Source organism: Undibacterium sp. MH2W (assembly GCF_049340215.1).
Taxonomy (GTDB): Bacteria; Pseudomonadota; Gammaproteobacteria; order Burkholderiales; family Burkholderiaceae_D; genus Undibacterium.
In genome coordinates, this window is record NZ_JBMPPA010000002.1 from 689,776 (window position 1) to 744,450 (window position 54,675).

The 54,675-nt window shown below is 48.4% G+C and carries 49 protein-coding genes, 1 tRNA gene and 1 riboswitch (1 of these 51 only partly in view); of the genes, 24 read left to right on the forward strand and 26 right to left on the reverse strand.

Annotated features, from left to right (window positions below):
- Both ACO0K2_RS07375 and ACO0K2_RS07380 read right to left on the reverse strand, forming a co-directional pair.
- Nucleotides 1-47, reverse strand: the 5' portion of a protein-coding gene (locus ACO0K2_RS07375) for a glutathione S-transferase family protein (RefSeq protein WP_423017252.1). Its footprint begins 667 nt before the window's first position; 47 of the gene's 714 nt are visible here — the first part of the coding sequence; it begins with the start codon at nt 45-47; its stop codon lies off the left edge, out of view.
- Nucleotides 47-2,017, reverse strand: coding sequence for a transglycosylase SLT domain-containing protein (locus ACO0K2_RS07380; protein ID WP_423017254.1), 1,971 nt, complete (start codon nt 2,015-2,017; stop codon nt 47-49). The genes ACO0K2_RS07375 and ACO0K2_RS07380 overlap by 1 nt, the downstream gene beginning before the upstream one ends.
- Nucleotides 2,018-2,052: 35 nt before the next feature.
- On the opposite strand from ACO0K2_RS07380, the gene ACO0K2_RS07385 reads away from it, so the two are divergent.
- Nucleotides 2,053-2,640, forward strand: coding sequence for a 5-formyltetrahydrofolate cyclo-ligase (locus ACO0K2_RS07385; protein WP_423017256.1), 588 nt, complete (start codon nt 2,053-2,055; stop codon nt 2,638-2,640).
- Nucleotides 2,641-2,718: 78 nt separating this feature from the next.
- Here the strand turns inward: ACO0K2_RS07385 and ggt are convergent, their stop codons facing one another.
- From ggt to ACO0K2_RS07420, 7 genes are all read right to left on the reverse strand, one after another.
- A complete protein-coding gene (gene ggt, locus ACO0K2_RS07390; protein ID WP_423017258.1) occupies nt 2,719-4,455 on the reverse strand; it encodes a gamma-glutamyltransferase in 1,737 nt (578 codons plus the stop codon).
- A 210-nt stretch (nt 4,456-4,665) separates the two neighbouring features.
- A complete protein-coding gene (locus ACO0K2_RS07395; protein WP_423017260.1) occupies nt 4,666-5,253 on the reverse strand; it encodes a 50S ribosomal protein L25/general stress protein Ctc in 588 nt (195 codons plus the stop codon).
- Nucleotides 5,254-5,366: 113 nt separating this feature from the next.
- Complete coding sequence (locus ACO0K2_RS07400; protein WP_423017262.1) at nt 5,367-6,329, reverse strand: ribose-phosphate pyrophosphokinase; 963 nt, start codon at nt 6,327-6,329, stop codon at nt 5,367-5,369.
- Between the two features lie 120 nt (nt 6,330-6,449).
- Nucleotides 6,450-6,526 (reverse strand) — tRNA-Gln (locus ACO0K2_RS07405).
- Nucleotides 6,527-6,594: 68 nt separating this feature from the next.
- The gene (gene ispE / locus ACO0K2_RS07410; protein WP_423017264.1) at nt 6,595-7,449 is read right to left on the reverse strand and encodes a 4-(cytidine 5'-diphospho)-2-C-methyl-D-erythritol kinase; all 855 of its coding nucleotides are present in this window, start codon (nt 7,447-7,449) and stop codon (nt 6,595-6,597) included.
- Nucleotides 7,450-7,467: 18 nt separating this feature from the next.
- Nucleotides 7,468-8,166 carry an outer membrane lipoprotein LolB gene (locus ACO0K2_RS07415; protein ID WP_423017266.1) on the reverse strand — a complete coding sequence of 233 codons (699 nt, stop codon included), beginning with the start codon at nt 8,164-8,166 and terminating at the stop codon, nt 7,468-7,470.
- Between the two features lie 61 nt (nt 8,167-8,227).
- Entirely contained in the window at nt 8,228-10,075 is a 1,848-nt protein-coding gene (locus ACO0K2_RS07420) for a tetratricopeptide repeat protein (RefSeq protein ID WP_423017268.1), read from the reverse strand.
- A 397-nt stretch (nt 10,076-10,472) separates the two neighbouring features.
- Between ACO0K2_RS07420 and mutM the strand changes: the two genes are divergently transcribed.
- From mutM to ACO0K2_RS07450, 6 genes are all read left to right on the forward strand, one after another.
- The gene (gene mutM, locus ACO0K2_RS07425; protein WP_423017270.1) at nt 10,473-11,294 is read left to right on the forward strand and encodes a bifunctional DNA-formamidopyrimidine glycosylase/DNA-(apurinic or apyrimidinic site) lyase; all 822 of its coding nucleotides are present in this window, start codon (nt 10,473-10,475) and stop codon (nt 11,292-11,294) included.
- A gap of 100 nt (nt 11,295-11,394) precedes the next feature.
- Nucleotides 11,395-13,332: a dynamin family protein gene (locus ACO0K2_RS07430; RefSeq protein WP_423017272.1), complete on the forward strand. Its 1,938-nt coding sequence runs from the start codon at nt 11,395-11,397 to the stop codon at nt 13,330-13,332.
- A 16-nt stretch (nt 13,333-13,348) separates the two neighbouring features.
- Nucleotides 13,349-14,473 (forward strand): A/G-specific adenine glycosylase, encoded by a 1,125-nt coding sequence (gene mutY / locus ACO0K2_RS07435; RefSeq protein ID WP_423017274.1) that lies wholly within the window; start codon nt 13,349-13,351, stop codon nt 14,471-14,473.
- Nucleotides 14,474-14,652: 179 nt separating this feature from the next.
- Nucleotides 14,653-16,119 carry an alpha/beta fold hydrolase gene (locus ACO0K2_RS07440; protein ID WP_423017276.1) on the forward strand — a complete coding sequence of 489 codons (1,467 nt, stop codon included), beginning with the start codon at nt 14,653-14,655 and terminating at the stop codon, nt 16,117-16,119.
- Nucleotides 16,116-16,949: an ATP-binding cassette domain-containing protein gene (locus ACO0K2_RS07445; RefSeq protein WP_423017278.1), complete on the forward strand. Its 834-nt coding sequence runs from the start codon at nt 16,116-16,118 to the stop codon at nt 16,947-16,949. Before ACO0K2_RS07440 ends, ACO0K2_RS07445 begins: the two co-directional genes overlap by 4 nt.
- Complete coding sequence (locus tag ACO0K2_RS07450; RefSeq protein WP_423017280.1) at nt 16,946-18,109, forward strand: ABC transporter permease; 1,164 nt, start codon at nt 16,946-16,948, stop codon at nt 18,107-18,109. Before ACO0K2_RS07445 ends, ACO0K2_RS07450 begins: the two co-directional genes overlap by 4 nt.
- Nucleotides 18,110-18,207: 98 nt before the next feature.
- Here ACO0K2_RS07450 and rapZ read toward each other — a convergent pair whose 3' ends face one another.
- The 7 genes from rapZ to ilvA form a co-directional block, all read right to left on the reverse strand.
- A complete protein-coding gene (gene rapZ / locus ACO0K2_RS07455) occupies nt 18,208-19,071 on the reverse strand; it encodes an RNase adapter RapZ (RefSeq protein ID WP_423017282.1) in 864 nt (287 codons plus the stop codon).
- 1 nt (nt 19,072) lies between these two features.
- Nucleotides 19,073-20,014: an HPr(Ser) kinase/phosphatase gene (hprK, locus tag ACO0K2_RS07460; RefSeq protein WP_423017284.1), complete on the reverse strand. Its 942-nt coding sequence runs from the start codon at nt 20,012-20,014 to the stop codon at nt 19,073-19,075.
- Nucleotides 20,015-20,053: 39 nt separating this feature from the next.
- Complete coding sequence (locus tag ACO0K2_RS07465) at nt 20,054-20,527, reverse strand: PTS sugar transporter subunit IIA (protein ID WP_423017286.1); 474 nt, start codon at nt 20,525-20,527, stop codon at nt 20,054-20,056.
- Nucleotides 20,528-20,614: 87 nt separating this feature from the next.
- Entirely contained in the window at nt 20,615-23,302 is a 2,688-nt protein-coding gene (locus ACO0K2_RS07470) for an EAL domain-containing protein (RefSeq protein WP_423017288.1), read from the reverse strand.
- A 192-nt stretch (nt 23,303-23,494) separates the two neighbouring features.
- Nucleotides 23,495-24,184, reverse strand: coding sequence for a hypothetical protein (locus ACO0K2_RS07475; RefSeq protein WP_423017290.1), 690 nt, complete (start codon nt 24,182-24,184; stop codon nt 23,495-23,497).
- 96 nt (nt 24,185-24,280) lie between these two features.
- Nucleotides 24,281-25,129 carry an NADPH-dependent 7-cyano-7-deazaguanine reductase QueF gene (gene queF / locus ACO0K2_RS07480; protein WP_423017292.1) on the reverse strand — a complete coding sequence of 283 codons (849 nt, stop codon included), beginning with the start codon at nt 25,127-25,129 and terminating at the stop codon, nt 24,281-24,283.
- A 17-nt stretch (nt 25,130-25,146) separates the two neighbouring features.
- On the reverse strand, nt 25,147-26,682 hold the full coding sequence (ilvA, locus tag ACO0K2_RS07485) for a threonine ammonia-lyase, biosynthetic (RefSeq protein ID WP_423017294.1): 1,536 nt from the start codon (nt 26,680-26,682) through the stop codon (nt 25,147-25,149).
- A gap of 323 nt (nt 26,683-27,005) precedes the next feature.
- On the opposite strand from ilvA, the gene ACO0K2_RS07490 reads away from it, so the two are divergent.
- The 5 genes from ACO0K2_RS07490 (at nt 27,006) to ACO0K2_RS07510 (ending at nt 35,241) form a co-directional block, all read left to right on the forward strand.
- Nucleotides 27,006-27,497 carry a YqaA family protein gene (locus ACO0K2_RS07490; protein ID WP_423017296.1) on the forward strand — a complete coding sequence of 164 codons (492 nt, stop codon included), beginning with the start codon at nt 27,006-27,008 and terminating at the stop codon, nt 27,495-27,497.
- A gap of 379 nt (nt 27,498-27,876) precedes the next feature.
- Entirely contained in the window at nt 27,877-29,163 is a 1,287-nt protein-coding gene (locus tag ACO0K2_RS07495; RefSeq protein WP_423017298.1) for an HAD family hydrolase, read from the forward strand.
- A 1,186-nt stretch (nt 29,164-30,349) separates the two neighbouring features.
- On the forward strand, nt 30,350-34,327 hold the full coding sequence (locus tag ACO0K2_RS07500) for a DUF3683 domain-containing protein (protein WP_423017300.1): 3,978 nt from the start codon (nt 30,350-30,352) through the stop codon (nt 34,325-34,327).
- Nucleotides 34,327-34,782: an HIT family protein gene (locus ACO0K2_RS07505; RefSeq protein ID WP_423017302.1), complete on the forward strand. Its 456-nt coding sequence runs from the start codon at nt 34,327-34,329 to the stop codon at nt 34,780-34,782. Before ACO0K2_RS07500 ends, ACO0K2_RS07505 begins: the two co-directional genes overlap by 1 nt.
- 42 nt (nt 34,783-34,824) lie before the next feature.
- Complete coding sequence (locus ACO0K2_RS07510) at nt 34,825-35,241, forward strand: gamma-butyrobetaine hydroxylase-like domain-containing protein (RefSeq protein WP_423017304.1); 417 nt, start codon at nt 34,825-34,827, stop codon at nt 35,239-35,241.
- Nucleotides 35,242-35,456: 215 nt separating this feature from the next.
- Here the strand turns inward: ACO0K2_RS07510 and ACO0K2_RS07515 are convergent, their stop codons facing one another.
- From ACO0K2_RS07515 to ACO0K2_RS07540, 6 genes are all read right to left on the reverse strand, one after another.
- Nucleotides 35,457-36,011: a hypothetical protein gene (locus ACO0K2_RS07515; protein WP_423017306.1), complete on the reverse strand. Its 555-nt coding sequence runs from the start codon at nt 36,009-36,011 to the stop codon at nt 35,457-35,459.
- 6 nt (nt 36,012-36,017) lie between these two features.
- Nucleotides 36,018-36,239 carry a hypothetical protein gene (locus tag ACO0K2_RS07520; RefSeq protein WP_423017308.1) on the reverse strand — a complete coding sequence of 74 codons (222 nt, stop codon included), beginning with the start codon at nt 36,237-36,239 and terminating at the stop codon, nt 36,018-36,020.
- A gap of 32 nt (nt 36,240-36,271) precedes the next feature.
- On the reverse strand, nt 36,272-36,790 hold the full coding sequence (locus ACO0K2_RS07525) for a hypothetical protein (RefSeq protein ID WP_423017310.1): 519 nt from the start codon (nt 36,788-36,790) through the stop codon (nt 36,272-36,274).
- A 57-nt stretch (nt 36,791-36,847) separates the two neighbouring features.
- Nucleotides 36,848-37,069, reverse strand: coding sequence for a hypothetical protein (locus ACO0K2_RS07530; RefSeq protein WP_423017312.1), 222 nt, complete (start codon nt 37,067-37,069; stop codon nt 36,848-36,850).
- A 32-nt stretch (nt 37,070-37,101) separates the two neighbouring features.
- Nucleotides 37,102-37,575: a hypothetical protein gene (locus ACO0K2_RS07535; RefSeq protein ID WP_423017314.1), complete on the reverse strand. Its 474-nt coding sequence runs from the start codon at nt 37,573-37,575 to the stop codon at nt 37,102-37,104.
- A gap of 103 nt (nt 37,576-37,678) precedes the next feature.
- Nucleotides 37,679-39,409 carry a LysM peptidoglycan-binding domain-containing protein gene (locus ACO0K2_RS07540; protein ID WP_423017316.1) on the reverse strand — a complete coding sequence of 577 codons (1,731 nt, stop codon included), beginning with the start codon at nt 39,407-39,409 and terminating at the stop codon, nt 37,679-37,681.
- Nucleotides 39,410-39,760: 351 nt separating this feature from the next.
- On the opposite strand from ACO0K2_RS07540, the gene ACO0K2_RS07545 reads away from it, so the two are divergent.
- The 7 genes from ACO0K2_RS07545 to pssA all read left to right on the forward strand — a co-directional run bounded on the left by ACO0K2_RS07545 (nt 39,761) and on the right by pssA (nt 46,599).
- Complete coding sequence (locus ACO0K2_RS07545) at nt 39,761-40,261, forward strand: hypothetical protein (protein WP_423017318.1); 501 nt, start codon at nt 39,761-39,763, stop codon at nt 40,259-40,261.
- Between the two features lie 137 nt (nt 40,262-40,398).
- A complete protein-coding gene (ubiE, locus tag ACO0K2_RS07550; protein ID WP_423017320.1) occupies nt 40,399-41,133 on the forward strand; it encodes a bifunctional demethylmenaquinone methyltransferase/2-methoxy-6-polyprenyl-1,4-benzoquinol methylase UbiE in 735 nt (244 codons plus the stop codon).
- Between the two features lie 71 nt (nt 41,134-41,204).
- A complete protein-coding gene (locus ACO0K2_RS07555) occupies nt 41,205-42,134 on the forward strand; it encodes a Tim44 domain-containing protein (RefSeq protein ID WP_423017322.1) in 930 nt (309 codons plus the stop codon).
- Nucleotides 42,135-42,376: 242 nt separating this feature from the next.
- A complete protein-coding gene (locus ACO0K2_RS07560; protein ID WP_423017324.1) occupies nt 42,377-42,949 on the forward strand; it encodes a ubiquinone biosynthesis accessory factor UbiJ in 573 nt (190 codons plus the stop codon).
- Nucleotides 42,946-44,511 carry a ubiquinone biosynthesis regulatory protein kinase UbiB gene (ubiB, locus tag ACO0K2_RS07565; RefSeq protein WP_423017326.1) on the forward strand — a complete coding sequence of 522 codons (1,566 nt, stop codon included), beginning with the start codon at nt 42,946-42,948 and terminating at the stop codon, nt 44,509-44,511. The genes ACO0K2_RS07560 and ubiB overlap by 4 nt, the downstream gene beginning before the upstream one ends.
- Nucleotides 44,512-44,520: 9 nt before the next feature.
- Nucleotides 44,521-45,129: a methyltransferase domain-containing protein gene (locus tag ACO0K2_RS07570; protein ID WP_423017328.1), complete on the forward strand. Its 609-nt coding sequence runs from the start codon at nt 44,521-44,523 to the stop codon at nt 45,127-45,129.
- Between the two features lie 111 nt (nt 45,130-45,240).
- Nucleotides 45,241-46,599, forward strand: a complete 1,359-nt coding sequence (gene pssA, locus ACO0K2_RS07575) for a CDP-diacylglycerol--serine O-phosphatidyltransferase (protein ID WP_423017330.1) — start codon at nt 45,241-45,243, stop codon at nt 46,597-46,599.
- A 7-nt stretch (nt 46,600-46,606) separates the two neighbouring features.
- Here pssA and ACO0K2_RS07580 read toward each other — a convergent pair whose 3' ends face one another.
- Complete coding sequence (locus tag ACO0K2_RS07580) at nt 46,607-47,440, reverse strand: substrate-binding periplasmic protein (RefSeq protein WP_423017332.1); 834 nt, start codon at nt 47,438-47,440, stop codon at nt 46,607-46,609.
- Nucleotides 47,441-47,691: 251 nt separating this feature from the next.
- Here ACO0K2_RS07580 and ACO0K2_RS07585 point away from each other — a divergent pair, with 251 nt between their 5' ends.
- The 4 genes from ACO0K2_RS07585 to ACO0K2_RS07600 all read left to right on the forward strand — a co-directional run bounded on the left by ACO0K2_RS07585 (nt 47,692) and on the right by ACO0K2_RS07600 (nt 51,352).
- On the forward strand, nt 47,692-48,522 hold the full coding sequence (locus ACO0K2_RS07585) for a formyltransferase family protein (RefSeq protein WP_423017334.1): 831 nt from the start codon (nt 47,692-47,694) through the stop codon (nt 48,520-48,522).
- Between the two features lie 260 nt (nt 48,523-48,782).
- A complete protein-coding gene (locus ACO0K2_RS07590; protein ID WP_423017336.1) occupies nt 48,783-49,616 on the forward strand; it encodes a formyltransferase family protein in 834 nt (277 codons plus the stop codon).
- Nucleotides 49,617-49,648: 32 nt separating this feature from the next.
- A riboswitch (cobalamin riboswitch) is annotated at nt 49,649-49,840 on the forward strand.
- A 42-nt stretch (nt 49,841-49,882) separates the two neighbouring features.
- Entirely contained in the window at nt 49,883-50,671 is a 789-nt protein-coding gene (gene bluB / locus ACO0K2_RS07595; protein WP_423017338.1) for a 5,6-dimethylbenzimidazole synthase, read from the forward strand.
- Nucleotides 50,672-50,725: 54 nt separating this feature from the next.
- Nucleotides 50,726-51,352 carry a glutathione S-transferase family protein gene (locus ACO0K2_RS07600; RefSeq protein WP_423017340.1) on the forward strand — a complete coding sequence of 209 codons (627 nt, stop codon included), beginning with the start codon at nt 50,726-50,728 and terminating at the stop codon, nt 51,350-51,352.
- Here the strand turns inward: ACO0K2_RS07600 and ACO0K2_RS07605 are convergent, their stop codons facing one another.
- On the reverse strand, nt 51,353-51,673 hold the full coding sequence (locus ACO0K2_RS07605; protein ID WP_423017342.1) for a single-stranded DNA-binding protein: 321 nt from the start codon (nt 51,671-51,673) through the stop codon (nt 51,353-51,355).
- Nucleotides 51,674-51,824: 151 nt separating this feature from the next.
- Here ACO0K2_RS07605 and ACO0K2_RS07610 point away from each other — a divergent pair, with 151 nt between their 5' ends.
- The gene (locus ACO0K2_RS07610) at nt 51,825-53,042 is read left to right on the forward strand and encodes a hypothetical protein (protein WP_423017344.1); all 1,218 of its coding nucleotides are present in this window, start codon (nt 51,825-51,827) and stop codon (nt 53,040-53,042) included.
- A gap of 115 nt (nt 53,043-53,157) precedes the next feature.
- On the opposite strand, the gene ACO0K2_RS07615 is transcribed toward ACO0K2_RS07610, so the two are convergent.
- A complete protein-coding gene (locus tag ACO0K2_RS07615) occupies nt 53,158-53,472 on the reverse strand; it encodes a DUF2322 family protein (RefSeq protein ID WP_423017346.1) in 315 nt (104 codons plus the stop codon).
- Nucleotides 53,473-54,227: 755 nt separating this feature from the next.
- Entirely contained in the window at nt 54,228-54,386 is a 159-nt protein-coding gene (locus tag ACO0K2_RS07620; RefSeq protein ID WP_423017348.1) for a hypothetical protein, read from the reverse strand.
- Between the last annotated feature and the right edge of the window lie 289 nt (nt 54,387-54,675).

A 54,675-nucleotide genomic window follows, 5' to 3' on the forward strand; every position in this document is an offset into this window, starting at 1 on the left:
TCATTCATGATCGCTGCGAGCGCTGGATGGATTTCAGTATCTTGCATTATTGTTTGATCTCGTCAGGTAAGTCTGCATCGCTGGCTGACATGCCCTTGGGCACGACGATTCCGAGACGGGCTTTTAAAGACTGGGGTTTCTTTTCAAAAAGTGCCGCGTAATAAGTAGCATTGGAGAGAACGTTTTTTACATAGCCCCGTGTTTCGTTGAACGGGATCGTTTCGGTAAAGATGGCACCTTCTACTGGTCTACTGAGCTTTGCTCGCCAAGCGCGTGGGCGGCCTGGACCTGCATTGTAGGCGGCAGAAGCCAATGCCTGAGAGCCACCTAAATCGGTCAGTACCATATTGAGGTAGTTCGTACCCAGCACGATATTGGTGTCAATATCATTAACCTGCGTGGCGACATAATTATCGAGCCCCATTTTCTTGGCGACGTAGCGCGCAGTAGCGGGCATGATCTGCATGAGACCACTGGCACCGACTTGCGATTTGGCGGTCATGATAAAACGTGATTCTTGACGGATGAGGCCGTAGACCCATGCCATATCCAACCCAAGCGCTTGCGTTGTTTTGTACATGCTTTCGTTGAACGGTGTCGGGAATCGTTGGCTAAAATCAACTTCATTTTTTGTCCGATCCGAGGTGTTCACCATGCGGTCGAGCAGGTTGTTTTTACGGGCGAGTTCTGCCGCGGCGAGATGTTGGCGCTCATTGAACTTGCGTAACTCCCAGTTCCATTCGCGATTGCCTTCAGTGCGTAAGTTCATGGAATAGAATTTCAATGCCCGTTGTAAGTTGGGATTTTTTTCCATAGGCGCTAATTCGTCTGGCGTGATTGGCCGTGTTGCAATGGGTACCCCTATTTTTTGCCCATTTTCTTCTAGTGCCAATTGACCATAGAAATGAATCTGATCAGCGATACCGGCAAACAATTTGCGCGCCTCATCCGCTTTGCCTTCTGCTTTGAGGGCGCGTCCCATCCAATAAATCCATGTCGGATCATTTTTCAAGTTGGCAGGCATCGCGTTGATCGCGTTTTTGAGTAACTTCCAGTCGCCTTCATGCAGGGCAGTCCGAGCGCGCCATTGATAGGCGTCGGTCGATAAGGTGGCACCATCGGCGCGTACCCAGTAGGCGAGCGCCTCAGGTTCGAGCTTGAACGCGGACTGGAGGGCAATTTGCGCCCATCCATTACTGCGTTGTTCGTCGTTTAGTCGGTTGCTATAAAGAGACAATAGGGCTGCTGCTTCAGTTGGGTCGCTTTTTGCAATGCGCCCCAGTGCCGCGACAAAAAGCTCGCGACTGGAGGGATTATTGTCCGGTCCCTTTTTAAAGAGTTTTTCTGGCTTGTCGAATAGCGTGCTAATTTTCTTCTCTGGCAGGTCGAGTAATTTTCCAAGTCGTTGCGCCAAAGGTTGAGCACCGTTTTCAACCGCCATTCGCATCTGCGTCCAGATATCTGCTTGCGTGAACTGACCCGTGTCTTTCAGGTAGGTGACCATTGTGTAGCAGCCATCACCATAATCACGCGGTGCGTTGAGCAGATTTTTGGCTTCGGTACTGACTTTTTGCCCTTTCACCGCTTTAGAGATGACCGCATAGCAACGTAATTGGTTATCGTCGGCAACCACAAAGAGGGGGTATTGCTGGTCAAAGAGCTCCCAATTACCGCGTTTGCCAAGCAAACTCAGCCAATCATTGCGCATTCTGTCGGCGATGGCACTACCATCATACTTTGTAATAAAAGCGGCAATCTCAGCGTTAGATGCTTTGAGTAAATGTGCACGGATACGGTAATAATCCACGTAGGATGGAATCTCATAGCCCTCCAACGCTGACGCATGAATGTCCGCATTGGTGGCGTCATCGTGATAGGCTGCATCGCGCAATGCCATAAAACGGTCATCGTCGTTGATGAAGCTTCTTTTGTTGCTTGCTGAGCAGGCAGCAGGAAAGGCACTTAAACCTGCTAAGATAACCAGACTGATTTGCGCGAGTTGATATTTCACAGACATCTTGAGATCGTTGTAAAAAACTAATTTCTGACAGTATGACACAGCCTTCACCCAGCGCACACCCGACGCGAACAGAAGTTCATCATGATCGTCGTACATTGCGTCAACTTTTGATACAGCAGCGTCGGCAGGTGGACCCGGCCTTACGTCAGCAGTGGGATCAATCGCTGATGCGGCAGTTGTTGGCATGGTGCAAAAAGGAAAAACCACGAAGTATCGCGGTATACGCCCCTATCCAACATGAACCAGACATTCAAGGTTGCTATTCCACCCTGAGTGAGATGGGAATTCAAGTTGCTTTCCCCCTCGTTGTTAGAAAAAATGCACCGTTATTATTTCTGGCTTGGGAGCCGAATGAAGTGATGACGACGGATGAGTTCGGGATTCCAGTTCCGCTGCAACGTGACCGTATCGTCACACCCGAGGTGATATTGATTCCATGCGTTGGTTTTACGCAAGAGAAGTATCGGTTGGGCTATGGTGGCGGTTTCTATGACCGGACACTCAGTCAGTTACCTTCTGCGAGGTCGATTGGCATTGCTTACCAGAATCAACAATGTACGTTCACTCCTGGGGAACACGATCTTCCAATGACAATCATACTGACTGAGCACATCGATTAGGTTGACGCTCAGCCGCGAGTCTTTCTACTGCATTTTCCTTAGATGCTACTGTTATCCGCAGAGTCTGCTTGGTAGGAATCAGAAACCGGCGGCTAAGCCATCAGGATTGCGGGGGTCAGAATATCCTGAAAATCCATCTTGTTGAATCTGAATTGTCTGTGTTTTGCCCATGACCTGCCCAGGTCTGAGATGTTGACCCTGCTTTTCAAGGATGGACAGGGTGTCAGCACTGATCCCTTTTTCGTAGCGCAACTGGTCTGGCATCCATTGCTGATGAATACGCGGTGTCACGGTTGCTTCAGCAACATTCATATTGAAGTCGATGACGTTAATGATAGTTTGCAAGGTGGTGGTGATAATCCGGCTTCCACCTGGGCTGCCCGTGACCAAAAAGGGCTTATGATCCTTGAGAACAATCGTCGGAGACATTGAGCTTAATGGGCGTTTGAAGGGACCAACAGCGTTCGCGGCACCGCCAATTAATCCAAATGCATTTGGTGCGCCAGGTTTCACCGAAAAGTCATCCATCTCATCGTTCAATACAATACCTGTACCCGCCGCAACGATACCGCTACCGAAATTCAGATTCAGTGTATAGGTTGTCGCAACGACATTGCCGAACCGATCTGCAATACTGTAATGCGTGGTCTGATCACTTTCATACGCCACTGGCTTACCAGGTTTGATTTGCTCGGATGGTGTTGCTTGAGTCAGATCGATTTTTTTGACCAAGAAATCAGCGTAGTCTTTCGAGGTGAGTCCCGCAACGGGTACATGCAAGAAATCGGGGTCGCCTAAATATTCAGAGCGGTCTGCGTAGGCGAGTTTCATGACTTCGCTGAGTTCATGCAGCGTTTTTGCGCTGTTAGGCCCTTGGTCCTTTAAGGGGAAATGTTCCAGCATATTGAGCATCTGGACGATATGAACGCCCCCAGAACTTGGTGGCGGCATCGACACGATTTCATAGCCACGGTAAGTGCCTCTGACAGGTGTTCGCTCCACGGCTTTGTAGTTTTTCAAGTCTGACGCAGAAATAATGCCATCGTGTCTCTGCATCTCGGCAACAATTTTCTGCGCAATTTCGCCTTCATAGAATACTTTTGGCCCTTGTTCTGCGATGAGCTTCAGTGAGTGCGCGAGATCTTTTTGAATCAACTTTTCGCCTGTTGTTAAAGGCTTGTTATTGTTGAAAAAGATCGCTCGACTAGCCGGCCATTTGCCTAAATGATCTCGCTCAGCATCGAGCAACGACGCTAGGTGGGGAGTGATCGGAAATCCTTGTTCGGCAAGACGAATCGCTGGTGCAATCACGTCGGCAAGTCGCATTGTTCCATATTTGCGCAATGCCAGATCCAGACCAGCGACGGTGCCAGGGACACCAATGGCTTTGTGGCTGTAGATGGAACTCTCTGGAATGACATTACCTTTCGCATCCAGATACATGTCACGATGGGCTTTTTCAGGCGCTAACTCACGAAAATCGAGTGCAATATCTTTGCCAGATTTGGCATCATGAATCATCATAAAGCCACCGCCACCAATATTGCCAGCGTTAGGCAGCACCACAGCAAGTGCAAAACCGACGGCAACGGCAGCATCGACGGCGTTTCCACCGCGTTTAAGAATATCCGCACCCACTTGCGTGGCAAGGGCTTGCTCCGTCACCACCATGCCGTTTTTATTCGTGACGGGACTGATGATGGGAAAATTGGTGTCGTAATGAACATTACTTGCGATTTGGGCCTGACCAACGGTCGATGTCAGACTCAATACGGAAGCAATAACAAGTGAAAAGCAGATATTTTTTTTCATCATCACGAATGGCTCACTTCAAATAGGTGCAGTAGTTTCTGACGGAGAAGCTACAGAATAATTAATGGTTATGCTAATAGCATGGTAACAGACCTCATTTATTTCGGTTTAAATTCTATTGATAATAGAAATAAAGGAATAAAGGAATAAAGGAATAAAAAAAGCCACCCGAAGGTGGCTTTTTTTGTGCTCGAAAGCAGAAGCAAGCGATAATTATTTTGCTTCGGATTCAGCAGATACTGCACCAGCTGGTACTGTAGCGATAGCAACAGTTGCGTCATCACCGTGAACAACTGCAGTAACGCCTTTTGGCAATACCAAGCCAGATACGTGGATGGATTGACCAGCGTCCAGTTTGGACAGATCAACTTCAACGAATTCTGGCAAATCTGCTGGCAAGCAAGAGATGTCGAGTTCAACTGCAACGTGGCTGATAACAGCAGCGTGCAATTTAACAGCTGGAGATACGTCAGCGTTAACGAAGTGCAGAGGCACTTTAACGTGGATCTTTTGGTTAGGATCAACGCGTTGGAAATCAGCGTGCAATACTAATTGTTTGTATGCGTGGACTTGGAAGTCGCGCAACAATACTTTTTCAACTTTACCGTCAACTTCCAGGTCCAGGATAGAAGAGTGGAACGCTTCTTTTTTCAATGCGTGGTACAACGCATTGTGATCCAGGGCGATGGATACTGGGGCTTCTGTGCCACCGTAGATGATGCCAGGTGTTTGGCCAGCAATGCGCAGGCGGCGGCTCGCTCCGGTCCCCTGTTCTTTGCGTGCAAATGCGATAACTTTCATGGTGTTACTCCAAAATGTGCAAGTGCTAACTTGCGGTTTTGTATCCCCGCGACCAGGGATACATAAGAAACGCCCACGTTGACTTCATGTCAGCATGGGCGCAGAAACTTGTCTTAGTCTGTGAACAAGGAGATGACAGACTCGCCTTTGGTGATGCGGCGGAATGTCTCTGCCAACAGACTGTCACAGGATAACTGACGAATCTTAGGGCAGGCTCTTGCTGCTTCAGTCAATGGAATGGTGTCAGTTACAACCAATTCATCGAGTGGTGATTGCGAAATACGTGTGATCGCAGGGCCGGACAGAACTGGGTGTGTGCAATAGGCCAGTACTTTTTTCGCGCCACGTTCTTTTAATACTTCAGCTGCTTTTGTCAGTGTGCCGGCGGTATCTACCATGTCATCCATAATGACGCAGTTACGACCTTCGACTTCACCGATGATGTTCATGACTTCAGATACGTTGGCTTTTGGACGACGTTTGTCGATAATGGCCAGATCGCAGCCCAAGCGTTTTGCCAGAGCACGTGCGCGAACAACGCCGCCCACGTCAGGTGAAACGACTAATAAGTCGTCATAATTTTTTGCCACCAGATCGCCCAACAAAATAGGCGAAGCGTAGATGTTATCAACAGGGATATCAAAGAAACCCTGAATTTGATCTGCATGCAGATCCATAATCAGTACGCGATCAACGCCAGCTTCTTCGAGCATGTTAGCGACCACTTTTGCAGAGATAGCAACACGTGCTGAACGTGGACGACGATCCTGACGTGCATAACCAAAGTAAGGGATCGCTGCAGTAATACGACCAGCGGAAGCGCGTTTTAATGCATCCACCATCAACATGATTTCCATCAAGTTGTCGTTCGTCGGTGCACAAGTCGATTGCAAAACGAAAACATCTTTACCACGAACGTTTTCGTTGATCTCGACCATGACTTCGCCGTCGGAGAACTTAGACACATCTGCTTTACCGAGAGGAATGCCCAGTTGTTTGGCAACTCCAGCAGCCAATGCAGGATTCGCATTACCAGTGAAGACCATCATATTGTCATTTGCGCGCGCGTTTGCCATGGCGGGACCTATCGGCTGAATTTTTTGAGGATTTGATTTATTTACGTAGCTTTTTGTAAATAAATCAAAGATAAAAACTGAAAAAGCCGCCGCACAATTTATGCGGCGGCTTTAATTTAATGGCAGGGGAAGAAGGATTCGAACCTTCGCATGCCGGAATCAAAATCCGGTGCCTTAACCAGCTTGGCGATTCCCCTACACAACCGTTTGTCTGTCGTCCAGAATTGTCGCTATTTTAACGGCAAATCGGCATCAGACCAAATTTTTATTTCTGCATCAAGTCTGCCATCGGGTGGCGACTCAGCGCTTTTGCTTTCCATGATGTCCAGCGTTCGGGCACTTGGTTGATTACTTTGTCTGCTGCTGATTCGTCAGCAAAAGCACAAAAAACACAAGCTCCTGAACCTGTCATCTTCGCATTTCCGAATTGTGAAAGCCATGTTACTGCTTCATCAACTTCCGGAAACAATGCGCAGGCAACTGTTTGCAGATCATTTTTCCAGAACATTTCAGCAGTGCTGGAAAAGTCCGCTATTCTGACGGGCTTCGTGTCTCTTGTCAACTCCTTTGCCGAAAAAATTGCCGGCGTGGGTACTTGAACACCTGGTTCGATGACCACAAACCAGCGTTCTGGTGTCTGAATTGCACATAATTCTTCCCCGACGCCTTCGGCAAACGCATTCTCACCGAAAATAAAAAACGGCACATCCGCGCCTAATTGCAAGCCGAGCGCCATCAGATCCGTTTTGCTGAGTCCTGTTTGCCATAAATGATTTAGAGCAATTAACGTCGATGCTGCATCCGAAGAGCCGCCACCCAGACCGCCGCCCATGGGAAGAATTTTATGCAACGTCAGGTTTGCACCTTGTTTGCAGCCTGTATGGCGCTGAAGTAACTGTGCGGCACGCACAATGAGGTCCGACTCTGCGGGAACGCCAGGGATGTCGTTGGACCGTACGATGCGACTATCTGCACGGACTTCGATTTCTAGCGTGTCACAACGGTCAATCAACTGAAAGGCGGTCTGCAGCAAATGATAGCCATCAGCACGGCGACCTGTCACGTGCAGAAATAAATTGAGTTTGGCTGGCGCCTGACAGAGGAGGTGAGTTTGCTTCATGATGTGATCGGATGACGGTTAATTGCCCGGCGGTTGAATAAAAATACTGATACTGACATGACCCGCTTGCGTGGTATCGCGATTGAGTTCAATGCGTTTTGGCAAGTTGATGTCTTGTTGCCAGCTCGCATACCGGAGCAGCCAGCCATCGTTCTCAATCTGTTGATCAATGCGAGGAAGGCCTCGACGTGTGCCATCCGCTTGACGGATGAATCCTTGCAGCCAGTCACGTAAGCCCGCGACGGGCAAGGCCCATCCTAAACGATCCTGCAGCAGTTCATCGAGGTCTTGAGCATACCGAGGTGCCTGTCCGTCCTGCTCTAACATCGCCCGCTGACCCTCTTGCGTAATACGCGCAACGGTCTGTCCTAACGGAGAGAAGAGTGTGATGTGCAATGTTGTGCCGTGCTGATCCCAGTCGAAACTGCCAGGTAACTGCTCTGGCTTTCCTTTCTTTTCGTAGCGTACTGAAATTTTTCCGCTCAGAGAAATGTCGTCTTGGTAAATGCGTTGGTCGAATGCGTCGGTATGTGTTTCGGGTTGACCCAGTGCAGGACGCGCACCAAGCGTGCTACAGGCATTGAGCAGCAAGAGGCTCAGTGTACATGCCGCCGTCCTGAGGGCGAATCTGTAACCTTGTGTCATTGTTGTTGATTCCGGCTGGTGTTGATGGCGGTGTCTGTTATTGCTGTGACCAGCAACCGTGACAATCTTCATGCAGCAACAAGGCGAGCATCGTACTCGCCTTGTTGGTTAGATTGAAATTACAAATCACAAATTACAAGCGGACGTTTAACCTTGTGAGAGTACTTTTTAACGCTGCGTTATCCGCATCTTTGGTACGTGCTTCGCGCCATAGCTTGATTGCTTGATCTTTGTGACCGGCGCGCCATAACACTTCACCTAAGTGGACGGCAATGTCAGCGTCCGGACGCAATTCATAAGCGCGTCGCAGCAAGGATTCGGCCTCATCAAATTTTTCCATCCGGAATTTGACCCAGCCAAGACTGTCGATAATAAACGGATCATTTGGTGCTAACTGATTCGCTTTTTCGATGAGCGTTAATGCTTCGTCCAGTCTGATGTTACGGTCGGCAAGTGAATAGCCCAACGCGTTGTAGGCATGTTGACTTGTGGGTGCCAATTCAATCACTTTACGCAACAATGATTCCATTTCCAGCACCCGATCTTGCGATTCGAGCAGCATGGCATAGTCGTACATGATGTCCGGACTGTCGGGATGAGCACTCAGACCTGCTTGCAGTGCTTTTTCGGCGCGGTCTGTTAAGTTGGCTTCTCGTAAAATTTGTGCCTCAGTTTGAACAATTTGGATTTGTTCGGTATCGCCAGCTGGTTTGATCTCATGCAGCAGCGTCACGGCGTCTTCTATATTTTTTTCATGTGCCATGATGCTTGCACGACGCAATTGGACGTTGAACCAACTTGGATTGCGACCATCATAGGACTCTACTTTTGCTAACCAGTCTTGCGCGGCTTTGTAGTCTTTGCGCTCAATCGCAATCCCCGCCAGATTGATATACGTAGAGGTCGCATCCCGGTCATCTGATTTTTCATCCAGCGTCTTGAGATAACGTAAAAAGTACGTTTCTGCTTGCGTTAATTGATTTTTTCCTAGTGCGAGAACGCCGAGGGTGTACATGGCGTTCACGTCGGTCGGATTGTCATGCAAAATGATCTGAAACTCTTGCTGTGCTTTATCCATTTGCTTGAGATCAATCAGAATGCTTGCATACGCTAATCGAATATCACGGGCAGTCGGATTTTTAGCAATAAATGCGGCCAGTGCGGTTGCAGCTTCTGGTTGAGAAGATGCTTGGGCAATCGTTAAGATCGCTAATTGCGAGTCAGGGTGCGCTGCCAACATCACATTCGCTTCGGTAATGGCACGCTGGTTGTCGCCTTTCGTATATGCCCCTTGGGCTAACGCCAAATGCGCCTCTGGCAAAGCTTTGTAGGGGGTGAGTAACTCTTCGAGGACGTCAAAGGCTGCATTTTTGTCACGCGCCCGAGAGAGAAGGCGTTGCGCCTGCAACATCACAACGGCCGTTTGTTTGCCTTCAGACGCGGCTAATTTATCGGAAAAAACGTTCCGAATTTCCGATAAGTTGTTATTCATCACCATGAAGCCAAGGTAGAACTGTGTCGCTTCGTTGGAGTCGGGTGCTAACTCACGCCACAAGCGGATAGCGCCAAGCGCTTCTCCAGCTTGCTTAACGCTCAGTGCAATTTCCGCTGCACGTCGCGCCAAGCGCGGGTCACGCGTTTGTTGTGCGCTTGTTAGCAGGGTGACGTAGGCCGCTTGCCAATTGCCGCGTTGGTAGGCGATTTCTGCCGTCACAATTTTGTAAAACAGCTCTTCCGTTAATGCGGCATTTGGCAGCTTTTCTTTATTTTCGATGACGGGCTGCGCCGGACCATTCAAATCTTTGTCTGCCGCCAAAGCAGCCTGCGCTGCATCGTTGGCATGGCTTGTATCAGCAACAGGATGCGGTGCAACGCCACCCATACTGGTACAGGCTGAGAGCAATGCCGCGCAAGTAAAAAAGACCGCAGGTTTGAGCGCGGAGGCGATGGAGGTAGTGACAGAAGCTGGAATAGTTTTCAAGACGAATCCGAAATGTGCAGTGATGGCTGATTTTACGCCGAAGTATTTAGATAGTGTATGTTTTTGCCAAGTGTCTACCATTTGTGCCAAGGGAGCCTCATCGTATCTTCCGGTCTGGCAGCAACATGTCCCACCTGAATAAAAGCGGCGACGTGCCATCGTTTGCCGAAAAAAGCTTTCACTCTCTCTATAGTATTATTCATGACTAGCACCAACTATCTTGTGTCAAATTGTAAAGCTTGCACAGGATGACAAGACAGATGTGACGTCGTTGGCCATGAATCACGCTTGGTTCCTTTGCTAGACTGAGCATACATGATTCTCAGCGTTGCTGTGGCGCGCGAAAAACGCTGTTTTCGTCCATTTAGAGCAGCATTTTTTTTTAAAGTTCCTGACTATGCCCGAATTACCTGAAGTAGAAGTGACCCGGCGCGGTGTTGATCCGCACTTAACGGGACGAATTGTAACGGACGTCATCATGCGTCGAGAAGGCTTACGATGGCCGTTTCCCGCTAATTTACCCGCGCTGCTGCGTGGCAAAAAGGTCTTATCCACAGGGCGTCGCGGCAAGTATCTGCTCATCCACTTTTCTCATGGAACCGTGCTGGTCCATCTCGGCATGTCGGGTCATTTAAGGGTGTTGCCCTCGGGAACTCCAGCGGCTAAACATGACCATATCGATTTGGTGCTGGGCGAGCAAAGTCTCCGTATGGCTGATCCAAGGCGATTTGGCGCGGTGCTGTGGCATGGTGAAGAGGAAGGGAATATTGCCGATCACCTGTTACTGCGCCAGTTGGGCGTGGAGCCGCTGGAGGGTGGTTTTTCAGCAGAATTATTGTTCGAGCAGACCCGCACGCGGAGTGCTTCGATCAAACAAGTCTTATTAGCCGGTGATATTGTGGTCGGCGTTGGGAATATTTACGCGTCTGAGAGTTTATTTAAAGCGAGAATTAACCCGAAAACGCAGGCAAAACGCATTAGTCTTGCTCGATACCAGTTGCTGGCAACGGCGATAAAGGAGACCCTCGCCGCAGCCATTGAACAGGGCGGTAGCACGCTCAAAGATTTTCTTCATGTGAACGGGCAGAGCGGCTACTTCCAGCAAAACTATTTTGTCTACGACCGCGATGGTGCGCCTTGTCGGATCTGCTCAACACCGATACGCAAAATCCTTCAAGGGCAGCGAAGTAGCTTTTATTGTGTATTTTGCCAGAAATAGGTTGTTTTTGTTGTCTGAAAACATGCGACAACAGCGTTTTGTGGGTATTTTTTCATAACAGCATATATACTTTCAGATGTAAAAATTAACCGAGAGAAACATGAGTAATCTGGTCCAAAAATTCCAAGAGTACAGCCAATGGCGTCAGGGGGTAACCCGTGCGCTCGAGCAGTATCGTTCCTGGATTAGTGGTTCAGATATGGCCGACGCGGGGGTCGATCAGCGTTTGGCTCGCTTATTGGAGCGATTAGTCGACGATAAGCTATCGATTGCCTTCGTCGCTGAATTCTCCCGTGGTAAATCCGAGTTAATTAACGCTATTTTCTTTGCGGATTATGGTCAGCGCATTTTGCCATCCTCCGCTGGGCGCACGACGATGTGTCCGACCGAATTACTCTACGACGATACGATTCCTCCGTGTATCCGCCTGCTGCCGATCGAAACGCGCTCTGAAACCCAGTCCACCAGTGAATACAAGGGACAAAGCCACGTTTGGACCGTGCTGCCATTGAATATCAATTCGGGTGACGGCATGCTTGAGGCGTTTAAACAGGTGAGTTTGACCAAAAAAGTCTCTGTTGCCGTTGCCAAGTCTTATGGATTGTTTGATGAAGACGATCCAGATGCAGCATTAGAAGTGGATGAGAATGGACTCGTCGAGATTTCGCAATGGCGCCATGCCATCGTCAATTTTCCGCATCCGCTCCTCAAAGAAGGGCTGATCATTGTGGATACACCGGGCTTAAATGCGATCGGTACCGAGCCCGAGTTGACGCTGAATTTGATTCCCAATGCGCATGCGGTGTTGTTCATTCTGGCAGCAGATACCGGCGTGACCAAGAGCGACATCGATGTCTGGCGTAATCATATCGGTAGTGGACCAGGTCGCATGGTCGTTCTCAATAAAATCGATAGTATGTGGGATGAGCTCCGTACGCCTGCAGAGATCGATCAACAACTGGCGCGTCAAGTCAATACGGTAGCGCATACGTTGGCCTTAGAAGAAAAGCAGATTTTCCCGGTGTCTGCGCAAAAAGGCTTGGTTGCGAAAATTAATAAAGATGCTCCTTTACTGGCTAAGAGCCGTTTGCCCTCATTAGAGTATGCCTTGTCAAAAGAGCTGATTCCTGCGAAGCAGAACATCATCCGCTCGCAGTTAGTAGCAGAGATCAATGAAATTACCAACGCACAGCAATCGATCGTGTCATCACGCTCACGCAATGTGGTTGAGCAAATGTTAGAGCTCAAGAGTTTGCGCGGCAAAAACATGAATGTGATCGAACACATGATGCGCCGCGTTGATACCGAGAAAAAAGAATTTGATGCGAGTCTGATCCGGATGCAGGGGACGCGCGCGGTCTTTACCAAATTGTCGACAGAGGTCTACACCAGTCTTGGTATGGACATTCTGCGTGAGGAAATTCGTCGTACTCGCGAGGCGATGGAGAAAAGTTATTTGTCCGTCGGGCTGCGGGATGCGATCAAACAGTTCTTTGCACAAGTGAAGCTCAATCTCATCGTCTCTAATCAAAAGACCGATGAGATTTCTGAAATGATGACGGTCATGTACCGCAAATTTTCGACCGAACACGGTTTAGCACTGACGGCACCGATGGCATTTTCGCTCGATAAATACATTAAAGAACTCGAAGCAATTGAAGTGGTCTATCAAAAGCAATTTAACGCCACAACGATGCTCACCAACACCCGCGTTGCTTTGGTTCATAAATTCTTTGATTCCGTTGCTGCTCGTGTGAAACAGAATTTTTTACAGGCCAACAAAGACGTCGAAGCTTGGCAAAAAGTAGTCATGGCTCCGTTAGAGGCGCAAATCCGTGAACATAAGGCGCAACTGAAAAACCGGATGCAATCGATTCAACGTATTCATGTGGCCACTGACAGTTTAGAAGATAAAATTGCGTCTTTTGAGCAAATGCAAGCGGAAGTCGATGCGCAAAAGCAGTCGCTGAGTTTGCTTGAAGCTAAATTAAAAGCAGCCTTGTCTGCCGATCTGAACACCCTCAAAGTAGCTGCCTAAGCACAGCGTATTGTCCATGAAACGTCGTATTCCGGCGGCGTCGGCCGCCCATTTCATTCATCCCGATTATGTCGACCCGTCATTTTCAGAAGCGGTGATCACCTGGCAAAAACAACACGGTCGACATCATTTACCTTGGCAGCAAAGCCGTGAAGCCTATCGAGTGTGGTTGTCTGAAATTATGCTGCAACAAACGCAGGTAACCGCTGTCATTCCTTACTACGAAAAGTTTCTGAACAGTTTTCCGACGGTGTTTGACCTTGCTGCCGCATCGTCGGAATCCGTCATGGCGCACTGGAGTGGATTAGGGTATTACACGCGTGCACGCAACCTCCACCAATGTGCAAAGAAAGTGGTGGAACTGTATCAAGGACATTTTCCTGCGGATCCCCTCTTGCTGGAGCAGTTGCCTGGCATCGGGCGATCAACAGCAGCAGCCATTACGGCTTTTTCCTATGGCACCAACGCTGCGATTTTAGACGGTAATGTTAAGCGCGTCTTTGCACGCGTTTTTGGGATTGCTGGTTATCCGGGCAGTAAGCCTGTTGAAGATGATTTGTGGCAAAGAGCAATGGCGCTTTTGCCCGAACAAGGTATCGAAGCCTATACACAAGGTTTGATGGATCTTGGGGCAACCCTGTGCACACGTAGCAGTCCTTCTTGCCTTCGTTGTCCATTGCAAGCGCGTTGTGTTGCACACGCTGAAAACCGGACAGCAGAGCTCCCGACACGCAAGCCCAAAAAGCAAATCAAAGAAAAACAAGCCGTCATGCTCGTGTTGATTCACCAAGGGCAGGTCTTACTTGAACGTCGCCCTGATCGTGGTATTTGGGGAGGATTGTTGTCATTGCCTGAGATGGCGGGAATGACGGCGCTGGAGACCGATCAAGCACCGGATGCGATTGATGCGCAAGCACTCCATACCATGATTGACCAGTTTGGCGTGCCCGGTGAACAACGTTTGTTGCCGGACATTGAACATGTCTTTACGCATTTTAAATTACACATTCGCGCCGTGTTGGTCGCACTTACTCAACTGCATTCACACCCCGTGGATGACCGTTATGTGTGGATGCCCTTGTCGGGTATGGCGGAAGCGGCGTTACCAGCACCGATCAAAACACTATTGCTGTCTTTATAGTGCCGTTTCGCTGGAGTGATTGTGACTGTGACGGTACAGCATGACCTTTAGGCGCCTATTCGTCCATGCGCCCGTGCTGACTGGAACGTCAGGAGCCGCAAACAAAAACTTGCCTGAAATGACACAAAAGGCGATGGTCGATTTACACTGTATCCCTACGATTTTGTTGGGGGATGATTGTGTTGAAGTTTTTTATTCAAAAGCTAGTAGGCCTCTCCGGTTTATTGCTGTGTTCTCTGGCGTACGCTGATGTGCAACATCCGCTGCAACAAGGGGTGACACCGTGCCGTTTGCCGGATTTTCCACAGGAATTGCGATGTGGCAAAATCGAGAGACCCTTAAATCCTGACGACGCAGCAGGTAAAAAAATCGAAATTCAGTATGTTGTGTTGCCTTCGCAAGACAAAAATAAATTACAGGACGCCATCTTCCTGCTCGCTGGCGGACCTGGTCAGAGCGCGATCAATGTTGCCAGCTTCGGTCAGGCCATATTAAGCCGCCTCAACAAACGTCGGGATATTGTCTTTGTTGATCAACGCGGCACGGGGCGCAGCGCTCCGCTTGCTTGTCCCGAAATAGAAAGCGGTGCAGATGTTGATAGCGAAGATCAAATTGCAAAAAGGACAGATGCATGTCTGGCACGATTAAAGGCACTGCCTTACGGTGACTTACGCTACTTCAGTACAAGCATTGCTGTACAAGATCTGGAGGCGGTCAGAAAACAGCAGGGGTACGAAAAGATTAATCTCGTTGGCGCGTCTTATGGCACGCGAGTTGGTCTTGAATACTTACGTCAGTTCCCTCACTCAGTGAAACGTCTTGTGCTCGATGGCGTTGTGCCACCAGATATGGGGTTGCCAGCGAGTGATGCGCAGGTTGCGTTAGATGGCGTATTTGCGGATTGTGCAAAGCAAGTGGCGTGTCGATCGCGTTATCCAGACCTCGCACAAAAGTGGCACCATTTACTGGCATCGATGCCCCGCCACGTGAGCATGACGCATCCACGTCTTGGCACACCGCTTGAGTTTGATATGCAACGGGATATGCTGCTTAGCCTCGTGCATAAAACTCTGTATTCCGCACCAGGAACCGCCGCGTTGCCATATGCCATTACACAAGCAGACCAAGGTCATTTTCAACCGTTGGTCACGCTCAGTGGTGCGACCAATGCGCCCGGGCCAGCAGGCATCACTTACGGCATGCATTTCTCGGTCTGGTGCTCCGAAATATTCGCCCGACCCTTGCCCATCCCCAAAGACGATTTTGAACAGATCATGACGCGCATGTATGAACGCGCATGCAAAAACTGGCCACGCGCATCGATTCCAGAGGGATTTTTTACTATTCCTGTCACGCAGTCGCCCGTGCTGTTGCTAAGTGGTGGCATCGACCCAGTGACGCCGATACGCCATGGCGACGCCGTCGCAAAAGCCTTAGGTGCCAATGCCCTCCATGTGACACTGAATAATTCAGGGCATGGTGTGTTGTCTCAAGGCTGTGTGCGTGATGTGGTGTACCGCTTTTTGAATGCTAAGGAGGATCACGCTGCTTTGCAAATCGATACGTCCTGTGTCCGACCAATACCGAGACCACTCGCTTGGCAACCATTGCAGGACGGGCAAGGGAAGCAGGAGAAACAACCATGATTATTGTCAACGAGCTGTATAAAAAATTTATTCGTCACGATAAGCCGGGCGTGAAAAATTGGGCCGATTTGCGGCGCTTGATGACGGCACGACAAAAACAAGCGCAGGTGGTACAGGCGGTGAATGGTGTGAGTTTTACCGCGCAGGATGGTCAGATTACAGGACTACTTGGTGCCAACGGTGCAGGCAAAACAACGACCTTAAGAATGGTTGCGGCGCTCTTAAAACCTGATGCAGGCAATGTGATTGTTGATGGCGACGAAGTGCGGGCGGGGGAATCGTCAACTCAGTCGCACATGGGGGTCTTGTCAGATGCTCGTGGTTTGTATCCACGACTCACTGCTCGGGAAAATATTCACTACTATGCCGTATTGCACGGCATGAGTGCCGAATTGACAGCGCAACGCACCGAGCAGCTAGCTGAATGGTTAGATATGCGCCATTTATTGGACCGTCGTACGGATGGATTCAGTCAAGGGGAGCGGATGAAGACCGCCTTAGCGAGAGCATTGGTACATGACCCACGCAATATTATTCTTGACGAGCCAACCAATGGTCTTGATGTTGTTGCGACGCGTGCTTTGCGGGAATTTTTGAGATGGCTTAGATCGCCGGAAGGGGGATCGAAATGTATCGTTTTTTCCACCCATATCATGCAAGAAGTGGAGCGTTTATGTGATGACGTCGTCATTGTTGCGCAGGGACGTCATGTCGCACGTGGAACAGTCGATGCATTGATGGAGCAAGCCAAGCAAACCAATTTTGAAGATGCGTTTGTCAGCCTCGCATTTTTAGAGCAGCGTACACCATCGCTGGAGGAACGTTCATGAATGTTTTATTCGCTATTGTCCGTAAAGAATTGAAAGACGCTTTACGTGATCGCCGTACGTTGATGACGGCGCTATTTAGCTCGCTCTTAGGTGCACCGTTGATTTTGTTAGTGTTTTCTACCGTGTTATCGCAGGTTGAATCGCAGGAAGATAAGCGGATTGTGCTGGCGGTGGGTATGCAACACTCCCCCCAGTTAGAGAACTTTATTTTGCGTCAAGGCTATCAAATTAAACCGGCACCAATCGACTACGAAGCCAAATCGCGTAGTAAAGAAATCGATCAACCGGTCTTGATCATCCCAGACGATTTTGAAGAAAAAATCACGCACGGCGACAAAGTCAGTTTGGAAGTGGCCTACGACACGTCCAATCGCAACGCCGAATTCGGCGTCCGTCCGCTGCGCCGTTTGCTGGATGCTTATGTGCAGGAAACGATGGTGATGAATCTGACCATGCGAGGAATCTCAACCGAGTTGCTACAACTTGTCGATATCAAAGAACGGTATTTACAAAAAGCGGAAGAGCGTAAAACATCCGTCACTGAAATGCTCCCGATGATGGTGTTGATGGCGATTGTGGTCGGTGGGATGTATGCAGCGATTGATACGACAGCGGGCGAACGCGAACGTGGATCGTTAGAGCCTTTGATGATGAACCCCGTGAATGGCTGGCAACTTGCGGTTGGCAAATGGAGTGCCGTCGCGCTGGTGAGTATGGGCGTCGTGGTATTGACGATTGGGAGTTTTTTTCCGTCGCAGTGGCTCATTAAAAACGATACGCTACGCGCAGAATTTCAGTTTGGGTTCAAAGACGCCATCTGGTTTTTAATTGTCCTCCTACCGCTTGCAGCAAGCGTCGCTGCGATGCAAATCGCTGTTGCCCTCGATTGTAAGAGCTATAAAGAAGCGCAAGTCAGAAACCAGATTGTCTCGATGTTTATTCCATTTGTCTCGTTGATTCCGATTATGTTTCCTGGTCGCGAACCTTCTTGGTTTCAATGGATTCCGGTCTTGGCGCAAAACCAGATGATGAATCAGGTGTTAAAAGGAGAGACGCTCAATACCGTGGCGGTTGCCATCGCCCTTGTTGTCTGTGTTGTGATGACGGGCGGCAGTCTCGCCTATATTGCACAAAAAATGCGGAAAGTCGTGATGAACTAAAAGTCACCCAAACCACCGTATTGAGTATCAAAAAAATCCCCTTCAGTTGTAATGCTGAAGGGGATTTTTGATGACTAGAAGCAGCTTTTAATCAGCGTTTATTGTAGGCGTCGATGACGAATCAAGACTTGTTCTGTTTTCTGGAAATGCTTCGTCAGTTTTTCAACCATATACACAGAGCGATGCTGACCGCCGGTACAACCAATCGCTACGGTGACATAGCTACGGTTATCCTGTTTAAATGCTGGCAGCCATTTCGTAATAAACGTCTCGATATCTTTGTACATATCTTGCGCCATTTCCTGATTATCCAAGAAACGCATGACGGGCTGATCACGACCAGTCAGTGGACGAAGAAACGGGTCATAGTGCGGATTCGGGATCATGCGGACATCGAATACCAGATCCGCATCTAACGGTACGCCGCGCTTAAATGCAAAGGATTCGAACATCAGTGTTAATGGTGATCGTTGAATTTGCACGACCGCTTTGACCCACGAGCGCAGCTGGTTGGCACGTAGATCGGTGGTGTCAATGACGTGGGCAAGATTCTGAATGCCAGCCAGAATTTCGCGTTCTTCTTCGATACACTCAACCAGACTCAGGTCCACATTGGACGCCAGTTCCATCGCCAAACGGTGTGAGAGCGGATGGCTGCGGCGTGTTTCAGAGAAACGAGCAACCAACGAGTCGGTACTCGCCGTTAAAAATAAAACCCGTACATCATGACCCTGATCACGTAGGACTTGTAATGTTTGTGGCAGATTGCTCAATAGATGCGCACTACGAGAATCGATAGCGATTGCCGTATTGGTATGTTCCTCTAGGGACAGTGTTTTGATCAGCTCCGGAAGCAAACTCGGAGGAAGATTATCAACGCAATAGTATCCCGCGTCTTCTAGCACATTCAGTGCAACTGATTTTCCTGAACCAGAGATGCCAGAGATCAATAAAATTTGCATTTTAGTCTCCTGCCTCCATGGCGCGTCGCTGTCTTTCCATGAAATCTTCTAGCGTGTTGATCCCGCGCAACTGCAAAATCGTATTACGCACCGCAGCCTCCAGCAACACCGCGATGTTGCGACCTGCAGCGACAGGGATGACGACTTTGCGGATAGGCAAGCCCAGCACATCTTCAGTTTGAGAATCGATCGGCAAGCGCTCGTAGTTCTCTTCTAAGGTGCTACGACGGACCAGATGAACAATCAGTTTCAAGCGCATTTTGCGGCGCACGGCGGTCTCGCCAAAAATCGCTTTAATATCCAGCAAGCCCAGACCGCGTACTTCCAGCAGATTCTGTAACAGCTCCGGACAGCGTCCTTCAATCATGTTGGGCGCAATACGTGAAAATTCGACAGCATCGTCAGCAACCAAGCCATGACTACGCGAAATCAGCTCTAAGCCCAGTTCACTTTTGCCTAAACCAGATTCACCCGTGATTAACACACCCACTCCAAGCACGTCCATAAACACGCCGTGCATAGTGATACTCTGCGCTAACTTCTTGGATAAATAGACCCGCAAATAGTCAATTGCTTGAGCCGAGGGATAAGGCGTGGAAAACAAGGGAATATTATTGTCATCACACGTTGTTAAAAACGGTGGTGGTGATTCTAACCCCTGCGCAACGATCAAAGCAGGTGGTCCGCCTGCCACTAACTCGCGAATCAAGTTGGCGCGGGAAGCATTCGACAATCGATTGTAATAAGCGAGCTCCTGATGTCCCAGCACTTGAATACGTCCAGGGTGAATCAGGTTGAGATGGCCTACTTGATCCGCAGAAGAGGCGGCATCACCCGTGATTTGCTTGTCTGCACCAGCAAAGCCGGCAAACCAGCCCAGTTGCATGATGTCACGATTATCATCGTAGATTTTTTGTATCGTTAATTCAGTGAATAAGGGCATGGCGATAAAGTAAAAATCCAGCGACAACCGTGATGTTGCTTAGGGTGTTGCTGATAAATCCGGGCGCCAAGCGAGAATTTTCTCGTAAATAACAGCGGCACTCGGTTCAGAATTGAGTTCATTGCGGAAGCTTTCATTCGAAAGCATTTCTGCAATTTCAGATAATATCTCAAGATGCTGTTGCGTGACGTTGTCAGGCATCAGGAGAAAAATAAGTAAGTTCACAGGTTGTGCGTCAGGGGACTCAAACGGAATCGCTTCTTTGAGTCTCACAAGGGCAGCGATGGGGGCTTTAAGACCTTTAATCCGGCCATGTGGTACGGCGACACCGTGCCCTAAACCGGTAGATCCTAAACGTTCACGGGCGAACAAATTGTCCGACACGGTCGAGCGCGCAATGCTGCAATTGTTTTCAAATAACAACCCGGCCTGTTCAAAGGCCCTTTTTTTGCTGGAAATTTCCAAATCCAGAAGGACATTGGCGAGTGGGAGGATTTTTGCAATATTGGTCATGGTGCAAGATCTGGTTACAGCAATAATAAATCATGTGCTGATCTGAATTGACGCAAATTATAGGCTTCTTTTTGTGAACTTGTTTAATTAAACACGCGCTTCTTCCTGCCTGTTGTTCTGAAGTAGTTTCTCAAATTGTTCCACAGGGAGGGGTTGACTAAAATAAAAACCTTGCATCTCTTGGCATCCAGAATCGGTCAAAAAGAACATTTGCTCTGCATTCTCGACACCTTCAGCAGTCACACTCATGCCCAATGCCTTTGCCATCGCAATAATCGCGTGGGTGAGGACGACAGAATCTTGGTTGTCCGGGACTTTGTGGATGAAAGAACGATCAATTTTCAAATTATCGATCGGGAATCGCTGCAAATAAGACAGCGAAGAGAATCCAGTACCAAAATCATCCAGTGAAATACTCACACCCAGTTGTTTAATTGCCTCAAATACGGGGAGCAATAAATCGAGCTCTCCCATGAGCAAGCCTTCGGTAATTTCCAACTGCAATGCAGACGGCGGTAAATGGGACTCCTGTAGTACTCGTTCGATAAATTTGCTGAGACTCGGATCCTGAAATTGCTTCGGAGAAATGTTGACGCTGACTACAATGTCAGGTGCCAACTGCTCGCGCCAAATACTTGTCTGACGGCAAACTTGTTCGAGTACCCAGCGACCCAAAGGAAGAATGAGACCAATTTCTTCTGAAATAGGGATAAATTCATTTGGCGGAATGAGTCCTACGCCCGGCATTTGCCAGCGTATGAGTGCTTCTGCGCCGACAATCCGCGAGGTCTGCAAGGAGATTTTTGGCTGGTAGTAGACTAAAAATTCTTGCTCGGTCAGTGCGCGACGCAGATTTGTTTCTAGAGCGTAGCGGTGTTGGGCGCGAACGTTTAACTCTGTCGTAAAAAACTGGTAATTATTCCGACCCGATTCTTTGGCGTGATACATCGCTGAGTCCGCACAACGCATGAGGGTGGCAGCATCGTCGCCATCATGCGGGAAAACGCTGATACCAATCGAGGTACCCAAGTGATATTCATTGCCTTCAATCACAAAAGGATCACGCATTTGCGCCAAAACGCGTTCGCCGAGATCGCGCAAATATTGGGCGTCAGCAATGTTTTCAGCAATAATCACAAACTCATCACCACCTAAACGGGCAAGGAGGTCGGTGGCACGAATACACGCGCTCAGACGCGTGGAGACGTCGCGCAACAGTTTGTCACCCGCGGCATGTCCTGCCGTATCGTTGACGTTCTTAAACCGATCTAAATCCAGAAATAACAAAGCGACGCGTTGCTGATGCTTTTGCGCATCCGCCAAGGCCTTTGTGAGCCGCAGATTGAGCTGGTGGCGGTTTGGAAGGCCTGTCAGTGCATCATACGATGCCATAAAATTTAACTGACGCTGTGTCTCGCGGACTTCCGTCGTATCTGTAAAAGAAATGAGGACAGCGGAGATGGAAGAGTTACTTTTCTTAAAAATGGGCAGGCAATTGACCAATAACCACACAACAGAACCATCACTGAGTTCTACTCCCGTCGATAAATTCAATACGGGTGTTCCCGTTTTAAAGACGACGGAGGCCGGATCATCGCCTAACTTCAATGTGCGACCGTTTTCGTTGAATATCCGTTTGAAATAGCGATGGCGGCGTCCGACGCTACTCACATCCGCTATTTTGAGAATACGGAGGGCACTGGGATTGCTGGTCACGATTTGCCCGCCAGGCGAAATCACCATAATGCCTTCAGAGAGATTCGTCACCACAGAGCGATAGCGTTCTTCGCTTTCCTCGAGGCTCTGCTCCATATTTTTTTTATCAATGGCCAGACCAATCAAATCGCAAGCATCGGCGATCATTGCATGTTCTTCTTCGGTCGGCGTGTGTGTACGTTTGGCGTAGACGTCGATCGTGCCTAAGACCGAATTAAAGGCCGTGGTGATCGGCACTGACCAACAGGAGCGTAATCCGTGGGCAATGGCGCTACTTTTTAATTTTTCCCATAGCGGACTGAGCTCAATATCTTGCACAATCGTCAGTCGGTTGTAGTGGATCGCCGCTGCAGCCGAGCCACTATTGATGCCGACGGGGATGTTCCTTAATTGCGCAGTGAATGCTTCGGGTAATGAGGGACCTGCGCCAAAGTGGAGTAGTTGTGTACTTTGATCAAAGAGGCTGATCGTGCACATCGATCCATTCGCGAGTAGACGCTCCATCCGATCGCATACATCTTCGAGAATATGCGTGAGCGGCTTATCCAGCGCGATCATCTCCAAAATCTCTTTTTCATGGTGTAGCGCTTCGTTGATGCGATTAGCCTTGATTTTGATGGCGTCGTTTTCGGATAAATGAATCACTTGCGCAGACTTGGCCAGCGCGGCAGGAACTTCGCGTACGCTGAGCAGAATGGCTACCTTTGCACCATGCTGAAACGCTTTACTATGGACCTCAATATCGATCGACAAACCGTCGAGCCGGACACATTGAAATTGCAAGTAGCGAGGGGGATTACTGGGTGTTGATTTTTCGAGAAGATGCTTGACGGTTTCGTGATACCGGGGCACGAGAAATGCTTCTGGTTTTAAGCCGACTAATTGCTTGAGGTTAGCCGCCTTCATTAAATCTATGCCGGCAGGATTGGCATAAGAAATGCAATCGTCGATGAGTACGTAGATGGCGTCTGGATGATGTTCAAGCAAACTTGAGTGCCACGCATCGTCCATCACAGGTTCACGGGGAGCGGTACTCAGTAAAGAAATAGGCGATATCACGAAAACAATCTGAAAATGAAATTGAGTTTATTTACGATACGATGCTGTCAGCAATTTTTGCTAAACGAGATATGCTGTGCGGTAATCACATTTTGAGAGAACGGAATTACCACACTATGAACAAGGTCATATCAAGATGCTATCTGTACCTGATCATCTAGGCAAGTGATATTGTTGCATTCATATCTGAATTTACTTCAAATCAATACGCACGAATAAAAGTAGAACGTCGCCGTTACCTTTATTTTTTGACAGTCGAGGTACATACGCCGCCATCAATTTTGTGTTTTTTGTTCCAATCGAAGCGACAGGCAGTGCGATGGGGAAGGGCACGCCTTTAAAGTAATCGGTGCGGCTGATCAATGAATACGTATAACCACCACCGATTTCAATGTTCCCCGCAATCGGTTTCATCCATTGATATGCATAACCTGCCATTGGCTGTGGTTTGTAATGCGAGTCTGAAATGATCATTGCGTAGGCAAGTTCTTCATTATCTTTCTCGTCGCGAATTGCCTTTGTAAAGCCCAGACCCCACGCATTCTCATTCAATTCTGCAATTCTCTCTGGGGTATAAGTGCTACGACCATGGTGCGCGAGCCCTGATAAATTCAAGGACAGATCACCTTCATCGATAATCTTCGTCATTTTGCGTTTGGCGCGTTCGTACCAGCCGGGTTGTTCATTGCTTGCTGGTGCTAACGGTGCCTGCGCATCGCCTGTCGGCGCGGTACTTACAGCTGCTGCAGTCGCAGAAGCAGTAGCGCTTTCTGGCGCAGAGGAAGGTGCCGTTTGTGCATTCACTGTAGTGGTGCTCAAGACGCCAAGAAGTAGGGCGGACACACTGAGTAAGTTGCCGAAAGAGGACGTTCGAAAAGTCATGATCAAAAAATAAAAAAGAGAAATGAAGAGAAGCCAAGCCAAGCCAAACCAAGTTAAGCAAAGCAAAGCAAAGTCAAGTCTTGCTAAGCAAGTGAATTACTGACGAGCGTTTCTACTGTTGTCTGGGCTCTGGCCCGTCGAAAAGTTACTACGCCATGGATTAATGTCCAGACCACCACGACGTGTGTAGCGCGCATAGACAGCGAGTTTCTGCGGCTTGCAGTGCTGCATGATGTCAACAAAAATCCGCTCTACACATTGCTCATGGAATTCATTGTGATTTCGGAACCCAATGAGGTAGCGTAGCAGACTTTCTTGATCGATTTGTGACCCAACGTAGCGAATTTGTACACTTCCCCAATCTGGCTGACCTGTCACCAGGCAATTTGATTTGAGGAGGTGAGACAGTAAGGTTTCTTCGACGGGAGCCTCATCGTGATTCGCTCTGAGCAGGCTTGGATCGGGCGTGTAGGCGTCGACATCGATATCGAGACGATCGAGTAAGCATCCTTCCAATTCCTGCATTTTCAATTGACCAAAATGTTCAGACATACAGAGACTGACATGAACAGACGCACCTGCTGCTGCCGATAAATCTTTCTTGAGCAGTTGAACCAACGCCTCAGCATCAGCCAATCGCGTCTGATTGAAACTGTTTAAGTACAGTTTGAACGATTTAGACTCGATGATATTCGGTGACTCAGCGGGAACGGTGATCGTGGCGATGACAATTTGTGGCTTGCCCCGTTGATTGAGCCACGATACTTCGTAAGCGTTCCAAATGTCGACACCAAAAAACGGCAGCGTTGCTCCGACCCCGATTTCGGCACGCTTATCAGTGCGAGGAATCGGGAAAAGGAGCGAAGGATCATACTCAGCTTTGTACGTTGCGACTTTGCCGAGTAAAGATTGTTCAGGTGAGTTGTTAGATAGTGCGTCAGTCATTCAGTAGTCGTTGGCGATTAGCCTAAAAATAATTGGTAAACGGGATTCTTGCTTTCATCCCAGTAGCGATACCCCAGCGTAGAGAGGAACTCGCGGAACATTTTCATTTCCTTTTTTGGCACCTGCAAACCAACCAGAGTGCGTCCATAGTCAGCACCGTGGTTGCGATAGTGGAATAAGCTGATATTCCAGTTAGGCGCCATGCTATTGAGGAAACGCATTAACGCGCCAGGACGCTCAGGAAATTCAAATCGATACAATAGTTCATTTTCAGCCAGTGCGCTTTTGCCACCCACAAGATGGCGGATATGCAGTTTGGCTAGTTCATCGTGGGTCAGGTCGAGCGTTGGGAAACCACTCTTTTCAAAATTTTTCGCGATCTTACTCGACTCCAGCTTGTCATTGACCTGGATACCCACAAAAATATGCGCCGCTTTGTCGTCGCTGATCCGGTAATTGAATTCGGTGACATTACGAGCACCCACTAATTCGCAGAAGCGGCGGAAACTGCCACGCTCTTCAGGGATGGTCACGGCAAACACAGCTTCACGCGCCTCACCAACCTCGGCCCGTTCGGCCACAAAGCGCAGTCGGTCAAAATTCATGTTGGCACCGCAGGCAATGGTGACCATCGTTTCATTCTTGAGTGGCTTTTTATTGGCTTTAGCACGTTCGATATACGCTTTGCAGCCAGCCACAGCCAGCGCACCGGCAGGTTCCAGAATACTACGCGTATCTTGAAATACATCTTTGATCGCCGCACAAACGGCGTCGGTATCAACAGTGATGACCTCATCAACATACAGTTTCGCGAGTCGGAAGGTTTCTTCGCCGACTAATTTGACCGCCGTACCGTCAGAAAATAAACCGACGTCGTTGAGGGTGATACGTTTCCCAGCAGCGAGGCTGCGTGCCATTGCATCTGAATCGGTCGTTTGCACACCGATGATTTTGATATCAGGGCGAATCGCTTTCACATACGCAGCAACACCGGCAATCAGGCCACCACCACCAATGGCGACAAAGATCGCATGGATGGGTTCCGCGTGTTGACGCAAGATTTCCATGCCGACGGTACCTTGCCCTGCGATGACATCTGGATCGTCGAAGGGATGCACGAACGTCAGTTTCCGTTTTTTTTCTAATTCCAGCGCATGACCGTAGGCGTCCGTAAATGAGTCACCGAACAACACGATCTCTACACTATCGCCCCCATGCGCGCGTACAGCGTCGATTTTGACAGGAGGGGTCGTTGTTGGCATCACGATGACCGCCTTACAGCCGACTCGCTTGGCACTCAGTGCCACACCTTGGGCGTGATTGCCAGCGGAAGCGCAAATAACGCCACGCTTCAATTGAGCGGGTGTTAAATGTGCAATTTTATTGTAGGCACCACGAATCTTAAAGCTGAAGACACTCTGCATGTCTTCGCGTTTGAACATAATTCGATTATCCATGCGTGCTGACAGGCTGGGGGCGAATTCCAGCGGTGTTTCAAAGGCCACGTCATACACGCGGGCGGTCAGGATCTTTTTGAGATAATCGGTGCTCATAAGCTCTACAAGTAAAGTGGAATAATAGTTACGTTTTTTTACATTTTCACATCAAACAATCATAGCGCGATAACACAGTGTTGTCGGTCTGAAATGGTACTTTTAGCCCTCATTTCAACGGGATAGGCTCCAGTTTCGTTCTGCGTGGCAGTGATAAACACGCAAACAGCGCGACGCGACGCCGTAGAAAGAACCCGAGAAATACACGTTGGCGCACGGGTAGTGGGCACCTTCATGTACGATCGACAATTGTTTATTGGTTATTTCTTGGAAATAAGAGCGCCTATTATAATGGATGCCCTTTCGGCTGAGCTTAGGTATACATGATAGAAGCAGCAATCCATTGGTTATTCACGGTTTTGGCCGTGCCGGAAATCGGTTTAACCTCGGTTTTTTTAATTAGTTTCATTTCTGCAACTCTTATTCCATTGGGATCCGAGCCTGCCGTCTTTGCTGTGATCAAGGCGAATCCAGAATTATTTTGGCCAGTATTGATCGTCGCGACGATCGGCAACACCTTGGGCGGTGTTGTTGACTATGCCATGGGATATGCGGCCAAACAGGCCTTCAATCGAGAGCGAGATACTTTCTGGTTTAGTTGGCTGAAGCATTTTGGGGCGAAAACGATGTTGTTGGGGTGGTTGCCAGTGATTGGCGACCCGATTTGTACCTTAGCTGGCTGGCTACGGCTGCCGTTTTGGCCTTGCGTCGGCTATATGGCGATCGGTAAATTTCTTCGGTACATCACCATGACCTACCTACTGCTCAAAGTGCCGGATGGCTTTTGGCATCGCGTGGGAGAGTTGTTGGCTTAGTGATATTTTTTTCGTTATCGTCTGTGTTGGCGGTGGCTGGCGCAGATATAACGATTTAATGGCTCTTTTTGTTGTTATAAGAATAAAAAAGCTCGAAATGAGGATGCTGTTGAATAGAAGACCATTCTTTGTAGTCAAGATGTCTTAATCTTTCTCTATACTTTTGCGACCAAGATCCTTATCGCGCCGAAACCGATGCTGATGAGGATGGTCTTAATGGTTGCTCACACAGGCATTGCTGATACGGGATGACTTCGCTTATTTTGCGATGTGCTTACAGGATAAGCGGTCAAGCGACGTGATGATTGTCTGCTAATCGTAGCAACCCATTAAGAAAACGATACAACTATTCTACGTAATCCTAAAGGGGGCTCAGAACATGCAGCAAGCAACTACGCCACGTCGTGGCTTTATTCAAGGCATGATCGCAACGGCTGCCGGTGTCACACTGGCAAGCTCAGCAGCAGCAAAAAATCCAGAAATGAAGCCTGTTATGCTGGACAACGCCAAGTGGGCGCCGCGTAACCATGACTTAGTCGCAGCATTGATCGCCAAACATGGCATCACCAGCAAAACGTATTCCGCAAAACGCAAACCGTACGCCGTGTTTGACTGGGATAACACCAGTATCATGAACGACTGCGAAGAAGCATTGTTGATGTACCAAATCAACAATCTTGCGTTCAAACTGACGCCTGCGGAGTTCTCTGCCATCATTCGCCAAAACGTTCCAAAAGGTAATTTTGCCCCTGATTACAAAAATGCAGCAGGGACGATCGTTGATCTCGACAGCTTATGCGCTGATTTGGATAGTGATTACGCATTTTTGCATGCAAATTACAAAGGCATGAGCGGTAGCATGAGCTTGGCGCAAATCGTTGAAACTGCCGAGTTCCAAGACTTCCGCGCGAAATTGTATTTCATGTATGAAGCTGTCAACGATACGCATGGTGTGAATGTGGGTTACCCATGGGTGATCTATTTCTTTGCCAATATGAAGGTGAGTGAAGTCTCTCAATTGGCCGAAGCATCGAACGACGCCAATCTGGGCATGGGCCTGTCCAAAGTGAAATACACCAGCCCAGCGTCATTGCCGGGCAAAGCTGGTGTGGTGACGACAGCCCATTTTCACGGTATCCGTTTGTGCACAGAGATCGCAACACTGATGGATACTTTCCGTCAGAATGGTTTTGACGTCTACGTGAGCACCGCCTCGCTGGAAGACGTGGTTGCTGTGTTTGCATCCAATCCGAAATATGGTTATCACGTCCCCCGTGAAAACGTACTGGGTTTGCGTCTTGAGAAGGATGGTGACGTGTTCAAAAACGCCTACCTCAAAGATTGGCCATTGAACTGGGGTCCAGGTAAGTCTACGGTGATCAAACGTGAGCTGGTCGCTAAAAAAGGCTACGGCCCTGTGTTTGTCGCGGGTGATAGCGATGGCGATTACGATATGCTGCGCGATTTCCAAGAGACAGAATTGGGTCTGATTGTTAATCGTCTGAAGAAAGGCAACATCGGTGCATTGTCTAAACTGGCTGCGGATAGTATCAAGGAAGCGCATCCACGTTTCGCGTTGCAAGGTCGCCAGGAGTCCACTGGCAATTGGTTGCCTGTTGAGACAACACTGAAATATGGAAAGACCGCACCCGCGTTGGTTGGTTAAGTCTTTGTAGGTTTGTTCTTATTATCGTTCGATAATAGTCAAAAAACGCTCCTTGTTGTGAAGTGCCCCCGAAAAGTTGGACATTGTTCCAAATTTTTCGGGGGCATTTTTTTGAGCCCTTGCTCACAACGCCAGTGCTTGTTCTCCCCCTGAATTACTATTTCGTCGCTCCCGCGTAGGCGGGAGCCCAGTGGCGCGGTAGCGCCTTGTTGGTGGGGTGATGGGTTGCTTTAACAAGAAAGCGCATTCGCGCACTGGATACCCCGCTTTCGCGGAGTATGACGGAATGAGGGTTGAGTGGCGTGAGATCTTACGGGGTGAGAGGGTATGTCGGGCAGTATGCCGTCGTTCCCGCGCAAAGGGCGGATCTCGTCGCTTCTTAGAAGGCGGAGTAACTCGTCTGTTCCACGCAGACGGTGGGTCTCGTCGCTCCCGCGTAGGCGGGAGCCCAGTGGCGCGGTAGCGCCTTGTTGGTGGGGTGATGGGTTGCTTTAACAAGAAAGCGCATTCGCGCACTGGATACCCCGCTTTCGCGGAGTATGACGGAACGAGAGGTGAGTGGCGTGAGATTTTACGGGGCACGAAGGTATGTCACGCAGTACGCCGTCGTTCCATCGCAAAGGGAGGAACTCGTCGCTTCTTAGAAGGCGGAGTAATTCGCCAGTTCCACGCAGACGGTAAAGCTCGTCGCTCCCGCGTAGGCGGGAGCCCAGTGGCGCGGTAGCGCCTTATTTGTGGGGTGATGGTTTGCTTTAACGAGAAAGCGCATTCGCGCACTGGATACCCCGCTTTCGCGGAGTATGACGGAATGAGGGTTGAGTGGAGTGAGATTTTAAGGGGCAAGAGGGTATGACAGGCAGTACGCCGTCTCCACGCAGACGGTTAAGCTCGTCGCTCCCGCGTAGGCGGGAGCCCATCACCACTCCAAGACCAGCCACTATTTGCAATGCTTTCTTGCAAGAAAAAGCCTTTTTTGAAAATAAATTACGCAAATTGCCAAATAAGCTTTGGAAAATTGCTACAAATACCTCTCATTGCCGTACAAACTTCAAGGGTGTTGCGGCATGGTGCATCGCAATACGCTAGAATGAACCTTTAAATCCAGGATCGATACCACGCCGACTCAGTAAACCGCGGTTTGCTCGACATACGGTATTGGTCTGCAATCCGTCTAATCACGTCTCTGATGAACGCTCCAGCTCAAATTCAGGCTTTGCTTGCAGATTCGCCGCAAGGTGCCGCACCGACCCGTGTCCGGGAAATTCCGTATAACTACACCTCGTTTTCTGATCGTGAAATTGTGATCCGCTTGTTGGGCGAAGATGCCTGGCATTTGCTGGATCAATTGCGTGGAAAACGTCAGACTGGCCGATCCGCACGAATGCTGTACGAAGTATTGGGTGATATTTGGGTGGTTCGCCGCAATCCCTACCTGCAAGACGATATGTTGGATAACCCAAAGCGTCGTCAAGATCTGATCGATGCCTTAAATCATCGTCTGGCAGAAGTTGAGAAGCGTCGCGTTAATACCGCTAACGATGATGATGCTGAGCGTAGTAACAGTGTCGAGACCTTGGTACAAGCGGCGCGTAAAGCGGTCGCTGATTTTTCTAAAGAATTTAGAGATACCTACGATTTACGTAAAAAAGCGAATCGACTGCTGTCGCGTTATACAGCCAAAGATAATATCAAATTCGACGGTTTGAGCCGCGTTTCGCACGTCACCGATGCGACTGACTGGCGCGTTGAGTATCCCTTTGTTGTCTTGACGCCGGATACTGAAGATGAAATGGCTGGTTTGGTGAAGAGCTGTATCGAGCTCGGTCTGACGATTATTCCACGCGGAGGTGGTACTGGATACACCGGTGGTGCCATCCCGTTGACGCCATTGTCTGCGGTGATCAATACTGAAAAGCTTGAACAACTAGGCGAAGTCGAAATGACACGGTTGCCCGGAGTGGATCGCGATTACGCGACCATTTATTCGGGTGCGGGTGTCGTAACGAAGCGTGTTTCGGATGCAGCTGAAAAAGCGGGCTTCGTGTTCGCGGTTGATCCAACCTCTGCCGAAGCCTCGTGTATTGGCGGTAATGTCGCGATGAACGCTGGTGGTAAAAAGGCGGTCTTGTGGGGAACGGCGCTCGATAACCTCGCTTCATGGAAAATGGTTGATCCTAACGGTGATTGGCTCGAAGTGACGCGCCTTGAGCATAACCTTGGGAAGATCCATGATGTGGAGCTGGCAAAATTCCGCCTCGAATGGACCCATCCTGGTGAGAAGCAACCGTTCAAAACAGAACAGCTGGAAATCAAAGGTCGCGTATTCCGCAAAGAAGGCTTAGGTAAAGACGTTACCGACAAATTCCTCGCCGGATTGCCGGGTGTGCAAAAAGAAGGTTGCGACGGCTTGATTACGTCGGCGCGCTGGATTTTGCACAAAATGCCAAAGTTCGCTCGGACTGTTTGTTTGGAATTTTTTGGACAAGCCCGCGACGCGATTCCAAGCATTGTCGAAATTAAAGATTACCTCGATAGCGAAACCAAAAAAGGTGGCGCTATTTTGGCGGGGTTAGAGCATCTGGATGAGCGTTATTTACGCGCAGTTGGCTACACCACAAAATCAAAGCGTGGCGTTCTACCCAAAATGGCCTTGTTCGGCGATATCGTTGGTGACGACGAAAACGCGGTCGCGCAGGCGGCGTCAGAGGTGATCCGTATTGCCAATACACGCGTGGGCGAGGGCTTTGTTGCTGTCAGCCCCGAAGCGCGTAAGAAATTCTGGCTTGATCGAGCTAAAACAGCAGCGATTTCCAAACATACAAACGCGTTCAAAATTAACGAAGACGTCGTGATTCCGCTCAACCGCATGGGTGAATATACCGATGGTATCGAGCGCATCAATATTGAATTGTCGATTCAGAATAAGCTGGCGCTGCTCGACAAACTGATTGCTTTCTTCGCCAACGGTAATCTGCCATTAGGTAAGAGCGAAGACGCCGACGGTGATGATATTCCAGCCGCTGAGTTGCTAGAAGATCGTGTCCATCAAGCTGAAACGCTGTTGCAACAAGCCAAGGCACGTTGGACTTATCTGCTTCAACATCTCGACAAGCCATTGAACGAAGCGAATGCGGATTTAATGGCATTGGGACTCGATAAACTAGCTTTTGTGTTTGATGAACGCTTGCAGCGTCAGCCAGATGCAACGCTGTTTTCAGTGGTGCAAGATAGAACAGTCAGAATCTCGTGGAAGACCGAAGTCCGTGCGCATTTGCGTCAAATCTTTAACGGCGCAGCGTTTAAACTCATTCTCGATGAATGCGTCGCTCTGCATAAAAAAGTGCTGCGTAGCCGCGTATTCGTCGCTTTGCACATGCATGCCGGCGACGGTAATGTGCATACCAACTTGCCAGTGAACTCGGATGACTACGACATGTTGCAAGTGGCACATCATGCCGTTGCACGAATCATGGTCTTAGCACGTTCACTCAATGGGGTGATTTCGGGTGAACATGGCATTGGGATCACTAAGCTCGAATTCTTAACAGAAGACGAGATTAAAGATTTCCGATCATACAAATTACGTATCGATCCAGAGGGGCGCTTCAATAAAGGTAAGCTATTGAACTTGCCTGAGTTTGCTGCAGATTTACGGAACGCTTACACACCATCGTTTGGCCTGATGGGACACGAGTCCCTGATCATGCAGCAAAGCGATATCGGCGCTATTGCTAATAGTGTCAAGGATTGCTTGCGCTGCGGTAAGTGTAAGCCTGTATGTGCGACTCACGTACCACGCGCAAACTTGCTCTATTCGCCTCGTAATAAAATCCTCGCGACTTCGTTGTTGGTCGAAGCATTTTTATACGAAGAACAAACCCGTCGCGGTGTCTCCATTAAACATTGGGATGAGTTTTCTGATGTCGCTGACCACTGCACGGTCTGCCATAAATGCGTGAACCCTTGCCCAGTCGATATCGACTTTGGCGACGTCTCCATGAACATGCGTAACCTATTGCGCAAGATGGGACAGAAGAAGTTCAATCCGGGAACAGCTGCATCGATGTTCTTTTTGAACGCGACTGATCCAGCGACGATCAATATGACCCGCGAAGTGATGATTGGCTGGGGGTATAAAGCCCAACGTTTCGGCCATGATCTGCTCAAGAAGTTTGCGAAAAAGCAGACCAAGGCACCACCGGCAAGTGTCGGTAAGGCGCCGATCAAAGAGCAGGTTATTCACTTCATCAACAAGAAGATGCCAGGTAACCTGCCGAAGAAAACGGCACGTGCATTACTCGATATTGAAGACGACAAAGTCGTGCCAATTATCCGCAATCCACAAACGACGACAGCTGATACCGAAGCCGTATTCTATTTCCCAGGTTGTGGTTCAGAGCGCTTGTTCTCACAGGTCGGTCTGGCGACGCAGGCGATGTTGTGGAACGTTGGAGTGCAAACGGTATTGCCACCAGGATACCTCTGCTGTGGCTATCCTCAACGGGGTAGTGGGCAGTTTGATAAAGCAGAAAAAATGATGACCGATAATCGGGTCCTGTTCCACCGTATGGCGAACACCCTCAATTATTTGGACATCAAAACGGTCATCGTCTCTTGTGGTACGTGCTATGACCAGTTGTCGACCTATGAGTTTGATAAGATTTTCCCAGGGTGCCGCATCGTGGACATCCATGAATATTTGATGGAGAAAAACGTCAAACTTGAGGGAGTGACTGGTACACGTTATATGTATCACGATCCTTGCCATACACCGATGAAATTGCAAGATCCATTAAAAACGGTCAATGCATTGATTACCGGCAGCAATGGCGATGTGAAGATCGAGAAAAATGAACGTTGCTGTGGTGAATCAGGTACCTTGGCCGTAACGCGTCCGGATATTTCAACGCAAATTCGCTTCCGTAAAGAGATTGAGATGAACAAAGGCGCAGATAAACTGCGTGCCGATGGTTTTACTGGCGACGTCAAAATTCTGACTTCATGCCCATCCTGTCTCCAAGGCTTATCGCGCTACAACGACGATAGCAACACCGACGCAGATTACATCGTCGTTGAGATGGCAAAACACATCTTAGGCGAAAACTGGATGCCAGAGTATGTGGCTAACGCCAACAATGGCGGCATTGAACGGGTATTGGTGTGATGATGAGTGTGATCCAAGAAACCGTGTCTGCATCGATTCAGTGCGAACTGTGCGATGCCAGCCGTGGCGACGTCATCGTCGGCAATACGCATTGGCGCGTTATCCTTGTGGATGACGCGAACTATCCGGGTTTTTGCCGGGTCATTTGGAATGAGCATGTCAAAGAAATGACCGATCTGAGTGACGCAGACAGATCCACGCTGATGCAGGTGGTGTGGAAAACAGAATCGGCAATCCGCTCTGTCATGCAGCCCCATAAAATCAATTTGGCTAGTTTGGGAAACATGGTGCCACATCTGCACTGGCACCTGATTCCACGTTACACCGATGACGCGCATTTCCCCAATCCGATATGGGCGACGGCCAATGAAAGTATTCCAGCTTCTTCTACCTTAGAGGCGCGTCGCAGTCTATTGCCGCAATTACGTCAGGCGATTACTGCTGCATTGGCATAATGGTATATCCTTTGCCTTTTCCGAATGGATTGACCTTACATCATGAGCACTAAAAAAGTCCAACCTATCGCCCTCAATGCCCGTACGCAATCGCGGGTCATTGACATCAGTTTTGATGATGGCAAGGCATTTTCGATACCTTTCGAACTGCTGCGCGTCTACTCACCTTCAGCCGAAGTCAAAGGCCATGGACCCGGACAGGAAACATTACAAACAGGGAAGCGTGACGTTGGTTTGATCGGTATCGAACCAGTGGGCAATTACGCCATCAAGCCGCTCTTTTCTGACGCACATGATTCCGGTATTTATACGTGGGATTATCTCTATTGGCTGGGTGAGAACCAAGCGCAGTTATGGCAAGACTATCTCCAACGCCTACAAGATGCCGGATTCACCGGCGAATCCGGCCGCGACGCCCCAATGCCAGTGGCGGCGGCTAGCTGTGGACATTCGCATTAACAAGGTGGATGAGCGGGATTTGGCAATCTGATTGTGTGTGATGAGATTGTGTGGATCCCGCTTTTTCAGCTCTCCGGTATTTCACGGAAAAATAGCGGTCCTCTAAGCTTATCTCTTCCCAGATGAATTCTTCCTCAGCAATGGATTTGAATATCGTAGCTATTGCTGAAAAAATTTCTCAAATTTGAATGGCGTTCTTTTATTCGCCAATTTGTCTACACGCCAAATCCAATATTAAAAGGCTTAGAAACACGACATAAGCTGCGTTCAAAAATCTTTGCTCCTTCCTTGGGTTTAGACTGATCGAGTTTAATGGCTTTGATGATAGGGGAGATGCCAGTGAGACCTTTTTTAGGATCGGCGTTGGCACCAACTCCCATGATGGTTAGGTAACCATCCTTTGGGTAAATGATGTACATGCCGTGGTAGCCTTCGCTAGTCGTATGCTCATTTGCTTGATGCAATCCTTTTCTAATTTTTTGAATAATTTCTTTCTTTCCATTCCAGACATCATCCAGCTTATATTCGTTTTCCAAATTGAACATTCCATAGTTTAAATAATAAATGCCAGAAATTCCGTCACCATAACGATGCCAACATTCGTCTACTAAGTTGTTGTCTGTGTTATCTAAATATTGTTTGAAAATTGGTGACTGATAGAAATCCTTGTCTCCAAGATTTCTTAACTTAACATCAAAACCTTTAGTTCCTGCATATGCAAATTGAATACTCAAATAAATTAGAATAAAAAATCGCATTATCAATAACATCTTTATTTACTCCAAACAGTTAGCTATAGTTGTCACCCGAACCACGCTGTTGCCCAACGGCCACTGCGGTGCCAAAATTTGAATATCAATCTCTGGTATTCCCTTTTCTAGCTCTTTCACCGCAAACTTTAGATACGCAATCGGCACAAAATACTCCACACCTTTACTAGTGGGATCAGGATGCTCAATGAGTATCGAATTATGCTGATTACCTCCTAATACCAGCATCTTTCCTTTCCAAGTTTCATACACAAAACAAACTACACGCTAAATCCAATATTAAAAGGCTTAGAAACACGACATAAGCTGCGTTCAAAAATCTTTGCACCTTCCTTGGGTTTAGATTGATCGAGCTTAATGCCTTTAATGACAGGGGAGATGCCAGTGAGACCTTTTTTAGGATCGGCGTTGGCACCGATTCCCATGATGGTTAGGTAACCATCCTTTGGGTAAATGATGTACATGCCGTGGTAGCCTTCGCTAGTCGTATGCTCATTTGGTTGATGTAAATTTTTTCTAATCCTATCAATTACTTCCTTTTTTCCGGTCCAAACATCTTGTAAGGTGTGTCCATTTATAAGATGTAAAAAGCCAAATTCAAGGGTGTGTATTCCCGACATATGATCGCCATAACGAAGCCAACATTCGTCTTTGTCTTGATTGTCATAATTTTCTAAATATTGTTTGAAAATAGGGGAATCATAAAACTCCTTATCTCCAACGTTTTGAAGAATAACTGCCATCCCTTTGGATCCGGCATGAGCTAATTGTGTAGCCATGAGTACTAAGATCATTACGCAAAAAAATCTTTTCATATTCATTTCATCTTTTAATATTTAACTCATCGTATCTTTGCCCGGGTACCTATTCTGGATAGATATTGCCTCACCAAAAAATTTTCGAGCACTTTGAATATCAATTTCTGGTATTCCCTTTTCTAGTTCTTTCTCCGCAAACTTTAGATACGCAATCGGCACAAAATACTCCACACCTTTACTAGTGGGATCAGGATGCTCAATGAGTATCGAATTATGCTGATTGCCTCCTAATACCAGCATCTTTCCTTTCCAAGTTCCATACACAAAACAAACTACACGCCAAATCCAATATTAAAAGGTTTAGAAACACGACATAAGCTGCGTTCAAAAATCTTTGCTCCTTCTTTGGGTTTAGACTGATCGAGCTTAATGCCTTTGATGACAGGGGAGATGCCAGTGAGACCTTTTTTAGGATCGGCGTTGGCACCGATTCCCATGATGGTTAGGTAACCATTTTCAGGTTTAATGATGTACATGCCATGAAAACCTTCACTGGTAGTTTTCTCATTTGCTACGTGTAAATCTTTTCTGATTCTCTTTATTATTTGATTTGCACTCGTTGCCTTTTGTAGTGGCTCACCATGTTTCTTTATATTCCAATTTCCGTACTCCATATAATCTATCCCCGACATACCATCGCCATAATAGTGCCAACATTTATCTTGGTCGTAATTTCTACTGTTTTTTAAATACTGCATAAATATAGGCGTCTCGTAAAAATTTTCGTCACCGATATTTTCTAACATCACTGCAAATCCTTTAGTTCCGGAATGTGCAGAAAGGGATATAGTGATACTCACAAGGTACGCTGGTATTTTTAATATTTTGTTCATCATAAAAATGAGAGAATTAATTGTAGGTGGGTTTTTTATCGCGGCCTTTACTAACAAATATCGCCTCCCCAAAGTAAGATCGAGCACTTTGAATATCAATTTCCTGCACCCCCTTTTCTAGTTCTTTCTCCGCAAACTTTAGATACGCAATCGGCACAAAATACTCCACACCTTTACTAGTGGGATCAGGATGCTCAATGAGTATCGAATTATGCTGATTACCTCCTAATACCAGCATCTTTCCTTTCCAAGTTCCATACACAAAACAAACATGCCCGCCACCTTCTCTCCGGCAATAACGAATCGCGCCATAAATCGGTTTGCTAATCTTGACGAACTTATCTGGGTTGTTATGGCAGAAATGGGAGCTCATGAATCCGGTGGGTGCGGGAGAGTAACCTGCTTCACGCAAGCAATAGTTCACAAACGAAGCGCACCATGCATTGGTGTCGCCGGCGAGGGTTGGGTTGCCATCGTATTTCACGCCACCTGTTTTGCTTTCAACGCCGCCGGCGCGGTCGTTGTCTGTAACGAGCCGATGGAAGTTTTGTGTTTTTGTGATGACTTCTTCGTTTTGCCCTTGCCATAGGGCTGCCTCGTAGGCTGCAATGATCATCCAAGGGGCGATTTCTCGGCTGACGGGCACCAGTGCTAATGGCGCGCCTTTGCCGCCCTTGCCGCGCACAATGGGGACATTATTGGGGATCTTGGATATATCTTTGACGTTTCGATGATCTGCCATGGAGGGGGGAATGTACACGACCGGTACGGTATGTCCGCGAGAAATTCCTTTGCCATCGATCCACAGTAATTGCTCAGGAAAGACACCATTACCGTGTAGTTGATTGATTTTCTTGAGCTCCTCTTCAGTCGTTTTAAATAGCGTTGCAATGCTGGCGAGGGTATCACCAGGCTTGACTCTGTATTCATGCGGTGGCTTGATCGATTCAGCGTCTGCAGGCGCCTGATGGCTCATGGTTGACGCCTTTGCGACAATCAGGTTGGACAACATTAAAAAGTATCCAGAAGGCGTCGATCGCGTCAGTACTTTCAGAATTTCTGACTTACCACCGGATAGTTGTTGTCTGATGACGGTATAGCCTTCGCCTTGCGGGTGGGGAATCGTTGGAAATTGACCAAACTTATCCGCCTTAATAATCGCTGATTTACCTTTGTGCTCGACGTGTATTTCTGCGTGCGGAATCGGCTGAGAGCCGTCAGTGGCGATCAAGCTCGTGGCATCTATCCACGTTTCTTTGCGTGTCCGAATATCCTTGTCGTAGCCTTCCATCGTTTGAATAGCCTGAATGAACTGATTGAGATCAGCATCAGAAAATTCCCCAATCACTGCATTACTAGAGAAGCCCGTGCGCTGCGTTACCACCTCTAAATATCGCTGCGGATCGTTACCATCACTTCTGCTCGCATAATTGGGTATCGTTTCCGCGATGGTCTTTTTACCGTATTTCCGTTTGAGTGACTTTTTTAGCTCATTTTTGCCGGTTTCATAATCGGGAAAAATAAAGAAGAAGTGCGGCTCAGGATTACTCACTTCCGCAAAGCCGATGTACGACTGCGTTTTTTTGGGCGCAGGCAAACCATTCACCACTGGCGAACTCATGTTTCCACAGTTATTTAGACGCCAACATAAGCTGCCACCTTCGCGCAACAGACGACGGCCTTCTCTGGTGACAAACTCGGCTATTTTGCGATCGCTATGGTAGGTGGCTTTAACAAATTCAGTCATGTTTGCGATTTACTTTCCTTGTATGCTCACGAATTGATTTTTTGAGTGATATTGATGGGTGTCTTTTGGAGGGCTATTGCAATAGCGGTGCGTTAAATGGCGAAAGCATCCTAACGAGAGGTAAATGCCGCGAGAAGTGGTTTTACTTTATGATGCAGTTATTACAAGGTGTAGCGTAGTTGTATCAAGGCAGGTCATGTCGGTAGATGAAGTGCAATGCCTGATCGTCTTTTTCAATGAACGAGCGAAAAAGAATGCAGACCGTCAGCCTAATCTGGATGGTTCGCGTTAAGTGCTGATGATCCGACCGCAACACGGTCTCACTACCTCAGCGTTGTTCTGGAGATGAACATGAAAAAGCGTTCTATGTGCTTTGTGCTGTTAAGTTCAATGACTGGCTGCGTCAATCAGTACCCAAATGATTTTTATACTCGGCAGACTCCCGTTGCGCCGGTGCAGGATGTGCCATCGGTACCAACACCTCGGCATGTAGGGGTGTCGGCGGCGCTGTCTATTGATCACTTTAAGTCGGAAATTGCTGCGCAGATTGCGCAAATGAATGCCAATTGGGTGTATCGGGAGAATCCGCAACCCATGTTGAGGGCGGTGATTGTTGTCCATTATGTGTTGGCATCTGATGGACGTTTGCTCAAAGCGGATATTGTCCGCAGCAATCAGGATAAAGAGGCGGAAAATACAGCGTTGGCGAGTTTGCGTAATAGCGCGCCATTTCCATCGCCGAATCCCCGATTATTGAAGGGAGGGCGTTTTGAAGCCTCAGAAACGTGGTTGTTTAATGATGATGGGCGGTTTCAATTGCGCAGTATTGCTTTGCCGCAAGCAACTGAATAAAGCGGGGCTTATTTGCTTGGGCATGGAACGATAAATGCGTAAAGAAATTATCACATTGATAATTTAATCGTGTTCCAACAGATGCCTTTCATGGTGACTTCCCCTATAATGCGCCATCCCATAGGAGTATTCATATTATGAGCAATACGACCCATTTCGGTTATACGACCGTCGACGAAGAGCAAAAAGTCCATAAGGTTGCTGAGGTATTTCACTCGGTTGCAGCGAAGTACGACATCATGAATGACGTGATGTCGGGTGGTTTACACCGTCTTTGGAAAGTCTTTACCGTGGCTCAAGCCGGTGTGCGTCCCGGTTTCAAGGTACTCGATATCGCCGGTGGCACAGGCGATTTGACTAAAGAGTTTGTCAAGCAAGCGGGAAAGACGGGCGAAGTGTGGCACACCGATATTAATGAATCGATGTTGCGTGTGGGCCGCGACCGCCTCTTGAATAAAGGCCTGATTACCCCCACCTTGCTTTGTGATGCAGAAAAGTTACCGTTTCCTGATAACTATTTTGATCGTGTGACGGTCGCGTTCGGTTTGCGCAATATGACCCACAAGGATCAAGCTTTAGCGGAGATGCAGCGTGTATTAAAGCCGGGCGGAAAATTGCTTGTTTTGGAATTTTCTAAAGTGCCTGATGTCTTACAAAAACCGTATGACTTGTATTCATTCAAGATTTTGCCTTGGATGGGACAAAAGATTGCGGGTGATGCAGAAAGTTACCGTTATTTGGCGGAATCGATTCGTATGCATCCGGATCAGGAAACATTGAAAGAAATGATGGAAACTGCGGGCCTCGATAAGGTGCAGTATTTCAATTTAACAGCTGGTGTGGCAGCACTGCATACTGGCATCAAGCTCTGACGCGATGCATTGAATGGCGCTTGTTCAATGTTGTTGTGACAGAGCGCAAGCAATATCAAGGAGTAAATGTCATGAAAAAATTCTTCGTTGCTATGGTAATGGTCGCAAGTACCTTAGCCCTGACAATGCACGATGCGGACGCGAAACGGATGGGCGGCGGTAGTTCAGTCGGTCGTCAATCGAGCAATGTGTCACGTCAGGCGGCACCTGCGACACCGTCGAACAACGGCTTTAATCAGCCACGCCCTGCAGCGCCTGCCGCTGCGCCGATGGCTCCGCCAGCGCCCGTGGTGCCTCCGAAACCAGCGAGCCCATGGAAGGGTATTGTTGGTGGTTTGATTGGCGGTGCATTACTGGGTGCAGCATTTTCTCACTTCGGCTTTGGTGGTGCGGCAGCAGGCATGCTGGGAAGTTTGTTGACCTTTGCTCTGATCGCTTTCGCGATCATGTTCATCATCCGTTTATTCCGTGGTAACAATGCTACCAACGAGACGGCAAGTCGTTTTGACCAGCCTGCGTATGCGGGTATGAACAATGCATCAGGCGGACAACCGGTGACATCGTCGTCGAATGTGTATTCATTGCCAACAGCGAATGCTGCTCCTGCTGCTTCTGCTGCAACGTGGACCATTCCGGCTGATTTTGATGTTCCTGCATTTTTGCGTAACGCAAAAACCTATTTCATCCGTTTGCAAGCGGCGTGGGATAAGGCGGACATTAACGATTTGCGTGAGTTCACTACTCCTGAAATGTACGCTGAGCTGAAGTTAGAGATTCAAGAGCGCGGCGCAACGGTCAACGTGACAGACGTTGTTTCGATCGATGCCGAGTTGCTGGGAATTGAAAACCTTGGTAATGATCATCTGGCAAGTGTGAAATTTACCGGTATGATCAAAGAAGCACAAAATGCGCCTGCAGAACCGTTTACTGAGGTGTGGAATCTGTCCAAGCCTGTGAATGGTCAGGGTGGTTGGGTACTCGCTGGTATTCAACAACTGTAATATGGCAATGACCCATCCGTCGGATGGGAATCGACAGGATTGCTGATGTAGATCGACGATCCGAATTGCGAATAGCTGTTAAACTTGAAACCGCCCGCAGAATTGCAGGGCGGTTTTTTATAGGACTCACGCTTTGTGAATAAGATGTATCTGGTTTTTCTGCCACGATACGACCCTCACCGCGACAGTCCTCGAAGTCCTTATTGTTAGAACCACGTTGTTTTTGCTTTTTTCAATTCACTATGATCTCAATTGCCCCTTTCATTAATCATTTGCTTGCGCAGGAACCATGGGCGCGCGATACGTTGTTGCCCCATGCAGGGAAGATTGCCTGTATTGATGTGCAAGTAATGCAATTACGGTTGAAGGTGGCAGCGGATGGATTGTTGGAGGGCGCAGAACCAACGGCAACGCCAAATGTGACGATTCGCGTTAAACCGGAAGACCTGCCCTTGATGGCGCAACAACGTGAAAAAGCATTTTCGTTTGTCAAAATTGAAGGCGACGCCGATTTTGCGAATACGATATCAGATTTAAGCCAGAACTTACGATGGGAAGCAGAGTCAGATCTGAGTAAGTTGTTTGGCGATATCGCTGCAGCAAGACTTGTCGGCGGAGCGCGCTACATGGTCAAAGCAGCGCAAGAAACACACCAAAAATTGCAAGAGAATCTGGCGGAATACTTCTTAGAAGAAAATCCTATGTTAGTACGCCCAGCAGAGGTGACTCGCTTTGGAACACAAATGAATAAAACTCGCGATGATGTTGAACGGTTGATGAAGCGCATCGAGAAAATGGAGAGGATGCGCGGATGATTTTAAAATTTTTACGCCTGATCAAAATAGTCAGGGTGACGCTACGTTACGGTATCGATGAAATTGCCGTCTCTGGTCTCAAAATTCCACGAACTGCCCGTCTACTCAAAACCTTGCTGTTTTGGCGTGATCTGTCTGCGCCGCGTGGTGAACGTTTGCGCAAGGCATTAGAAGACCTCGGGCCGATCTTTGTGAAATTCGGTCAGGTCTTGTCGACGCGCCGTGATTTGATGCCGCCAGATCTTGCTGAAGAATTATCTAAGCTGCAAGACCGTGTTCCTTCCTTTGATCCTGATCTGGCCATTGCGCAGATTACCAAATCATTGGGTGCCCATCCGGATGAACTGTTTGGTAGCTTTGAGAGACAACCCGTCGCATCTGCATCGATTGCACAGGTCCATTTTGCGACCTTAAAAGATGGACGTGAAGTGGCGGTCAAAGTATTGCGACCTGGCATGAAAGAGACGATCGATCAAGACGTCGCGTTAATGCAAGTGGCAGCAGGTTGGTTAGAAACACTCTGGGCCGATGGCAAGCGTTTGAAACCACGCGAAGTGGTGGCAGAGTTCGATAAATATTTACACGACGAACTCGATTTGATGCGTGAGGCTGCCAATGGTAGTCAGTTACGGCGCAACTTTTTGGAGTCCGATTTGTTGCTGGTTCCGGAAATGCACTGGGACTTTTGCTCATCGTCTGTGATCGTGATGGAACGCATGAAGGGTATCCCCATTTCGCAAACAGAACGTTTGCGGGAAGCGGGTGTGGATATGTCCAAATTATCCCGTGACGGCGTCACTATTTTCTTTACGCAGATTTTCCGGGATGGTTTTTTTCATGCTGATATGCACCCCGGTAATATTCTGGTCTCAACCGATCCTGCTACCTTTGGTCGTTATATTGCGCTTGATTTCGGGATTGTCGGTACGCTCAATGATTTTGATAAAGACTATTTATCGCAGAATTTTTTGGCTTTTTTCCGACGCGATTACAAGCGGGTTGCGGAGGCGCATATTGAGTCTGGATGGGCACCGAAAGATACGCGCGTTGACGAATTAGAGGCGGCTGTTCGCGCTTGCTGCGAGCCTATTTTTGACCGACCATTAAAAGATATTTCGTTTGGTCAGGTGTTATTGCGCTTATTCCAAACATCGCGTCGATTTAACGTCGAGGTGCAACCACAGTTAGTGCTGTTGCAAAAAACCTTATTGAATATCGAAGGATTAGGACGCCAGCTTGATCCTGATTTAGATTTATGGAAAACAGCGAAACCTTACCTTGAACGCTGGATGAACGAGCAAGTTGGGTGGCGTGGTTTGGTTGATAAATTACGTGCCGAAGCACCGCGTTATAGTCATATTTTTCCGCAATTACCACGTTTAGCGCACCAAGCGTTAACCCGTGTGGCTGAACAAGATAATCAGTCGGCGGTGCTGACAGCATTGTTGATTGAGCAGCGGCGTACCAATAATCTGCTTCGTACGGTTGTGTACTTCGGTGGCGGTTTGTTTGCTGGTATTTTAGTGGCGCAATTGTTGATGCATTTTTACTTTGTTGATTAATGAACTCCTATGGCTGAATTTATTCTTCGTGATCCTACTCAAGCCAATTTCTGGGATGAGCGCTTCGAGAAAAAATTTATGCCGTGGGACAAAGGTGGCGTTCCTCGCCATTTTGCCGACTTCGTCAAAAAGCAGGGGAGCACGTTAGGGTGCCTCATCCCTGGATGTGGCAACGCTTACGAAGTGGCCGTCTTAGCACAAGCAGGTTGGCAAGTAACAGCGATCGATTTTTCTATCGTGGCTGTAAAGAATGCACGCCACATCTTGGGACCATTGGCTACGCACGTAGTCCATGCTGATTTTTTTGCATACGAACCATCCGGCCCCCTTGCATTGATTTACGAACGGGCGTTCTTTTGCGCATTGCCCCCGACATTGCGGGAGGCAATTGTTCAGCGATGGGCACAGTTATTGCCGGAGAACGGCCAGTTGGCAGGCTACTTTTTCTTTGACGATGCAGAGAATGCGAGTAAAAAAGGTCCACCGTTTTCCATTCATCGCACGGCATTCGAGGCACTCATGTTGCCTCATTTTGAACTGATTGAGGATAGCGCCGTCGAGGATTCTATCCCCGTCTTCGAGGGAAAAGAGCGCTGGCAGGTCTGGCGTCGTCGATAATCGCTAGGTTTTGCGTGGCGCTCATCAAGCTGTCTTAAAAAAAGCATCAGAGATTGTTGTGATCCTCTGCTCAATGCTACTATTTGCGTGTTTTTAACGACACGAGCCGCCATGCGTTTCCTTTCCTCACGATCCTCATTAGCTGCGCTTTCATCGATCCCTCTGAAAGCGGAAAACGTGAGGACGCTGTTCAGTGCCGCTCAATACCGTGCCGAATTATTAAAGCTGATTGCGAGCGCCAAGCATCGCATTTACCTATGTGCTTTGTATTTACAGAACGATGAGGCGGGAGCGGAGGTCATGCAGGCGCTTTACACCGCCAAAGCTGCACGTCCCGCCTTAGACATCGCATTGCTCGTTGATTGGCACCGTGCACAGCGCGGGCTGATTGGGGAAACGAAACAGCCCGGAAAAATGATTGGTAATGCAGCGTGGTATCAGACACAAAGTGCGTTACACCGAGAAAGTATTCCCGTGTATGGAATTCCGGTGCAGACCAGTGAGTTGTTTGGGGTATTACATCTCAAGGGATTCGTGATCGATGATGAGGTGATTTACAGCGGTGCCAGTATCAACAATGTTTATCTGCACAAGCAAGATAAATACCGCCATGATCGCTACCTGTTAATCCACAATGCCAGCCTTGCTAATACCATGGTTGACTTTATTCGTCGCGATCTCTTATGTTCGGCCGCTGTGCATCGCTTAGATCGACCAGAAACGCCCGCCACGAGAGCGATCCGTAACGATATCCGACATTTTCGGGCTAAGCTCAAACAGGCGCGCTACAGCATTGCATCGGAGCAGCGGCAAGATGCATCAGGATTGTGTGTTACGCCGATCGTCGGGGTTGGTAAAAATAATCCGCTCAACCGCGTTATCTGCCAGCTATTAGCAACAAGTAGAAAGCAAATTACGATTTGTACGCCTTACTTTAACTTTCCCCTCGCAGTGACCAGAGAAGTCAATCGCGCGTTGAAACGAGGCGTCAAAGTCGACATTGTGGTGGGTGACAAGGCAGCCAACGATTTTTATATTCCCCCAGACCAGCCGTTTAAAGTCATTGCCGCTTTACCGTATCTGTATGAAGCAAACCTACGTCGATTTGCTAAATCGCACCAAGCTGAAATCAAAAAACAGCAATTGAATTTACATCTCTGGAAAGAAGGTGATAACACGTATCATCTCAAAGGTCTGTGGATTGATGATGAGTATGCGTTAATGACTGGGAATAATCTCAACCCAAGAGCGTTTCGTCTTGATCTGGAGAACGCGCTGCTGCTCCACGATCCGCACCATGAATTATCGGCACAATGGTCCGCAGAGTTGGCTGCGATCATGCAACATACAACGATCATTCAACATTACCAGCACTTAGAAAAGATCCGAGATTATCCAGACGAGGTCCGTCGTCTCTTGGCGCGGCTCAGTACCGTACGCCTTGATCGTCTTGCTTACCGTGTCTTGTAGAGATCGTTTATCTGCCTGGCGGATTGAGCCGGATAAAGTTCATGGGGACGGTTTCGTTTGGTAGCCATTTCGTGTAGATCTTAGCGAAGGTGCCATCTTTTTTGATAGCGCGGAAGGCATCTTCCCACGCCTTAATAATGCGATCAGATGTTTGCATTGAGAAAGCCAAGTAAAGCTCGAGGCTATCGATGATTTGCACTTTCTCGACATCATCTGCGGTGTGGCCGATTTCTTTGAGCACAGAGGGGACAACGAAACTTCCCTCGACCCACAAATCAAAACGTTTTGCGAGAAGCATATTTGCCACCACTTGCGGAGTGGCGGCTTGCTCGATATCGACGAATCCTTTTTTTCTCGCAACGTCGACAAAAATGCTCGACCGATAGGCGCCGACTTTCATTTTTAGAATGTCGTCCCCCATACTTTGCAAATTGGCAGCATTCCCTTTCCGGGTGAAGAGTGCCGTGCTCGAGATCGCGATCGGACCTAACATCACCATCAGTTTTTCTCGCTCTTCGGAGCGCCCAACAGTAAAAAGCAGCGTATTCGGCTCTTCTAAAAGCGCTTTGAATCCACGAGCCCACGGTACCACCTGAATCTTGGTGTTGCCTCCAGCGCTAACGGGAAGACGGGACTGAATTGCACGCACGACTTCCACTGCCATTCCATCGACTTTTTGTGTATTTCCAAACGACACCGGAGGCCAGTCTTCCGTGAATATCTGTAGTTCTTGTGCAAATACAGGTGACGCAAATAAACACCAGAAAACCAAAAGACAACGCAATGCCATCGTGCGATGTGATGCATGCCATTCCGAGAGGAGGTTGCTTAGTCGAGCCATAGTGATATGTCGTCCTAAAAAGCAATGGTGTGTCTTTTTGTTGTTTCAAAAGTTAAAAAAAGTTTCTTGGCCGTACTGCTACCTGACATTGCTCGGAGCATCGTTCATGATGGAAACAATGAAACGGCAACGCCTTTTACGCACCAGATTCGTTAGACCGAGTAATCCAGTTCCGGCTGCTGGCGATGCGTTGCTTTAATCAGTATAGATGTTTTCATTGTTTTTGCTGATCTTTATTACTCCGATAATGTATGCGTTTTGCCTTTGCTGGTTGTGACCGTAATCTTGCTTTGTTCGAAGCAGTACAACATGCCGGATGGCAACCCGTAAAAATTTTTACGGTATCTCATGATGAGAAAAGCACACATAGCAACGGGTTATTGACCCTTGCACGCCATACCTCGATCCCCTTGCAATACACGCCGATTCAGCGTCAAGACTTCATTGACTTAAAGGAAGATGGCTGTGACGTACTGATCGTAGGTAGCTACGACTTTAAAATTCCTCCATGGCAAGAATATTTGCGTTATGCGATTAATTTTCATCCGTCGCCCCTGCCCACTGGGCGAGGTCCTTACCCACTGGTAAATGCAATTTTGCATCAGCATCGCTATTGGGCGGTGAGTTGTCATCGCATCGATGCGGGCTACGATACCGGCGCAATCCTCGCAGATGAAACATTTACATTAGACCAATTTGAATCGCACGAGAGTTTGCAAATCAAAGTGCAGATGGCAGCGGCGCGTCTTGCGACCAAGGTGATAAATGATTTTGTTGCATTGTGGGATGGGGCAAAAATTCAACCAGAGGGCGATTACTGGCCGCTCTTTTCGGTGGAAGATCGAACCATTGATTTTGCCGAGACAGTGCATCGGATCCGCTTACAGTTACGCGCATTTTGTCGGTTGGAATGTTTCGCAATGTTGTCTCACCGCCCGGTGCGTATTCGTCAGGGCTACGCTTGGCATGAGTCACACAACGAGCCCATTGGTACGATTGTGCATAACTATGCGGGACAGATTGTTATTGCATGCAAAGATGGATTTGTCGTGTTTTCTGACTGGTATTTTTCTCCTACGTAGTGTCATTTCAACCCGTCAGATACCACGCTGATTTCACTTTCATACAAAGACGCAAAATACCCATACAGAGCGATCCAAAACGATACATAAGACGGAATGTAATGTTGCATCATAGACAGACAATGATGCATGAAAGAAAGCGATACGTGCATCGACAGATGGTGGAGTTCGTAGCTACTTTCTTGAAAGAAATGAAGCCTAGTGCAGCGCACCCAAGAGAACACACGAGAGCAACCAAAAAGAAATGATAAGAGAACACTATGCATTTTGCATTCACTGGATGCGACAGAAATCTAAAGCTGTTTGAGACCCTGATCCAAGCTGGTTGGCAGCCAGTGAAACTGTTTTCTGCGCCCGAAATTAATTTGCTTAGTGCAAATAAGGCATTGGTAGCGCTCGCTCAGCTAAAAAAGATTCCAATTCAGTTATCGAAAATGATGCCGTCGGATATGCAGGATCTGAAAGAAGCAGGATGTGAAGTCTTGGTGGTTGGTAGTTACAACTGGCGTATTCCTGAATGGCGAGATAGCTTACCCTTTGCGATTAATTTTCATCCTGCACCACTTCCAATGGGACGCGGTCCCTATCCCATGGTGAATGCGATCTTAAACGATCACACTCGATGGGGCATCACCTGTCATAAAATCGAGCGTGAATTTGATACGGGTGCCATTCTGGACAGAGAACTATTTGATATCGATGAGGACGAAACACACGAGAGTCTGAATATCAAATTGCAGATGGCTGCTGGACGGTTAGGTTTACGGATAGCCCACCAATTCATCAACAGTTGGCAAGCAGCGACAGCGCAAGGTGAGGGGCAATACTGGCCTTTGTTCACTGAAGAAGAACGTACCTTGCATTTTGATCAGCCTGTCGCCCGTATTCAAAAGCAATTACGAGCATTCGGACAGGTGGAGTGTATCGCGGACGTGAATCAAAAACGTATCCAGGTCAAAGCAGGCTTTGCTTGGCCTGAGCCACATACTCATCAGTCTGGAAGTGTTGTGCACGTCAATGGCATGACCGTCGTCATCGCTTGCGTCGACGGGTATGTCGCATTAAATGAATGGCATCTCAGTCCTAGCTTGTAACGATGCTGCTTGACAGCCCAACTGGTTCCGATAGATCATCGCGCCCTTCAGGTGCCGGACAATGATTGTCTGGAGAATCGGGAAGGCGGTGTGAGTCCGCCACGTGCCCAACGCTGTATGGAGGATGATACTGACGGTAGACCACTGTAACAAGCCATGTTGCGGGAAGGTGTCAGTATCAGATGAATCTAAGTCAGAAGACCGGCCTGAATCGTATCCAGGGAGCTTGGTCAGGCTACCCCTCATTTTTTGCATTAGGGGAATTCATGCAAACACTACCTGTTTCCGGTATGCCGGATGATCACGCCTTTTCAGAGCAAGCCCGTGAGGCGATTTACCACGCTATTTTTTCTCGACGCGATGTCCGAAGCCAGTTTTTATCCAAGGCGGTGGACGATGAGGTGCTGAGTCGTATCTTAACCGCCGCCCATTTTGCGCCGTCTGTCGGCTTCATGCAGCCGTGGAATTTTCTGCTCGTCAAATCTGACGATGTGAAACTACGCGTCCAGCAAGCGTATCGCTCTGCTAATGCCGAAGCGTTGACGATGTTTGAATGCGACAAACGCAATACCTATCAGCAGCTAAAACTAGAGGGTATTCGCGAAGCTCCCATAGGCATTTGCATTACCTGTGATCGTGAGCGAACGGGGAGCGTTGTCTTGGGGCGTACGCATATGAAAACCATGGACTTATACAGCAGCGTCTGCGCCGTGCAGAATCTGTGGCTCGCCGCCCGAGCGGAGGGGCTGGGCGTGGGGTGGGTCAGTATATTTCATGAGCATGAGCTCCAAGCCGCCCTGGGCATTCCGGCGCATATTGTTCCCATTGCTTATCTCTGCGTTGGCTATGTCAGCCATTTTTATCCCAAGCCAGAGTTGGAATCCAAAGGATGGTTGCCGCGATTACCGATCGAAGAATTGGTGTATGTTGATCAATGGGGGCAAACCGACGGCAGTCTGCCGCTGATGCGTTATTTAAAACGCGATCAACAACGCGCGCAAGAGATTGCTCACCGGGCAGGAGGTCAATGCAGCAAAGCGGAAAAGTCATCCTAAAATGACTTATGATGTCGTGTCGCATAGGCTAACTTTTATCCGGGGAACATCAACATGCTCACCATTTTAGGTAAATCACCGTCAATTAATGTCCGCAAAGTATTGTGGACGTGTGCTGAAATCGGTCTCCCGTTTCAGCAAGAACAATATGGTGCTGGTACGGCGCAGTCAGTCACGACGCCGGAGTTTATGCGCCTCAATCCTAACGCCATGGTGCCCGTCATTCTTGATGGGGATTTTGTCTTGTGGGAGTCGAATGTAATATGCCGCTACCTTGCTGGCACACATGCACGGTCGGATTTGCTGCCGACCGATCCACGCGCCAGAGCGCAGGTGGAGCAGTGGATGGACTGGCAGGCAACCGAGTTGAATAATTCATGGCGATATGCATTTATGGCGCTGGTTAGAAAGAGCCCTGCCCATACAGATCAAAAGGCTGTCGCCATGAGTATCGAGCAGTGGAACCGACACATGTCGATCCTCGAAGCGCAATTGCAAAAGACGGGTGCCTACGCCGTCGGTGAAGCCTTCACGCTTGCCGACATTGTGCTCGGTTTGTCGACACATCGCTGGATATCAATGCCGATGGATCGACCAGCACTTCCCGCCGTTAATGCGTACTATGAACGCTTGAGTCTACGTTCTGGCTTCATGCAACACGGGCGCAATGGCCAGCCCTGATTATTCGCTTGTCGTTGCACGCACCGCCAAATGTGCACTGATCGCAGCATGCGCAATGAGATCGATGGCGGGGCGGGGTTTGCCTTGTTTATCGATCCACACTTTCGGCGTCAATGCGCCAGACAAGGAAATGCTCTCACCGTCGTCGAGGCTGAGTAACAGGCTGCGGATCTGATCGTTAAACGCAATCACATTGCACATCAGCGTATCACCGTCATCGGTCATTGCGCGGACTTTGCAAGTAACATACAGCGAGCCGCTCTGGCCACTCCGTTCTTCGGCACGGCCGTATAAGCGGCCAGAAATTAATGCATCTATCATGGGATGAGTTTGTCTAAAATGGAAGATGTCACAAAAAGCATGCGACGGTGTCAGATTAGACGCTGGTTAGAAAAATAAAGCAATTGTCTGTACGCTCATTCATGGTACAAAAATAAATGATAGCGCCACTTTTTTTGAAAGTGAAACACAAATGAATCTCGACCATATTGCAGAAACGTACGTGAAACTCGTGCTTGCCGTCGGTGAACATGATGAGAGCTATGTCGATGCTTACATCGGCCCTGCCGCCTGGCGTGATGATGCGAAGACGCAAGCGGTATCGCTTAACGCATTGTTGGCGCAAGCTGATGCACTCATTGCACACAGCAAGAGTTTGCCACCAGCACCGCAAGACCAAACGGAGCGTCACGTATTCTTAGGATTGCAGATCGCCGCAGTGCGAGCACATATCGCGTTTCTGAATGGAACAGTACTTCCTTTTGATGAAGAGTCCAAAGTTTTATATGACGCCGTTTCGCCGACACTAACACCTGCAGATCTGGATAAAACACTCGCTGAGCTCGATGGCTTATTACCGGGCGAAGGCGATTTGAACCAACGCCTCTCGCACTACAACAAGCAATTTGAAATCCCACGTGACAAGCTCGATGCGGTCTTTAGTGCCGCCATCAATGAAGCCCGTGCAAGAACCCGTCGTTACATCGCTTTGCCAGACAACGAGAGTTTTAGCGTTGAATATGTTTCGGGCAAAGTGTGGAGTGCGTACAACTGGTACAAAGGAAACAGCCACAGCCTCATCGAGGTGAATACTGATTTTCCAATGTTCATTAGCCGTGCGATTGATCTTGCTAGTCACGAGGCGTATCCTGGGCATCACGTTTTTAATGTTCTCATCGAAAACGAACTAGTGAAAGAAAAAGGGTGGATCGAGTACGCCATCTATCCACTGTATTCACCGATGTCGTTTCTGGCAGAAGGTAGTGCCAATTACGGTATCGAAGTGGCATTCCCGCATGCAGAACGAATGGCGTTTGAAAAAGAAGTTCTTTTTCCACTGGCGGGGATCGATCCAGAGAAAGCCGAACGGTATTATCAGATTCAAGCTGTTTTGCAACGACTTTCTTATGCAGGCAACATGGTCGCGAAACGTTATCTAGACGGAGAAATTGATCGCGAAACTGCGATTAACATGCTGATGACCTATAGCCTGTCTGATGCTGAGCGTTCAGCCCAGCGTATTCGCTTTATTGAAAAGTTGCGGTCGTATGTGATCAATTACAACCTTGGGCAAGATGTCGTGCAAGCGTATATCGAGCAGCGCGCGGGGACGCAAGATCAAGATAAGCGGTGGGCTGTCTTGACAGATTTACTCCGTCAACCGAAGAGTGCATCGATGATGTTGACGTAAAGCGACTTAGTGCGGCGACGTTAACACCCTTTAAGGCGGGTGATAACGTCATTTGATCGTGTTTTCCATCCATGTGGAGCGAAGTGCGGTAACGACTCGCGAAGCATCATGCGACTTACTCTGCGGCGATCAATTTCACTGTCAATTGTTGCGCATCGGTGATCCCTAACAGACGATCGATGTTCGGATGCTTGCCTGGAAAGGCGATTGCATCTGCTGTATGTTCAGCATACAAAATCAACCCTCTGGCAGCCGCAGCCGCGTTGATGGCACCAAATTCCTGAAACAAGGCGTGATAGACCCGAACACTGCCGGCTGAACCTGGTTTATTTTCAATAAGAGCAACCCGAGTTTCGCCATCAAGCAACTCGATCGCTGCTAGGTGATTGATTTCTGGTAGTGCCGATAAAATTTCGCTAAATTGCATCATGATTCTCTGTTGTGATAATGAGATACATTTTAAATGCTGTTTCGACTTTACATTGATTATTGCCGCAAATTCTTGCCTGTAGGCAGGATTAAATATCTACCGTGTATATGGGGGAAGTTAAAGCCTTGAATCATACGCATTAAAAAAGACGCCATTCCTTTTTTCATTCCCTAGCGGGCAGAAAAATTCGAAGTCTGTAATGACAGTCATCAATCACCCACCACCCAACACGTCGTCATTCCCGCGCACGCGGGAATCCAGTGCGCGTCAGCGCTTTTCCTTGAGATAAGCTCGATAGTGTGTCAACGCTGAAGGTGCTCACGCACCACTGGATCACCCGCCTGCGCGGGTGATGACGATGGAAAAGGTAATGTTAATTTGACTTTTTTCGACACACTAGACGATGCGAATAGCAACGTTCTTTTTATTTCCCTCTAACATCTTAGTCAAAGTCGAAGCACTGGGCGATAGTCACCAACCACCAACCACCCACCACGTCGTCATTCCCGCGCACGCGGGAATCCAGTGCGCGTCAGCGCCTTTGCCTTGAGATAAGCTCGATAGTGCGTCAATACTGAAGGTGCTCACGCACCACTGGATCACCCGCCTGCGCGGGTGATGACGAGGGGAATGGTAATGTTAATTTAACTTTTTTCGACACACTAGACAATGCGAATAGCAACGTTATTTTTATTTCCTTTCTAACATATTAGTCAAAGTCGAAGCACTGGGCGATAGTCATCAACCATCAACCATCAACCATCAACCACCAACCACCAACCACCAACCACCAACCACCAACCACCAACCACCACCCACCACGTCGTCATTCCCGCGCAGGCGGGAATCCAGTGCGCGTCAGCGCTTTTCCATTGAGATAAGTTCGATAGTGTGTCAATACTGAAGGTGCTCACGCACCACTGGATCACCCGCCTACGCGGGTGATGACGAGGGAAAAGGTAATGTAATTTTGACTTTTTTCGACATACTAGACGATGCGAATAGCAACGTTATTTTTATTTCCTTTCTAACATATTAGTCAAAGTCGAAGCACTGGGCGATAGTCATCAACCACCAACCACCAACCACCAACCACCAACCACCAACCACCAACCACCAACCACCAACCACCAACCACCAACCACCAACCACCAACCACCAACCACCAACCACCAACCACCAACCACCAACCACCAACCACCA

Excerpts from the sequence above, each read along its gene's own strand:
- ACO0K2_RS07500 (WP_423017300.1), top strand. The coding sequence starts at position 30,350 with ATGAACGCTCCAGCTCAAATTCAGGCTTTGCTTGCAGATTCGCCGCAA.
- ACO0K2_RS07530 (WP_423017312.1), bottom strand. The coding sequence starts at position 37,069 with ATGCTGGTATTAGGAGGCAATCAGCATAATTCGATACTCATTGAGCAT.
- rapZ (WP_423017282.1), bottom strand. The coding sequence starts at position 19,071 with ATGCAAATTTTATTGATCTCTGGCATCTCTGGTTCAGGAAAATCAGTT.
- ACO0K2_RS07380 (WP_423017254.1), bottom strand. The coding sequence starts at position 2,017 with ATGTCTGTGAAATATCAACTCGCGCAAATCAGTCTGGTTATCTTAGCA.
- bluB (WP_423017338.1), top strand. The coding sequence starts at position 49,883 with ATGCAAACACTACCTGTTTCCGGTATGCCGGATGATCACGCCTTTTCA.
- ACO0K2_RS07555 (WP_423017322.1), top strand. The coding sequence starts at position 41,205 with ATGAAAAAATTCTTCGTTGCTATGGTAATGGTCGCAAGTACCTTAGCC.
- ACO0K2_RS07515 (WP_423017306.1), bottom strand. The coding sequence starts at position 36,011 with ATGTTATTGATAATGCGATTTTTTATTCTAATTTATTTGAGTATTCAA.
- ACO0K2_RS07615 (WP_423017346.1), bottom strand. The coding sequence starts at position 53,472 with ATGATGCAATTTAGCGAAATTTTATCGGCACTACCAGAAATCAATCAC.
- ubiB (WP_423017326.1), top strand. The coding sequence starts at position 42,946 with ATGATTTTAAAATTTTTACGCCTGATCAAAATAGTCAGGGTGACGCTA.
- ACO0K2_RS07490 (WP_423017296.1), top strand. The coding sequence starts at position 27,006 with ATGATAGAAGCAGCAATCCATTGGTTATTCACGGTTTTGGCCGTGCCG.
- ACO0K2_RS07585 (WP_423017334.1), top strand. The coding sequence starts at position 47,692 with ATGCGTTTTGCCTTTGCTGGTTGTGACCGTAATCTTGCTTTGTTCGAA.
- ACO0K2_RS07475 (WP_423017290.1), bottom strand. The coding sequence starts at position 24,184 with ATGACTTTTCGAACGTCCTCTTTCGGCAACTTACTCAGTGTGTCCGCC.
- ACO0K2_RS07525 (WP_423017310.1), bottom strand. The coding sequence starts at position 36,790 with ATGGCTACACAATTAGCTCATGCCGGATCCAAAGGGATGGCAGTTATT.
- queF (WP_423017292.1), bottom strand. The coding sequence starts at position 25,129 with ATGACTGACGCACTATCTAACAACTCACCTGAACAATCTTTACTCGGC.
- ispE (WP_423017264.1), bottom strand. The coding sequence starts at position 7,449 with ATGAAGCAAACTCACCTCCTCTGTCAGGCGCCAGCCAAACTCAATTTA.
- mutY (WP_423017274.1), top strand. The coding sequence starts at position 13,349 with ATGAAACGTCGTATTCCGGCGGCGTCGGCCGCCCATTTCATTCATCCC.
- ACO0K2_RS07465 (WP_423017286.1), bottom strand. The coding sequence starts at position 20,527 with ATGACCAATATTGCAAAAATCCTCCCACTCGCCAATGTCCTTCTGGAT.
- ACO0K2_RS07430 (WP_423017272.1), top strand. The coding sequence starts at position 11,395 with ATGAGTAATCTGGTCCAAAAATTCCAAGAGTACAGCCAATGGCGTCAG.
- ACO0K2_RS07450 (WP_423017280.1), top strand. The coding sequence starts at position 16,946 with ATGAATGTTTTATTCGCTATTGTCCGTAAAGAATTGAAAGACGCTTTA.
- ACO0K2_RS07590 (WP_423017336.1), top strand. The coding sequence starts at position 48,783 with ATGCATTTTGCATTCACTGGATGCGACAGAAATCTAAAGCTGTTTGAG.
- ACO0K2_RS07395 (WP_423017260.1), bottom strand. The coding sequence starts at position 5,253 with ATGAAAGTTATCGCATTTGCACGCAAAGAACAGGGGACCGGAGCGAGC.
- ubiE (WP_423017320.1), top strand. The coding sequence starts at position 40,399 with ATGAGCAATACGACCCATTTCGGTTATACGACCGTCGACGAAGAGCAA.
- ACO0K2_RS07605 (WP_423017342.1), bottom strand. The coding sequence starts at position 51,673 with ATGATAGATGCATTAATTTCTGGCCGCTTATACGGCCGTGCCGAAGAA.
- ACO0K2_RS07415 (WP_423017266.1), bottom strand. The coding sequence starts at position 8,166 with ATGAAGATTGTCACGGTTGCTGGTCACAGCAATAACAGACACCGCCAT.
- ACO0K2_RS07505 (WP_423017302.1), top strand. The coding sequence starts at position 34,327 with ATGATGAGTGTGATCCAAGAAACCGTGTCTGCATCGATTCAGTGCGAA.
- pssA (WP_423017330.1), top strand. The coding sequence starts at position 45,241 with ATGCGTTTCCTTTCCTCACGATCCTCATTAGCTGCGCTTTCATCGATC.
- ACO0K2_RS07600 (WP_423017340.1), top strand. The coding sequence starts at position 50,726 with ATGCTCACCATTTTAGGTAAATCACCGTCAATTAATGTCCGCAAAGTA.
- ACO0K2_RS07560 (WP_423017324.1), top strand. The coding sequence starts at position 42,377 with ATGATCTCAATTGCCCCTTTCATTAATCATTTGCTTGCGCAGGAACCA.
- ACO0K2_RS07535 (WP_423017314.1), bottom strand. The coding sequence starts at position 37,575 with ATGTTAGAAAATATCGGTGACGAAAATTTTTACGAGACGCCTATATTT.
- ACO0K2_RS07540 (WP_423017316.1), bottom strand. The coding sequence starts at position 39,409 with ATGACTGAATTTGTTAAAGCCACCTACCATAGCGATCGCAAAATAGCC.
- ACO0K2_RS07495 (WP_423017298.1), top strand. The coding sequence starts at position 27,877 with ATGCAGCAAGCAACTACGCCACGTCGTGGCTTTATTCAAGGCATGATC.
- ACO0K2_RS07400 (WP_423017262.1), bottom strand. The coding sequence starts at position 6,329 with ATGGCAAACGCGCGCGCAAATGACAATATGATGGTCTTCACTGGTAAT.
- ACO0K2_RS07445 (WP_423017278.1), top strand. The coding sequence starts at position 16,116 with ATGATTATTGTCAACGAGCTGTATAAAAAATTTATTCGTCACGATAAG.
- hprK (WP_423017284.1), bottom strand. The coding sequence starts at position 20,014 with ATGCCCTTATTCACTGAATTAACGATACAAAAAATCTACGATGATAAT.
- ACO0K2_RS07510 (WP_423017304.1), top strand. The coding sequence starts at position 34,825 with ATGAGCACTAAAAAAGTCCAACCTATCGCCCTCAATGCCCGTACGCAA.
- ilvA (WP_423017294.1), bottom strand. The coding sequence starts at position 26,682 with ATGAGCACCGATTATCTCAAAAAGATCCTGACCGCCCGCGTGTATGAC.
- ACO0K2_RS07385 (WP_423017256.1), top strand. The coding sequence starts at position 2,053 with ATGACACAGCCTTCACCCAGCGCACACCCGACGCGAACAGAAGTTCAT.
- ACO0K2_RS07610 (WP_423017344.1), top strand. The coding sequence starts at position 51,825 with ATGAATCTCGACCATATTGCAGAAACGTACGTGAAACTCGTGCTTGCC.
- ACO0K2_RS07520 (WP_423017308.1), bottom strand. The coding sequence starts at position 36,239 with ATGCTGGTATTAGGAGGTAATCAGCATAATTCGATACTCATTGAGCAT.
- ggt (WP_423017258.1), bottom strand. The coding sequence starts at position 4,455 with ATGATGAAAAAAAATATCTGCTTTTCACTTGTTATTGCTTCCGTATTG.
- ACO0K2_RS07580 (WP_423017332.1), bottom strand. The coding sequence starts at position 47,440 with ATGGCTCGACTAAGCAACCTCCTCTCGGAATGGCATGCATCACATCGC.
- mutM (WP_423017270.1), top strand. The coding sequence starts at position 10,473 with ATGCCCGAATTACCTGAAGTAGAAGTGACCCGGCGCGGTGTTGATCCG.
- ACO0K2_RS07570 (WP_423017328.1), top strand. The coding sequence starts at position 44,521 with ATGGCTGAATTTATTCTTCGTGATCCTACTCAAGCCAATTTCTGGGAT.
- ACO0K2_RS07545 (WP_423017318.1), top strand. The coding sequence starts at position 39,761 with ATGAAAAAGCGTTCTATGTGCTTTGTGCTGTTAAGTTCAATGACTGGC.